Here is a 54,110-nt window from a genome sequence, read left to right on the forward strand (position 1 = left end):
CGCTCGCACGTCAGTCGAACGACGCGCTCGTCAGTTGAACGAGTCGCCGCACGCGCACGACCCCGTCGCGTTGGGGTTGTCGATGGTGAAGCCCTGCTTCTCGATGGTGTCCACGAAGTCGACCGTGGCCCCGACGAGGTACGGCGCGCTCATCCGGTCGGTGACGACGTTCACGCCGCCGAAGGTGGAGACCACGTCGCCGTCCATCGAGCGGTCGTCGAAGAAGAGCTGGTAACGCAGGCCGGAACAGCCACCCGGCTGGACGGCCACCCGAAGCTGAAGCCCTTCCTCGCCCTGCTGCTCGAGCAGGCTCTTGACCTTGGCGGCGGCCGCGTCAGTCAGGATCAGGCCCTGCTGAGTGGTCTCGCTGCTCTCAACCGTCATGTGCTGACTCCCGCGTCTGCGCCAACCGCCCTTCGGGGCGGTCGATTGGTTCCGACGTCCTACCTAGACGCTACCAACACCCGTGAAGCCCTACACATTCCACGTGCATCACGGGCAACCGTGCGACGAACCAGGCGAGGTGATGTGTAATGATTAGTCGTCAGTTAGACGATAAGTCCCCGAGGGGGTGTGGTCGTGACGATCACCGAGACCGGCCTTCCGCTCTTCATCCTCGGCCAGGGCACCGACCCGCACAGCGAACGCGGCGTCGACTGCCCGGGCGAGCTGCCTCCCGCGTCCGATCCGACCCTCGTGGAGCGCGCCCGCGTGGCCAAGGAGCGGCTTGGCGACCGGTTGTTCGTGCTCGGTCACCACTACCAGCGTGACGAGGTCATCCAGTTCGCCGACGTGACCGGCGACTCGTTCAAGCTCGCCCGCGAGGCCGCCGCCCGGCCCGAGGCGGAGTACATCGTGTTCTGCGGTGTCCACTTCATGGCCGAGTCGGCCGACATCCTGACCGGTGACACGCAGAAGGTCGTGCTCCCCGACCTGGCCGCCGGCTGCTCGATGGCCGACATGGCGACCTTCACCCAGGTCGAGGACTGCTGGGACGCCCTGGAGGACGCCGGCATCGCCGACCGGGTGGTGCCGATCACGTACATGAACTCCAGCGCGGACATCAAGGCGTTCTGCGGACGGCACGGCGGCGCCGTGTGCACCTCCTCGAACGCGAAGCGCGCCCTCGACTGGGCCTTCGAGCAGGGCGAGAAGGTGCTGTTCCTGCCCGACCAGCACCTGGGCCGCAACACGGCCGTGCTGGAGATGGGGCTGTCGCTGGACGACTGCGTGGTCTACAACCCGCACCGCCCGAACGGCGGCCTCACCCGGGAGCAGCTGGAGAACGCGAAGATGATCCTGTGGAAGGGCCACTGCTCGGTCCACGGGCGCTTCTCCGCCGCGTGCGTGGACGAGGTGCGGGCCCGCATCCCCGGGGTGAACGTGCTCGTGCACCCCGAGTGCCGCCACGAGGTCGTGACCAAGGCCGACTTCGTCGGCTCGACCGAGTACATCATCCGCAAGCTGGAGGAGGCCCCGGCCGGGTCCTCCTGGGCCGTCGGAACGGAGCTGAACCTGGTGCGCCGCCTGGCCGACCGGTTCTCCGACAAGACCATCACGTTCCTCGACAGGACCGTGTGCTACTGCTCCACCATGAACCGCATCGACCTGCCGCACCTGGTCTGGGCGCTGGAGTCGCTGGCCGACGGCGAGGTCGTCAACCAGATCACCGTCGACGCGGACACCACCCACTGGGCCAAGGTCGCCCTCGACCGCATGCTGGCCCTGCCCTAGCCGTACCGGACCGCGGCCGTGCCGGCGCGGCCGCGGTCCGCACGCGCCTGACGAGCCGCGAAGCTCGCGTGGTCGGTGTCGGGGAGCCAGTCCCGGCCGGGTGTGTAGTCCAGCCAGCGCCGGGCGCGCCCGGCGTCGGCGAAGCCGCGCACCAGGGCGTCGAGCAGCGGGTGACCGTAGGACGCGCGCCAGGCCAGCGACCACGCGTACAGCGGGGTCGGCGCCGTGAGCGGGATCGAGCGCAGACCCACGTGATCGGGCAGCGGCGCATCCGCCGGGAAGAGCGTGAAGCACGAGGCGTCGTCGCGGATCCGCTGGACGAGGTGGTCCAGGCCCAGGTTGGGGCCGTCCTGACGCCGGATGATCCCGAACTCCTCCGCGAAGCGGCGGAGGAAGTCCAGGCGGCTCAGCTCCGCCGGGCACCACAGCGTGCTGTCGCGCAGGTCGGCCGGGCGCAGCTCGCCGGCTCCGGCGAGCGGATGGGCCGCGCTGACCACCGCGTCGACGGGCTCCAGCCGCACCAGTCGCTGAGTGAGACCAGCGTCGCCGCCCTCCGGCAGCGGATGCACTCGCCCGAACCCCAGATCGGTGTCACCGTTCAGCAAGGACCGTGCGACCGACGGCCAGTCCCGGCCCGGACCGGGTTCCAGGCGCACCCCGCCGAGCGCCTCCGCCGCCTGCGCGACGGTCCGCATCGGCGCGTACAGATGGCCCCACGTGTCGACCCGTACGACGGGCAGGGCGCCCGTCACGGCCGCGACCGCGTACTCGCCCGCCGCGAGCGCCCGCCGCGCGGCGGGCAGAAACCGTTCCCCGGCCTCGGTCAGCCGGACGCCGCCCTCACGCTCGAACAGACGTACGGCCAGCAGCGTCTCCAGGCGCGCGATGCGCTTGGACAACGCCTGCTGGCTGATCCCGAGGTGTTCGGCGGCGCGCCCGAAATGCAGCCTTTCCGCGGTCTCGGCGAACGCACGGACCAGGACGAGGTCAAGATCCATGCCGCTGAGCATAGGCGACAACCCGGCGTTGTCAGGCGTGCGGATGTGTTGTTGGCCCGGCCGCCGTCCCAAGCGGTGAAGTTGCCTCCGACGCCACGAGGAGGCGACAACGATGAGGGCACACATCCCGACCGGGGACCCCGCCGAGCCTGCCGTGCTCGCCGACGTCCCCGAGCCGGCGGCGCGTCCCTTCCCATCGTCCTGGCGCGGCTCGCCAGGCGTGGCGTGCTCATCTGGTTCGGGCGGGCCGGCCGCACCCCGGCGACGCTCGACTTCTTCGACTTCTCCCACCGCGAAAAGCGAGCGAAGGAGCACGACCATGACCACCACCGACCCCAGGGCAGTCGTCATCCGCTACGTCGAGGCCGTCCGCGACGGCGACGCCGACGTCGTCTACGACAGCTTCGCCGCCGACGCCACCTGGCACTACCCGGGCGACCTGCCCATCTCCAAGACGTGGCACGGCCGCGACGCGATCGTCGACGACTTCCTCGGCGGCATGGGGCCGATCCTCGTCCCGGGCAGCATGACGATCGAACTGGTCGGCACGATCGCCGAAGGAGACCGCGTGGTCGCCGAGTGGACGTCCAGGGCGGACACCGTTTTCGGCACCGTCTACGACAACCGCTGCATCGGTGTCTACACCGTCCGCGACGGCAGGATCACCTCCGTCGTCGAGTACAGCGACACCCGGCATGTCGCCGCGGCGCTCTTCCCCGGCCATGGGGCCCCCGTGCTCGGCCGCACGGTCCAGGCCCCCTGACCGGGCGCACCCGTGCCCCTTCCGGCAATCGTTCCGATCGCCGGGAGGGGCACCGGATCGCGCTAGATTCGGGCCCGCTCGCGCCAGAATCGCAGCAGCTCGTCGTCGCCGTGGACCGCGTCGGGCTCGCGCCGGTTCCACAGCGTCAGCATCAGGTCCCCGGTCGTCGGCGCGTGTACGACGACGTCGGCCGGGGCGTCGGACCTCTCGTAGGTGAACCCCTCGGGGGTGAGCCGGACGAGCCAGGCCCAGCCCGTATCGGTCCGCCAGGAGATCGCCTCCCCGTCGCTCCTGAGCTCGGCGACGAGCGGCCGCCACCGGGCGTACGGGAGCACGTCGAAGAACTCCGCCACTCCGTCGGCGGCGACGTCCTCGTCCACCTTCGGGGTAATCCCCAGGGCGATCTCGGCGTCGGCGCGGTGGACGACGGTCTCGTGGAGCTGGCGGCGGGACCAGAACCGGGCGCTGCGGTCCCCCGCCCAGTCCCACACCTCGGTGTCCGGGTCGCAGCCCTTCAGCGCCTCGGTGAGCTCTACGGCTCCCGCCTCCAGCCAGTCGGCGTAGCCGGAGAAGTCCTCGGGCAGCCCGTGGTCCATGGCGTCGCGGTCGTACCGGCGCGGGGCGGCGTCCCGGACCATGGCCGCCGCCCACCGGTGGATGGCGCCGGTGTGCTCGACCAGCTCCCTGAGGTCCCATCCCGGGCAGGTCGGCACGGGCGTGGCGCCGTCCCGTCCCCGTACGGCCTCGGCCATCCGGCCGATCTCCGCGGCCGCGGCCTCGGTGTGCCGCAGGTGGGTCCACTCGGTCATGAGGACTCCCGAAGGGTCAGAGGCCGGGGGCGCCCCAGACGGGAAACCAGCTCGCGAGCTCGGGCTCGATCGTGAGCTCGCGGTCCAGGACGCCGCGCACCTGCAGTTCCAGCGCGTTGTCACGGCGGGGTTCGCCGATGGGGGCGAAGGGGTAGAACGTGCCGCGCTTGTAGAGATACACGATCGCCAGCTTCCTGCGCGAGGGGTCGGCGAAGGTCACGAGCGAGCACAGCAGCGACGGGCCGAACCCGGCCGACTCCAGGGACGAGTTGGCGGCGTGCAGATCGGTCACGAGCCCGGCCACGTCGGGGTTGCGCACCCGCAGCCAGGTGTAGCCGTAGGAGTCCCGGGAGACGTCGACCCTGCCCATCAGGGCCTCGATGTCCTGTTCGAGCCGGGCGAAGGCGCCGCCCTCCGCGGCGCGGAAGCACACCGAGCCGGTGCCCGCCGGGGCGAATCCGGTGGCGGCCTGCAGCGTGACGGCGGCCGACGGCAGGGCGAACAGCGCGTCCAGGTCGGGCCTGGCGGGCTTGGAGCGGCCGAGCAGGGCGTCGAACCAGCCCATCAGCGCCTCCTCATCAGCGGCCCAGCGCCGCGGAGATCCTGGCGAGCTGGTCCAGCCGGCGCTCCAGCGACGGGTGGGTCGACAGCAGCGAGGCGACGCTCTGGCCCGACAGGGCGGGCACGAAGAAGAAGGCGTTGAACGGCTGCGCCTCGCGCAAATCCCTGGTCGGGATCCTGCCGATGTCGCCGTTGATCTTGACCAGTGCGCTGGCCAGGGCGCTCGGCTGCTGCGTCAGCAGCGCGCCCGCACGGTCGGCGGCCAGTTCGCGGTAGCGCGACAGCGCCCGCGTCAGCAGGAAGCTGACGGCGTAGACCAGACCGGAGACCGCGAAGATGATCAGGCCGATCGGGGGTCCGTTGTCGTTCCTCCGGCCGCCCAGACCGGTGTAGAGCGCGAAGCGCGTCATCAGGCCGGCCACGACCCCCAGGAACGAGGCGATCGTCATCACCGCCACGTCCCGGTGGGCCACGTGAGACATCTCGTGGGCCAGCACCCCTTCGAGCTCCCGCGCGTCGAGCCTGCGCAGGATGCCCGTGGTCACGCAGACCACCGAGTTCTTCTGGTTGCGTCCGGTGGCGAACGCGTTCGGGATGTCCGAGTCGGCGATCGCCACCCGCGGCTTCGGCATCCCCGCCATCGCGCTCAGCCGGTCGGTGATCCCGTGCAGCTCGGGAGCCTCCTGCGGGGAGACCTCCCGCCCGTGCATCGCGAACAGCGCGATCTTGTCGGACAGGAAGTACTGCGCCAGCAGGAGACCCCCGGCGATCACGAGCACGGTGACCGCACGTACGCCCGCCGCGACCAGGACGGCCACGAACGCGACGTAGAGCAGCCCGAGCAGGAACATCGTCACGGTCATCCGGACGGTGAGGCCGCGATCAGGGGCGAACCGCGTGGAGGCCATCAGCCAGGGATGAGCCCGGTGTCCCCGAGCATCTCCCGCACTTCCTCGATCGAGGCGTCGGCCGGCGGCAGGATCAGCTCGGACGGCTCCAGCGAGTCGTCCGGCAGGGCCTTGCCGACGTGACGCACCTTGTCGAGGAGCGCGTGCAGCTTGGTGCGGAACTCGGTCTCGTCGTCCGACTCGATCGCGGCTTCCAGCTCGCTGTCGAGCTCGTTGAGGACGTCGATGTCGGCGGCGCCGATCTCGACCTGTCCCTCACCCATGATTCTGACGATCACAGTCCCTCCCCTGGCTGGCGCAGCTGCTGGGTGTGCTGCGGGCTGGACGGGGCGGCCTGGCCCTGCTGGCCGGGCTCGATGGCGCTCCTGGGCGCCGGGCCCTGGCCGAGCTCGGCCTTCATCTTGGCGAGCTCCAGCTCGATGTCCGAGCCGGCGCCCATGCGGTCGAGCTCCGCCTGGATGTCGTCGCGCTGCCCGGTGAAGTCGTCCAGCGCGCCGCTGGCCAGCAGCTCGTCGATGGCGCCCGCGCGCGCCTGCATCTGCGCGGTCTTGTCCTCGGCCCGCTGGATGGCCAGGCCGACGTCGCCCATCTCCTCGGAGATGCCGGAGAACGCCTCGTTGATCCGCGTCTGGGCCTCGGCCGCCGTGTAGGTGGCCTTGATGGTCTCCTTCTTCGTACGGAAGGAGTCGACCTTGGCCTGGAGCCGCTGGCTGGCGAGGGTGAGCTTCTCCTCCTCGCCCTGCAGGTTGCTGTACTGGATGCGCAGGTCGGCGATCTGGGCGTTGAGACCGTTGCGGCGGGTCAGCGCCTCGCGGGCCAGATCCTCGCGCCCGGCCGACAGGGCCTGCCTGCTCTGGTTCTCCAGCTTCGTGGCCTGCCCTTCGAGCTGGTTGATCTGCAGCTCCACCCGCTTGCGGCTGGTGGCCACGTCGGCCACGCCCCGGCGGACCTTCTGCAGCAGCTCAAGCTGGCGCTGATAGGAATAGTCCAGCGTCTCCCGCGGATCCTCCATTTTGTCCAGGGCCTTGTTGGCCTTGGACTTGAAGATCATGGAAAGTCTCTTCATCACGCTCATGCGCGTCGGCCGTCCCCTTCTCCAAGGTTGTGCGTGGGTGACCCCAGCCGTCTCAAGCCCCTTGTCAGGCGGCGTAGCCGCCTGGGTTCACCCTACGCATAACGCGCGAGGGCGTCACTAAGTTGCACTCCCGGTAGGCTGGGCGACGTGTTCCGACGTCGCAGCCAGACCTCAGCGGAGGACTCCCCCGTCCCTGTAGAGGATCCTAAGCCCCACGGCACCCCGGGTAAGGGCCGTCCCACCCCGAAGCGGAGCGAGGCGCAGGGCCGCCGCCGCTCCCCGGTGACCGCTCCGGCCAACCGCAAGGAGGCCTACCGCCTGGCGCGCGAGCGCGACAAGGCGCTACGCGGCAAGCAGCGCGAAGCCCTGCTACGCGGCGACGAACGGGCGCTGCCGGCACGCGACCGCGGCCCGGTGCGCAAGTTCGCCCGCGACTGGGTGGACGCGCGGCGGCTGCCGGGGCAGTACTTCCTGCCCGTCGTGTTCGTCATCATGCTGCTGTCGATGGTGCCGTTCCCGATCCCGGTCCGCTCGGCCGTCATGCTGGTCTACACGCTGTCGCTGCCGGTCGTGATGGTGCTCGTGCTGGCGAGCTCGTTCTACGTGGCCACGAAGGTGAAGAAGGAGGCGGCGGCGAAGTTCCCGGGCGAGGACCTCAAGGGCGTGGGCTTCTACGCGGCGATGCGCTCGTCCCAGATGCGCCGCCTGCGCTTCCCCAAGCCGGCCGTCCTGCCCGGCGGCCTCCCTGTCGCCCTCAAGAACACGGCCGGCGCCAAGAAGTGACCCGCACGGCCGCTTAACCTCGGCCGCCTCACTTCCACTCCAGGACGCCCTCGCGTACCACGGGGACCGACCCGCCCACCGGGCCGCCCTCGGCGAGGGCGTCCGCCGTGGCCTTGAGCAGCGCGTAGTACGACGACCACTCGTCCTCGAAGTACGGCAGCTCCCAGTCCGCCGAGCCCACGCCGCCGGTGGCGGAGTTCGTCACGAGGTAGCCGCCGAAGTCGGAGTCGTAGGCGAAGGGGACGCCTCCGCCCATCTCGCAGGCGTCGGGCCAGGAGGAGACCAGCCCACGCGCGCCCATGATCGCGTAATTCGACGAGAACCGGAACGCCGCCGGGCCGCGGGCGCCGTTGTGGCGCAGCAGCGAGGCCCTCAGCGAGTCGGGGACGCGCGTCCCCAGCCGCGCCTCGGCCGTCGCCACCAGCCGGCGACCGGCCGGGCCGTTCAGCGAGGCGTACGTCCTTGGCGCGTGCGCCTTCAGCCATCTCTCTATCCGCCGCCACTGCCGGTTCACCGCGGCCGTCACGCGCCGGGAGACCGGCCGTGCGGCCGGGGTCGTGGAGCCCGTCTTCCTCAGCGCGCACGCCGGGTCGCGGGACGGCGGCGGCTGGGCCACGGGCTCGTCGGTGACCGGATCCGCGGACGGGACCGCGGGGGCGGGCTCGGCGTACCCGCCCACGTACGCCGCCCGGCCGGACGACGGCCCGGGCTCCGGGCCGAACACGGCGTTGTCCAGCATCTGCGCGCCGAGGGCCAGCAGGCCGAGCGCGACGAGCGCGGCCGTCATGCGTTGCGCCTTCCTCCCGCGCGGCCGCTCGATCCGGGGGAGCCCGTCGAGGAGACGGGCGATCGGCGCGCCGGCCTCCGGCCGGTCGTACCTCTCGAGGTCCTCGCTCGTGGGCCATCCGAGCACCGGCTCGGGGCCACGCCCGGCCGGGTCTCCCGCGTCCTGCGGCGGGGCAGGGCGCGGAGCGGCCGGTGCCGGCACTGCGGCACGGCGCCGACGGGCGACGACCAGCCCGGCGGCGACACCGGCGACCAGCGCGACGGCCAGAGCCAGTCGTACGGGGCGGGAAGTGATCAACCGGCGCACGCCGGGCACCCTACCGCGAACCACGCGGAGGAGTGACGCGATGTCATGACCTAAGGTCGGACCCATGGAATACCGTCATCTTGGCCGCAGTGGCCTCATGGTCAGCGAGATCAGCTACGGCAACTGGATCACCCATGGGTCGCAGGTGGAGGAGGACGCCGCCGTCGAGTGCGTCCGCGCGGCTCTCGACGAGGGTGTCACGACCTTCGACACCGCCGACGTCTACGCCGGGACCAGGGCCGAGGCGGTCCTCGGCCGGGCGCTCAAGGGCGTGCGCCGCGAGTCGCTGGAGATCTTCACCAAGGTCTACTGGCCCACCGGGGAGGGCAAGAACGACCGGGGACTGTCCCGCAAGCACATCACCGAGTCGATCAACGGGTCGCTCCGCCGGCTGCAGACCGACTACGTCGACCTCTACCAGGCGCACCGCTACGACGTCGAGACGCCGCTGGAGGAGACCCTGCGGGCCTTCGACGACCTCGTACGTCAGGGCAAGGTGCTGTACGTCGGCGTCAGCGAGTGGTCGGCCGACCAGATCGCCCGGGCCTTGAAGATCGCCGACGAGATGGGGTTCGACCGGCTGGTGTCCAACCAGCCGCAGTACTCGATGCTCTGGCGGGTCATCGAGGCCGAGGTCGTGCCGCTGTGCGAGAAGGAGGGCCTGGGCCAGATCGTCTGGTCGCCGATCGCGCAGGGCGTGCTCACCGGCAAGTACCTGCCCGGCCAGCCGCCGCCGGCCGGGTCCCGCGCCACCGACCCCTCCGGCTCGGGCTTCATCGGCCGGATGATGGACGACGACCTGCTGCGCCGGGTGCAGGACCTCAAGCCGATCGCGGCCGACCTCGGGCTCTCGATGGCCCAGCTCGCCGTGGCGTGGGTGCTGCAGAACCCCAACGTGTCGTCGGCCATCATCGGGGCCACGAAGCCCGAGCAGGTGCGCGACAACGTCAAGGCCTCGGGCGTGAAGCTCGACGCCGAGGTGCTCAAGAAGATCGACGACGTGCTCGGCCCGGTCGTCGAGCGTGACCCGGCCAAGACCGTCAGCCCGCCCGCTCGTCCCTGACGCCGTCTCCGGTCCCGCGGACCGGTGTCGTCGCGGGGGTCGCGACCGCGCCCGTCGCGGTCCCGGCCCCCGCCCGGCTCACTCGGCGCGCAGGGACATCCCCGAATATTCGATCCGCTCGTCCTCCATGAGCGTCACCTGCTCGACACCGGCCTCGAGCAGCTCGCGCCAGCTTTCCCCCAGCCACGACTCCGCGTCCGACTGGCTGGAGAAGATCTCCCGGGGCAGCGGCCGGTCCGTGACCTCGCCGCCGTTCGCGTCCTCGTAACGCCACCGCCAAATCATCCGCACCCGCTCCTTCGGTTCCTCGCCGCCCCCGCACCGGGACTTCACGCCGGGGCCGGTGCGGCACAAAGACCGTGCAGCCGGACCCTATCCTCTCTTCCCGGCGTCCACTCCCCCCGGCGGCGACGCGGGGCCGCCCGGCGACACGGACGCGGAAAGGCAGCGGCATGGAGATCCGCCTGGAGGGAACCGGCGGCCCGGAGGGCTGGCCCGTCCCCGACTGTCCCTGCGCGTCCTGCGGCCGGCTCGCCCCCGGCCACCGGCGTCCGGCCTCCATCGTGCTCGACGGCCGCGTACGGCTCACGGACGCCCGCCCGCCCGCCGGGTACGTGATCCGCAGGACGGCCGACGGGTGCGAGGTCACCGGGCCCGGCGGCGGTCGCCTGCTGTACGCCGCGGGGCCCGCCACCGGCTCCCCCGGGCGGGACGCGGACGCGCCCTTCGACGTGGTGCTCATGGACCTGCCCGACCGGCCGGAGCGGCTGGGCGACCTGCGCCGCCGCGGACGGGTCACGCCGGCGACGCGGATCATCGCGGTGCACCTCCACCACCGCGTCCCCGCGGAGAGCGAACTGGCCCGCCGCCTCGCCCTGTGGGGTGCGACGGCCGTCCCGGACGGGACCGTCGTGGACACGGCGAGCGCGGAGGCGGAGCCGTGGGTGCGGCCACGCAGGACGCTGCTGCTCGGCGGGTCGCGGTCGGGCAAGTCCGAGGAGGCCGAACTCCGCCTGGCCGCCGAACCCGAGGTGACCTACGTCGCCACCGGGCCCTCGGGCGGTGACGACCCGGCCTGGCTCGCCCGTGTGCGCGCCCACCGTGAACGGCGCCCGGCGCACTGGCGGACCGTGGAGACGACCGATCTCGCGTCCGTCCTGTCCGGAGGTCCGGGGACGTTGCTCATCGACGGGATCGGCACCTGGCTCGCCGCCGCGTTCGACGAGTGCGCCGCCTGGCCGGACGGCACGCCCGCGGCCGGCCACCGCGCCGCCCTCGACCGGGTGGCGGAGCGGTGCGACGCGCTGACGGCCGCCTGGCGCGGCACCCGCGCCCGCGTGGTGGCGGTGAGCGACGAGGTGGGCCTCGGGGTGATCCCGGCCACGCCCGCCGGACGGCTGTTCCGCGACGCGCTCGGCCGCCTCAACCAGGCCCTCGCCCGCGAGTCCGAGGACGTCGCCCTGGTGGTCTCCGGCCGGGTCGTCCCGCTGCCCCTGTGACAACTACGATCTGCCCTCGTGCCCGATGAACCCTCCCCCATAAGCGAGCGAATCAGCAAGCACAGTGTGATTCGCTCATGCGACTCCGAGCCGCCAGGCGAGGAGGGGGCATGAGCGGCCCCGGCGCGGCCTGGCGGCTCGCGGTCGGGACCCTCACGGTCTTCCCCGTGCGGCCGGTGGAGGTCGACCGCCAAGTGGCGGGACGCGCCATGTCGCTGGCGCCGTTCGTCGGCCTGCTGCTCGGCCTGACCGCCGCCGCGGTGCTCGAGGCCGCCGGTGCGGCGTCTGGCTCGCAGTTGCTCGGCGCCGTCCTCGCGGTGGCGGCCCTGGCCTGGCTGACGCGGGCCCTGCATCTGGACGGCCTCGCGGACCTGGCCGACGGGCTCGGCAGCGGCAAGCCGGCCGACGGGGCGCTGGACGTGATGAAGCGCTCGGACATCGGCCCGTTCGGGGTCGTCACCGTCGTGATCGCCCTGCTCGTGCAGGTGGCCGTGCTGTCGCGGGACGGCACGGCCGCCTGGGTCGCGCTGGTGGCGGCCGCGGCGACCGGCAGGCTGGCCGTCACGTGGGCCTGCCGCGAGGGCGTGCCCGCCGCCCGGCCCACCGGCCTCGGCGCGCTCGTCGCCGGCACCGTGCGGCGGGGCGCCGCGATCGGGGCCACCCTCGCGACGGCCGCCGTCGTGGCGGTGCTCGCCCTCGTGGCGGCCGCCGGCCCGTCGCTGCTGGACTACTGCTGGCCGTTCGGTCTGTCGAACCCCTTCGGCCACGCCTATCCCGAGCTGGTCCCCTACTCCGGGCTGACCTACGGGCACACCGTCTACGCGGGCCCGCGGCCCGCCGGGTTGCTGCATCACCTGTCGGACGATCCGTATCTGATCACGACGGCCGGGCTGCTGCCGGCGATGGCAGCCGGGCTGGGGGCCGCCGCGCTGCTGCGCCGCCGGGCCGTACGGCGGCTGGGCGGCGTCACGGGCGACGTGCTCGGCGCCCTGGTGGAGACGGCCACGACGGTCACGCTGCTGGCCGCCGCCCTGCTGATGTGACGTTCGTGAGCGCGCACGTCAGCGCGGCGCGGTGACGGGACGCAGCCGGTAGACGACGAGGACGACGGCCGCGAGCAGCACCCAGCCGACGATCCCGCTGATCCCGGCGAGCGCCGGGTTCGGCGGAGCCGACGCGTCGCCGAGGAGCAGCGCCAGGCCCGCCGTGGCGTTCACCGAGGCGTGCGCGATGACCGCGGGCCACACGCTGCGCGAGCGCAGCCGCATCCAGCCGAGCAGCGCCCCGAAGATGACGCAGAAGCCGATGAACAGCGGCGCCGCCCAGGCGCCGAGCTGCGGGTAGTTGTAGCCCTTCAGCGTGAGGGGTGCGTGCCAGAGACCCCAGATCACGCCGGACAGCACCAGCGCGGGCCACACGCGGCGCGCGCCCGGCGCGGACGAGACGGCCGGGTCGCCGAGCAGGCGCGGCAGCAGCCAGCCCCGCCAGCCCCACTCCTCCCCCAGCGCGGGGATCGCGTTGATGAACGGGGCGATCAGCACGGCCTGCACGGCCTGCACGGCGTACAGGATCCGCGGGTCCAGCGGCACCTTGTCGAGGGTCGCGCCCAGTTGCGCGCGATACAGGCTCAGGCCGGCGACGTCGAGGCGCACGACGCCGACGGCGGCGCTGGCCAGGAGGGCGACGGCCACGAGAAGCGGCACGCCGAGCAGGGCCGTCACCAGGAGAGCGGCCGTCCCGCCCCGGTCCGGTCCGAGCGTGAGCCCGGTCGCCCGCGCCCATTCCTTCAGCGGCGTGCCGCGCCGCCGGGTGAGCCACACGGCCAGTACGCCCAGGGAGGGCGTGAACATGATCAGAACGCCGAGGAGCTGGAAGGCCGGCGGCCCCAGCGGTACGGCCCGCGTCCAGAGGGGCAGCGCGATCAGCCACGAGGCCCCGAACGCGACGAGGAGGAAGAGCCAGACATCGGCGTTGCGCCGGATCACGGTCGTCACCTTTCGACGGAGGGGCGCTGCCGGGCGATGAGGGCGTTGAGCAGGGCGGCGCCGGTCTCGGCGTCGTCCACGGTGATGGCGAGCCGCCCGCCGGAGGTGTACCGCACGACCAGGCACTCGCCGCCGCGGATCATGATCGTGGCCCGTCCCGGGAGGCCGCGGTAGCCCCATCCGCCCACCTGGGCCGGATACCGCTCCTCCACCCACGCCCGCTCGACGCGGTCCAGCCGCACCCTGCGAGAGGGCCACCGCAGCGGGCCGACCGACACGGTCAGTGCTTCGGGGACGACCCGCACCGAGACCGACGACACCGCCAGACCGACCACGCCCACCAGGGCGAGCGGCACCACGGCGCCCCAGCCTCCGCCGAACAGGCCGGACATGGCCGCCCCCGCCAGCGCCACGGCGGTGGCGAGCGCCACGAGCGCGAGCCGGGTCGCCCACGGCGCGGCGGCGGTGGAGACCCACACCGGCCGCTTTCCGGGATCGAGGTCGATGAGCGGTCCCCTCTGCGGTGGCTCCGAGGGAACGTCAGGGCCGCGACGGCCGGCGAGCCAGCCCAGCGCCCCGAGCGCGATCGGCGCGGCGACGACCACCGCGACCTGCCAGCTCAGGCCCGCCGCGCGGGTCCAGTGGCCGCGGTCGAGGTTGGCGGCGATCGTGAAGGCCTGCGTGATGACCGTGAACGCGCCCGCCCAGGCCAGCCCGGCGCAGAACCAGGCGCGCGGCGCCCGGCGGACCGGCGCGCGGCCCCGCGCCGCGGCGGCCGCGCCGATCCCCGCGACGACGGCCCACAGCACGACCGTGAAGAGCACGAAGGTCGCGAACGCCATGGAGCCGTCGGGCCGCCCGGACGGCCCCCAATGAGTGGCCAACGGGTCGGGCAGGCGGCCGGCGAACGCCAGCGGCACCGCCACGAGCACGGCGGCGACCAGGACGGCCCAGGCCGCGGCGGCCAGCAGGAATCGGGTACGGAAGCCGGTTACGGAGGTGTCCTGCGGGTCGGTCATGCCATTTCCTCGCTGAGGTCCTTGATGAGAGCGACGACGTCGTCGGCGGTGAGGCCATACCTCGCGGCCTCCTCCAGCAGGTCGCGCGCACGGGTCCTGAGCGCCGCGCGGCCGTCCGGCCGCCGCAGCACCGACACGCCGCGCCCGCGGCGGAACTCCAGCAGGCCCTCGTCCCGCAGGTCGCGCAGCGAGCGCAGCACCGTGTTCGCGTTGACGCCCAGCGCGTGGGCCAGGTCGCGGGCCGGCGGCAGCCGATCGCCGGGGGCGATGTCCCCGGCCCCGATCGCGCGCCTTATGGCGGCGGCCACCTGTTCGTGCAGGGGTCGCGGATCGTTGAGATCGAGCGTGAGCAACATAGTGCTATTGACATTAGCACCATATGTCCGAGAGATCGCGATGGTGCTAGTTTCACTGGCACCATCAAGATTACCGATAGGTAGGATGAACCCTCGTTTATGCGTAGCCGAGTAAGCCCAGCTAGCATCGGCTCACGTGACCACAGTGCGCATAAACGCATCTGACGCGGTCTCCATCGAGACCAGTGCTCTCATAATCGGCGTCCACACGACCCCGGAGGGTCCACGCCCGGCTCCCGGAGGCGAAGGCCTCGACCAGGCCCTGGACGGACGACTCGCCGGGATCCTCACCACCATGGGGTTCACCGGCAAGGCCGAAGAGGTCGTCAAGATCCCGACCCTCGGGGCGCTGCCCGCGCCCGTCGCCGTCGCCGTGGGCCTCGGCGACGCGCCGCAGGCCGCCCCGCAGGACGGCCCCGAGGACGGCTACGACCTGGAAACCCTGCGCCGCGCGGCCGGAGCGGCCGTCCGATCACTCGCCGGCACGGCGTCCGCCGCGCTCGCTCTGCCCGCCCGTACGGCCGCCGAAGCGGAGGCCGTGGCGCTGGGCGGCCTGCTGGGCGCCTACGACTTCACGCGCTACCGCACCGGCGGTGACCGCAAGCCGCCGGTCGGCGAGCTGACCGTCCTGTCCGGCGCGGCCGGCGCCGAGGAGGCCGTCGCGCACGCGGCGACGCTCGCCGACGCCGTCACCCTCGTCCGCGACCTGGTGAACACGCCGCCGTCCGACCTGTGGCCCGCGCGCTTCGCCGAGATCGCCCAGGAGACCGGCGGCGAGGCCGGCCTGTCGGTCGAGGTGCTCGACGAGGTCAGGCTCAAGGAGGACGGCTACGGCGGCATCATCGGCGTCGGCCAGGGCTCGGTCAACCCGCCGCGCCTGGTGCGCGTCGCCTACAGCCACCCCGAGGCCGGCCGGAAGGTCGCGTTCGTCGGCAAGGGCATCACCTTCGACTCCGGCGGCCTGTCGCTCAAGCCCTCCGCCTCCATGGACTGGATGAAGTCGGACATGGGCGGGGCGGGAGCCGTGTTCGGCGCGCTCCTCGCGATCGCCAGGCTGGGCCTGCGCGTCAACGCGGTCGGCTACCTCTGTCTCGCTGAGAACATGCCCTCGGGCAGCGCCCAGCGCCCCTCCGACGTCCTGCACACCTACAGCGGCAAGACCGTCGAGGTGCTCGACACCGACGCCGAGGGCCGCCTGGTGCTGATCGACGGCATCGCCCGTGCCACCGAGGACGAGCCCGACGTGATCATCGACGTCGCCACCCTGACCGGCGCCCAGATCGTGGCGCTCGGGTGGCGTACGGCCGGCGTGATGGCCAACGACGACGCCCTGCGCGAGGAGATCGTCCGCATCGCCGGCGAGCAGGGTGAGGGCGCCTGGGGCATGCCGCTGCCCGCCGAGCTGCGCAAGGGGCTCGACTCCGCGGTCGCCGACATCGCCAATCTCCAGCCCGAGCGGTGGGGCAGCATGCTCGCCGCGGGCATCTTCCTGCGGGAGTTCGTCCCCGCGGGCGTCCGCTGGGCGCACGTGGACATGGCCGGGCCGGCGTTCAACAAGGGCGAGCCGCACGGCTACACGCCCAAGGGCGGCACCGGCGCGCTGACCCGCACGCTCGTCGCCGTCGCCGAGCACTACGCGGGGAACGGCACGTCCGCGCAGGCTGTTTAAACAGAAGGAGCCTTCGCGGGCTGTTCGAAAGCGGAAGACGGCTCCGTCGCGGCATGCCCGCGCGGGCCCGGGGCGGGGCCACGATCTTCCGGGACAAGTGAAAAGATGCTGCCGGGTCCACCCGGCGGTGTGAATACGACCAAGGAGCATTCCAGTGGCTGATGGCAGCGGCCCCTACGACATCGTCGTCCTAGGTGGCGGTAGCGGTGGTTACGCCTGTGCCCTGCGGGCGGCCGAGCTCGGCATGAACGTCGTCCTCATCGAGAAGGACAAGGTCGGGGGCACCTGCCTGCACCGCGGCTGCATCCCCACCAAGGCGCTGCTGCACGCGGCCGAGCTCGCCGACCAGGCCCGCGAGGGTGAGTCGTTCGGCGTCCGCACCCGGCTGGAGGGCATCGACGTCCCCGGCGTCCACGCGTACAAGGACAAGGTGATCGGGGGCCTCTACAAGGGCCTGGCCGGACTCATCAAGAGCAAGAAGATCACCGTGGTCGAGGGCGAGGGCCGCCTGGCGGGTCCCAACCGCGTCGTGGTCGGCGACCAGGTCTACGAGGGCCGCAACGTCGTGCTGGCGACCGGCTCCGTGCCGAAGTCGCTGCCCGGCCTCGACATCGACGGCGAGAAGGTGATCAGCAGCGACCACGCGCTGGTCCTCGACCGGGTCCCGTCCTCGGTCGTCATCCTGGGCGGCGGCGTCATCGGCGTCGAGTTCGCCAGCGTGTGGCGCTCGTTCGGCGCCGAGGTCACGATCGTCGAGGCGCTGCCGCACCTGCTGCCGCTGGAGGACGAGTCCAGCTCCAAGCTGCTGGAGCGCGCCTTCCGCCGCCGTGGCATCAAGTACGAGCTGGGCACCCGGTTCGAGAGCGTCAAGACCACCGACACCGGGGTCGTCGTCTCCCTGGAGAACGGCAAGACCCTCGACGCCGAGATCATGCTCGTCGCCGTCGGCCGCGGCCCGGTCTCGGCCGGCCTCGGCTACGAGGAGAACGGCGTCGCAATGGAGCGCGGCTACGTGCTCGTCAACGAGTTCTGCCAGACCAGCGTGCCGGGCGTGTACGCCGTGGGCGACCTGATCCCCACGCTGCAGCTCGCCCACGTCGGCTTCGCCGAGGGCATCCTGGTCGCCGAGCACATCGCCGGGCTGAACCCGGTGCCGATCGACTACGACGGCGTGCCGCGCATCACCTACTCCGAGCCCGAGGTCGCGTCGGTGGGCGTCGCCACGTCGGTCGCCCGCGAGCGCGGTCACGACGTCGTCGAGCTGAACTACAACCTCGCCGGCAACGGCAGGAGCAAGATCCTGCAGACCCAGGGCGAGGTCAAGGTCGTCGCCGAGCGCGACGGCCGGGTGCTCGGCGTCCACATGGTCGGCAGCCGGGTGGGCGAGCTGATCGCGGAGGCTCAGCTGATCTTCAACTGGGAGGCCACGGCCACCGACGTCGCCCAGCTCATCCACCCGCACCCGACCCAGTCCGAGGCCCTCGGCGAGGCCATGCTGGCCCTGGCCGGCAAGCCGCTGCACGTCCACAACTGAAGCCCTCCTAGCGAACGCGAGAGAAGACACACCATGCCGGTCTCCGTAACCATGCCCCAGCTCGGCGAGAGCGTTACCGAGGGCACCGTCACCCGCTGGCTGAAGAAGGAAGGCGACCGCGTCGAGGCCGACGAGCCGCTCCTCGAGGTGTCGACCGACAAGGTCGACACCGAGATCCCTTCGCCGTCCGCCGGCTACCTGACCAAGATCATCGTTGCCGAGGACGAGACGGTCGAGGTCGGCGCCGAGCTCGCCCTGATCGACTCCGAGGCGGGCGCCGCTCCGGCCGCCGCCGAGCCGGCGGCTCCGGCTCCCGCTCCGCAGCCCGAGCCCGAGCCGGAGCCCGCTCCGGCCCCGGCGCAGGCGGCGCCCGAGCCCGCACCCGCCGCGCCGATCTCGTCGATCCCGCAGCCCGCGCCCTCCGTGGTGACGCCGCAGCCGGCGCCCCCGGCGCCCGCTCCGGCTCCGGCTCCGCAGGCTCCGGCTGCGCAGCCGCAGGCGCCCGCCCCGGCCGCGCAGCCGAGCGAGCCGACCCCGCTGCCCTCGTCCGGCGAGAGCCCGTACGTCACGCCGCTGGTCCGCAAGCTCGCCGCCGAGCACGGCGTCGACCTCGACGCGCTGAACGGCACCGGCGTCGGCGGCCGGATCCGGAAGCAGGACGTGATCGAGGCCGCCCGCGTCCAGCGCGAGCAGGCCGCCGCCGCTGCCGCCGCTCCCGCGGCCCCGCAGGCGGCGCCCGCCCCGGCCCAGGCTCCCGCCGCCCCGGCCGCCGCCGCGCCCGCCCCGTCGGAGGTGCGGGTCGACACCACGCTGCGCGGCCGTACGGAGAAGATGTCGCGCCTGCGGCAGACCATCGCCAAGCGCATGGTGGAGTCGCTGCAGGTCTCGGCCCAGCTCACCACCGTGGTCGAGGTCGACGTCACCCGCATCGCGCAGCTCCGCAACCGGGCCAAGGACGAGTTCCTGCGGCGCGAGGGCGTGAAGCTGTCGTTCATGCCGTTCTTCGCGATGGCCGCGATCGAGGCGCTCAAGCAGCACCCGAAGCTGAACGCCACGATCAACAGCGAGACCAACGAGGTCACCTACTTCGACGTCGAGCACCTCGGCTTCGCGACCGACACCGAGCGCGGCCTGCTCGTCCCGGTGATCAAGAACGCGGGTGACCTCAACATCGCCGGACTCGCCCGTAAGATCGCCGACCTCGCCGAGCGCACCCGCACCAACAAGGTGAGCCCGGACGAGATCACCGGCGGCACGTTCACGCTGACCAACACCGGCAGCCGGGGCGCGCTGTTCGACACGCCGATCCTCAACCAGCCGCAGGTCGGCATGCTGGGCACCGGCGCGGTCGTCAAGCGCCCGGTCGTCGTGGACACCCCGGAGGGCGAGGTCATCGCGGTCCGCTCGATGGTGTACCTCGCGCTCAGCTACGACCACCGCCTGGTCGACGGCGCCGACGCGGCCCGCTTCCTCACGACGATCAAGCACCGTCTCGAGGAGGGCCGCTTCGAGGCCCAGCTCGGCCTGGCGTAGCCGTACGCCCGGGGCCGGCGCGAGCCGTCGGCCCGGACGCAACTGGGGGCCGTCCCGCGTTTCGCGGGGCGGCCCCCTTCGTTTCCGGGTAGTGATCGATACGTGGAGACGATGACGACAGTGGTGACGGGCTCCTCGGGGCTGCTCGGGACGGCTCTGGTGCGCGCGCTGCGCGCCGACGGGCACGAGGTGCGCCGTCTCGTACGGCGCGCGCCCGCCGGGCCTGACGAGCACTTCTGGGACCCGGCGGGCGACGTGCTCGATCCCGGGGCGCTGGCGGGCGCGGACGCCGTCGTCCACCTGGCCGGCGCCGGGATCGGCGACCGCCGGTGGTCCGAGGCGTACAAGCGGGAGCTGGTGGAAAGCCGGGTCAGCGGCACGCGCACCCTCGCCGAGGCGCTGACCCGCGCCGACGGCGGACCGCGGGTGCTGCTGTCCTCCTCCGCGATCGGCTTCTACGGCGACACCGGCGATCGTGCGGTGGACGAGTCCGCGCCCGCGGGCACGGGCTTCCTGGCCGATCTGGTGCGCCGCTGGGAGGCCGCCGCCGCACCCGCCGGTGAGGCGGGCGTGCGGGTGACGCCGCTGCGCACGGGTGTCGTGCTCAGCGGCCGCGGCGGCGCGCTCGCGCGGATGCTGCCGATCTTCAAGATGGGCGCGGGCGCCGTGCTCGGCAGCGGCAGGCAGTACGTCTCGTGGATCTCACTCCCCGACTGGGTGGACGCGGTCCGCTTCCTGCTCGCGCACGAGCTGGCCGGGCCGGTGAACCTCACGGCTCCGGAGCCGGTGACCAACGCCGAGTACACCGCCGCTCTCGCGAAGGCGCTGCGGCGCCCGACGATGCCGCTGCCCGCCCCGCGTCTCGCGCTGCGCCTGGCGCTCGGGGAGTTCGCGGAGGAGGCCCTGCTCGCCGGACAGCGGGTGCTCCCCCGGCGGCTGCTCGACGCGGGTCATCGGTTCGCCCATCCCACCGTCGGCGAGGCGCTGGCCGCCGTACTCTAAAGAGTCATTCGATCCGGGAACGGGAGTGGTGGGCATGAGCCGCATCGGGCAGTCGCACATCGTCGCCATCGGAGGCGGGTCGTTCCGGCAGACGGAGCGATACGGGTTCATCGAGCCGACCGCCCTGCTGCGTTACGTCCTCGACCTGACCGGTCAGGACCGGCCCAAGCTCGGCCTGCTCGCCACGGCCACGGGGGACGACGCCGACTGGCTGCTCAAGATGTACGGCGCGTTCGCCCGGTGGGACGTCGAGGTGAGCCACCTGACGGTCTTCCCGATGCCGAACGTCGAGGACCCCCGCGAGTGGATCCTGGAGCAGGACGCGATCTACGTGAGCGGCGGCAGCGTCGCCAACCTCGCCGCGCTGTGGCGGCTGCACGGCCTGGACGAGGCGTTCGCCGAGGCGTGGCGGGCGGGGATCGTGCTGTCCGGGCAGAGCGCCGGCGCGCTGTGCTGGCACGTCGGCGGCAACACCGACTCGTTCGGGCCGAGACTGCGGCCCTGGGCCGAGGGCCTGGGCCTGCTCCCCTACTCCTGCGGCGTCCACTACAACTCCGACCCCCAGCGGCGGGCGCTGCTGCACGAGTCGGTCGCGTCGGGCGAGCTGCCCGAGGGATACGCCGCCGACGAGGGCGTGGCGCTGCACTACGTGGGCACGGAGTTCATCCAGGCCGTGACCACCGACCCCGAGGGGTACGCCTACCGGATCGAGCGGGACGGACCCGCCGTCAAGGAGCTGCGTATCGAGCCCCGGCTGCTGACCTCTACGCTGTGAACGTGAAGGGCGATGGGAACGTGAAGGGCGTGGCCATCGTCCGCCTGGGCGTCGACGTACCGTACGAGCAGGCGTGGACCCTGCAGCGGCGGCTGCACGCCCGGCGGGCGGCCGACGAGATCTCCGACCTGTGCCTCATGCTGGAGCACGCCCCCGTCTACACGGCGGGCAAGCGGACACTGCCGCACGAGCGGCCGGTCGACGGCACGCCGGTCATCGACGTCGACCGAGGCGGGAAGATCACCTGGCATGGCCCGGGGCAGCTCGTCTGCTACCCCATCATCCGCATCGGCGACGTGGTCTCCTACATCCGGTTGCTGGAAGAGGTCCTGATCCAGGTCTGCGCCGACTTCGGGCTGACGGCCCGGCGCGTCGAGGGCCGCGGCGGGGTCTGGGTGCCCGGCGACCCCGCGCACGGGCTGCCCGACCGCAGGCTCGGCACGATCGGCATCCGGGTCTCCGGCGGGATCACCATGCACGGCTTCGCGCTCAACTGCGTCAACGACCTGAGCTGGTACACCCGCATCGCCGGTGACGACTCCGGGGTCACTTCGCTGGCGGCCGAGACCGGCCGGCGGATCATGGTCGACGAGGTCATCCCGTTCGCCGGCAAGCGCCTCGCCGAGGCTCTCGGCGAGGAGCCGTACGACCTGTACGAGGAGGATCTCGCCTGACGGCTACACGCCGCGGCCCTTCCGGCGGATCTTGATCCGGCGCATGTCGGTCACCGCGACGTGCAGGATCTCGTACGGGTGCCCGTGCGCGTCCAGCGCGGCCATCGCTCCCAGCGCGGCCTCGTCCTCGCCGTCGTCCGGCCCCGCGGGCACCTGGCAGCGGAAGGTGAAGGCGGACACGCTCGCGTCGTGGGTGAACGTGCCGCCCTCGGTGTAGGCCGCGCCGCCCACCGCCGTCACGGCGGCCCGGCCGGCGTCGTCGAGGCCCTTGAACTTTCCTCTGATCGTCACTCTGAACACGGTCGTCCCTCTCGTACGGCATAGGCGCGGACCCGCTCGCCCAGGAGGCTCTCGGCGACGTCGAGCAACTCCAGCACGGCGGCCGCGATGGTGTCCGGGCTCTCCCCCGCCGTCGTACGCCGCCCGATCTCGGCGTACACCAGCGAGTGGAGGCAGCCGATGTGCCAGGCGACCACGCGCGGCAGCGGATCGCCGGCGTCCGCGCCGGTCTCCTCGGCCAGCGCGACCGCCAGGGCGTCGGTCATCCGGCGGCCGAGGTCCTCCAGCCGGGCGGTCAGCGTGGGGGCGGCCCGCATCATCTCCAGCACGCGTCCGAATCCCGCGCTCAGCCCGACCGTTCGTTCGCGCCCGTGTATCTCCCGGCGCAGGCGCTCCAGCACCGCGACGGCCGCCGACTGGCCCGGCGGCCGCTCCCGCACGATGTCGGCCAGCCTCCGGGGCGAGGCCTCCTCGGGCGGGAGCACGAGGTCCTCCTTGGCCTGGAAGTAGTTGTAGACGGTGTTCACCGACACCTCGGCGGCCTGCGCGACCTCGGCCATCGCGACGTTGTCGAATCCGCGCTCCACGAACAGCCCGACCGCCACCTCGGCGATGCGCTGCCGGGTCTGCCGCTTCTTGCGCTCCCGCAGTCCCTCGGCCATTCCTGCACTCTACTCTAAAATTGCAATCGATTGCATTTTTGTGGACTACGCCCGGCGGGACGGCCTCGGACATACTCGCGGCATGAGCCTCTCCTCACCCCCCGGTGAGGTCCGTGCCGATCTGCTGCCCCGTGACGCCAGGAGGCGGTTCCTCCGGCTCCGGGACCGGCGGCTGGACAGATCCGGCCGACCGGCCGCCAGGCTGGCCTCCTTCGCCCTGTCCGCCGTCGTCCACGCGGTGACCGCGGCCATCCTGGCCTGCGGCGTCCTCATCGTCGTCAACTGGCACGGCAACGTGCTCGGCTGGCTGGTCGGCGGCGTGCTCGCCACCATCGCGATCTTGACCAGGCCCAGGACGGCCTGGCTCCCGGACGGCGCCGAGGAGGTCACCAGGGCGGAGGCGCCCACCCTGTTCGAGGCCGCCGACCGGATCGCCGGGGCCGTCGGCGCCGCGCCCCCGGCCGCGATCCACCTGCACGACCGGCTCTTCCGGTGCGCTCACCTGCGCGTCGGGGTGCGGCGGCGGCCCGTGCTGCTCGTCGGCCTTCCGCTGCTGCTCACGCTGACGCCGCGCGAGCGGGCGGGCCCTCACTCCCGTGATGGCCGCGGCCAGGCGCGGGGAGACGGCCGAGGAGATCCGCCGCGCCGCGCTCTCCAGGGAGACCGACCCCGGCCTGGTGGCCGCGCGCCGGGAGGGCTCCCTCGCCGGGCGGACCGCCTGGAAGGCGGAGCCGCCGACGGCGCTGCGGGCCGTCCTCCTCGAATCGGCCGGCGTCGACGAGGGCTCGGTGGGCCTCGGCTCCGGCGAGTCCGATCGGATCGACGCCGAGCTGTCGCGCCACCTCGCGCGGACGGTCCGGGAGCTGTCCCGGATCACGTGAAGGCAGGTAATAAGCTGGGCTCGTGAACGAGCGTTCCGACAGGCACGCAGGCCCGCGTACGGCGCAGGGCCGCGTGCTCCCGCTCGGACCCCGGGTCCGCGGACCGCTGCCGCGGAGTGCTGCGAAGGAAGTCGCATGACCGTCGCTCCTGAAGGCCGAAAGCTCCTCCGCCTGGAGGTGCGCAACAGCCAGACCCCCATCGAGAAGAAGCCGCCGTGGATCAAGACGCGGCTGCGCAACGGCCCCAACTTCAACGAGATCAAGTCGTTGGTGAAGGGCGCGGGGCTGCACACCGTGTGCCAGGAAGCGGGCTGTCCCAACATCTCCGAATGCTGGGAGGACCGCGAGGCCACCTTCCTCATCGGCGGCGACCAGTGCACCCGGCGCTGCGACTTCTGCCAGATCGACACCGGCAAGCCGGCCGAGTACGACAGGGACGAGCCGCGCCGCGTCGCCGAGTCGGTGCACCAGATGGGCCTGCGCTACGCCACGGTGACCGGCGTCGCCCGTGACGACCTGCCCGACGGCGGCTCCTGGCTGTACGCGGAGACCGCCCGGCAGATCCACGAGATGGTGCCCGGCTGCGGCGTCGAGCTGCTGGTGCCGGACTTCAACGGCGACCGCGGCCAGCTCGAGGAGGTCTTCTCCAGCAGGCCCGAGGTCTTCGCGCACAACATCGAGACCGTGCCCCGGATCTTCAAGCGGATCCGGCCCGCGTTCCGCTACGAGCGCTCGCTGGCGGTGATCAGCATGGCCCGCGAGGCGGGGCTGGTCACCAAGTCGAACCTCATCCTCGGCATGGGCGAGGAGCGCGAGGAGATCACCCAGGCGCTGCGCGACCTCCACGAGGCCGGGTGCGACCTGGTGACCATCACGCAGTACCTGCGCCCCACCCCGCGCCACCACCCGGTGGACCGCTGGGTCAAGCCCGAGGAGTTCGTGGAGCTCCAGCGGGAGGCCGAGGAGATCGGCTTCGCCGGCGTCATGTCCGGACCGCTCGTGCGCTCGTCCTACCGGGCCGGCCGCCTGTACCAGCAGGCGATCGCCGCCCGCGTGGGCGAGTCTCGTTTTCATTAAGTCAGCTCCGCGTTTGTATCCTTCAGACCATGGCGAAAGACGCAGCGGCTCCGGGTCGCCTCAAGCAACTCCGGATGGTCGCACAGATCATTCAGCAGGCGAACCCCAAGGGAATGCCGATCGTCTACGCGTCGGCTCTGGGCACGCTCGTCCTGTTCGTCGTCATCGGCGTGATCTTCAGCTGGACGTGGATCGTGTTCGGCGTCTTCGCCGCCGTACTGGTGGGGATGGTCATCTTCAGCCGGTTGGCGCAGAAGGCGCAGTATTCGATGCTCTACGGCCAGCCGGGGGCGACGTACGCGATCCTGCAGAGCCTGCGCGGCACCTGGTATGTCGAGGAGAAGCCGGTCGCGGTCAACCGCGACCAGGACCTCGTCTTCCGGGTCGTCGGATTTCCGGGGGTCATCCTGGTCTCCGAGGGCCCGCCGAACCGGGTGCAGCGCATGCTCGTCGCGGAGAAGAAGCGCGTGCAGCGCGTCGCGGTCGACGTGCCCGTGTACGACATCCAGTGCGGTGACGCGGAGGGCCAGGTCCCGTTGGCCAAGCTCCAGCGGCACATGATGAAGCTGCCCCGCAACCTGAAGAAGGGCGCGGTGTCCGAGGTCAACAACCGGATGCGCGCCCTCACCCCGGCCATCCCGATGCCGAAGGGCCCCATCCCCAAGGGCGCCCGGATGCCGCGCGGCCCCAAGATGCGCTGATCGCGTTGGGTGTCGGAAGGCGGCCGGTCTCCCGGTCGCAGACCTCGCGGGCCAACCGGGGCTGGTGGGACGGCGCGGCCGACGACTACCAGGCCGAGCACGGCGGCTTCCTGCGCGACGACGGCTTCGTGTGGTGCCCCGAGGGCCTGGACGAGGCCGAGGCCCGGCTGCTCGGCGACGTGGCGGGGCGCCGGATATTGGAGATCGGGTGCGGCGCGGGCCAGTGCGGCCGTTGGCTGCTGGGACAAGGGGCGACGGTTGTCGGCGTCGACCTGTCCTACCGGCAGTTGCAGCACTCCCGGCGGATCGACATGTCCGCCGGGATGCGACTGCCCGTCGTCCAGGCCGACGCCGAGACGCTGCCGTTCGCGGACGAGTCGTTCGACCTGGCGTGCTCGGCCTATGGGGCGCTGCCGTTCGTCGCGGACGCCGGGGCGGTGCTGGCCGAGCTGCGCCGGGTGCTGCGGCCGGGCGGCCGGTTCGTGTTCTCCGTCAGCCACCCCGTGCGGTGGGCCTTCCCCGACGATCCGGGCCCGCGCGGCCTGACCGCCGACCGGCCCTACTTCGACCGGTCGCCGTACGTCGAGTTCGGCGAGGACGGCGAGCCGTCATACGTGGAGCACCACCGGACGATGGGCGACTGGGTGGGCCTGATCGCCGCCTCCGGCCTCGTCCTGACCGGCCTGACCGAGCCGGAGTGGCCGCCGGGCCACGACCGCACGTGGGGCGGCTGGAGCCCGCTGCGCGGCCGCCTGCTCCCCGGTACGGCGATCTTCCAGTGCGTCAGGAACTGAACCCGGCTAGAGGTTGACGACGACCGTGCCGCCCGCACGGTCGTGCAGGCCGCGCCGGTCGCGGTCCCAGATGAGCGCGGGCACGGCCAGGCACAGCAGCAGCGTGCGCACCAGCACGCCGAGGAAGGGCGGCCGCCCGCCGTCGAGCCCGGCCACGCGGATGCCGAACAGGCGCATCCCCAGCGTCATGCCGATCGTGCCGACCAGCAGGACGTACTCCGCGGCGAAGACCCCGAGGCCGACGGCCCCGACGTCGTTGCCCTGGAAGCGCAGCAGACCGCCGGCGATGGCCCAGGTGCACAGCAGCCAGTCGACGGCGACGGCGCCTATCCTGCGCCCCCACCCCGCGACCGCCCCGGGGCCCTGCTCGGGCAGGCCGAGGCGCTGCCCCGGATAGCCCAGGTCCACCCCGGCCGCCCGCGGGCCCCCGAGCCAGGTCTGCGTCCAACGCGGCTGCCGGTCACTCATGGTTTCCCAGCGTATCGGGGAGGGTCACCGGTCTGGCGCCCGGCCACGAAGCCGTACATCATGGGCAGGCTTAGCGCATTAAATCCCGGTATCGTGAATCGTTTCCGACCTGAGCGCTTTGGAGGGAACCGTGCGGCCGGCGGACCCCGATGACATCGACGCGCGCTTCGAGGCGCTGGTCGCGCAGTTCGACGAGGACGAGATCCGGCGGATGACCTCGGCGGCCGAGTCGGCCGAGTCTGCCGAGTCACCGCCGGGACGGCGGCGCCGTCCGGCCGTGCTGATGGTGATCGCCGGCCTGGTCGTGCTCGTGGGGCTCGTCTTCGTGCTGCGGCCCGACGTCCTGGAGAGGCTCGGCATCGTCCGCCCGGCCGCCGGCGGCGAGGACCTGATGATCTCCGGCCCCGTGGTCGCCCGGCCCGGGCCCGTGCTGACGCCGATCCCCGACGGCGAGGAGGGCCTGTTCGACCACGGCCCCGTCCCGGCGTCGTCCACCGGTCCGTTCGCCGGCACTCCCGCCGTCGATTACGCCGACGGGGAGCAGGGGCTGGCCATGCCCGCGGCACGTGCGCTCGGCGGGCTCACCGAGAAGGAGGTCGGCCAGGCCCTGCAGCGCGTACGGCGACTGCTGTCGGCCGCGCACCTCGACCCGGCCACCGTGCGGGGCGGCCGCCCGGAGGAGTTCGTCCGCCTGCTGCATCCCCGGCAGCGCGAGACGTTCCTGCGCCGCCTGGACGACAGCGGCCCCTCAGGCACCCGGTCGTGGCTGTTCAGCCTCGCGCCGGACGCGGCCGAGCCGGTCGGGGACGTCGTGAAGGTCTCCGGCGAGACGACGATCTCCGAAAGGGCCGGCGGAGGCGTCACGATAGAGACGGACTATCTGTTCGTCCACCCGGTCAGCCGCCCCGGCGCGCCCCTGATCGTGACGAGGGTCGTCGAGCACCACAGGAGCGAGTTCTCCGCCTACCGTGAGGAGGGGAAGCTCATCGTCTGGCTGAATACGGACAGATCAGCCCTCTTCGGCGCGAATTGCGCCCCGGATAACGGGTTCGTCCACCCGCGATTCCCCGGCGACCCACAGGGAGCGCGGCCCTCCGGCGAGCCCGTCGACCCCTACGACCGTGCCTCAGGCGTTTCCGGCGGGCCCCGCTGCCCGGCCGCGTTGGGCACCTGACCTGCGAGAAGGCCGTACGATGGAGCCCGGGGAACGGCGGGCCGACGTTATCGCCGCGACCGCCCGGGTAGCGCTTTCCCTTAACACGCGCGAAACAATCGAGACATGGGGCGGAAACGGCATCGGCCTATTTTCGGGTTGCTAGCCCATGCCCCTGGGAGGTTCGAGAGTGTTCAACTCCGCCGATGACGTCCTCAAGTTCATCCGGGACGAGGGTGTGCAGTTCGTTGACGTCAGGTTCACGGACCTGCCGGGGACGACGCACCACTTCACCTTCCCGTCGGAGAACTTCGGCCCGAACGTCTTCACCGACGGCCTCATGTTCGACGGCTCGTCGATCCGCGGGTTCCAGGCCATCCACGAGTCGGACATGCTCCTGCTGCCCGACCCGTCCACGGCCGTGCTCGACCCGTTCCGTCAGCACAAGACGCTGAACATCAACTTCTTCGTGCACGACCCGCTGACCGGCGAGGCCTACAGCCGCGACCCGCGCAACGTCGCGCGCAAGGCCGAGGAGTACCTCAAGGGCACCGGCATCGCGGACACCGTGTTCTTCGGCCCCGAGGCCGAGTTCTACATCTTCGACGACGTCCGCTTCGAGACGAGGCAGAACGCCGGCTACTACTACATCGACTCCATCGAGGGCGCCTGGAACACCGGCAAGGCCTCCGAGGGCGGCAACCTGGGTTACAAGCCCCGCTACAAGGGCGGCTACTTCCCGGTCCCGCCGATGGACCACTTCACCGACCTGCGCTCGGAGATGGTGCGCAACCTCATCGAGGCCGGCATCGAGACCGAGATGCAGCACCACGAGGTGGGCACCGCCGGCCAGGCGGAGATCGACTTCAGGTTCGGCACGCTGCTCGAGACGGCCGACAAGCTGATGCTGTACAAGTACATCATCAAGAGCACGGCCATCCAGGCGGGCCGTACGGTCACGTTCATGCCCAAGCCGATCTTCGGTGACAACGGCTCCGGCATGCATTGCCACCAGTCCCTCTGGAAGGACGGCGAGCCGCTGTTCTACGACGAGGTCGGCTACGCCGGTCTGTCGGACATGGCGCGTTACTACATCGGCGGCCTGCTCAAGCACGCCCCGTCGCTGCTGGCCTTCACCAACCCGACGGTGAACTCCTACCACCGCCTGGTGCCCGGCTACGAGGCCCCGGTCAACCTGGTCTACTCGCAGCGCAACCGCTCGGCCTGCGTCCGCATCCCGATCACGGGCTCGAACCCGAAGGCCAAGCGCATCGAGTTCCGCGTGCCGGACCCGTCCTGCAACCCGTACTTCGCCTTCGCGGCCATGCTCATGGCCGGCATCGACGGCATCCGCAACAAGATCGAGCCGCCGGAGCCGGTCGACAAGGACCTGTACGAGCTGCCGCCGGAGGAGGCCCGCAACATCCCGCAGGTGCCGGGCTCGCTGGAGAAGGTGCTCGACGCGCTCGAGGCCGACCACGACTACCTGCTGGAGGGCGGCGTGTTCACGCCGGACCTCATCGAGACCTGGATCTCCTACAAGCGTGAGAACGAGGTCGACCCGATCCGTCTCCGCCCGCACCCGCACGAGTTCGAGCTGTACTACGACGTGTGATCGGCGACCGCGCGGTGACGTGCATGTTCATCGCGCGGTTTCCGGCTGGTTCTGCCTCGGTTCCGTCCGAGCGGCGAGCACCGCATCGATCGCGGCCCGGGTCGACTCGTCAGAGTCGGGCCACAGGTGGCCGTAGGTGTCGAGTGCGGTCTTGGCGCCGGCATGCCGGAGACGGGCCTGAACAACTTTGACGTCAGCCCCCGAGGAGATCAGGAGCGACGCGAGGTAGTGCCGCGAGTCGTGGAATCGGAAGCCCGTGGGAAGGTCCTGCACCTTGCCGCGGGCTTTCCGCATTGCGCGCTCAAGGCGGCCCGGAGCCGCGCCGCACGCGCCGCCCTCACGGCACGCCGCTGCCTCCCGCTGGCGCTCCCGACGGCCGGCTAAGACCAGGCCGGACGGCTGGCGCGGACGAGTCGAGCCGGGCCGCCGCGCGACAGTACAGGTCTGATCACGGGCGGTGGGCTGAGCTGGAAGTTCCCGTCAGGCGCCGGCGGCCTCGCGAGCCGCTTGGCGGCGGCGCCTTCGATCACGCCAGGCGGGTGATCCCGCGCAACGACCTGCTCACCTCGGTGGCCGGGCTGGGGTCGTGGCCGTCCCCAGCAGCTTGATGCGCCCGCTCAGTTGTCGAAGGCCCATACCGCGGCGGCGATCGGCTCGAGCCCCGCGGCCAGTTCGTCGAGCTCGTCCGCACTGAGCACGTCGTACGCCGGGGCTGCCAGCTCGTCGGTGAGCGCCTCGATCCGCTGCCTGGTCTCCCGGCCGGCGTCGGTGAACCCGCCGGCGGCGTCCACGAGGCCACGGCCGCGCAGCCCGTCGACCACGGCTGTCAGCCGTGCCTGGGGCAGGTGGTGGATCCGGCCGAACTCCTCCGCCCTCATTCCAAGAGAAACAGCCATGAGGACGTGGGCCTCGGTGCCGCCGATGCCGTGGGCGAGAAGGGCGGCGTTGTGGCCGTCCCCGCGGTGCTCCCGCAGCAGCGTCGCCGCGTGCCAGAGCCTGGCCACCGGCTCCTCGGGCACGTCGAGCGCCCGCAGCCCGGCGTACAGCGGTCTGCCCTCGGTCGGCGCGCTGACCGCTGCTCGGGTGGCGAGGTCGGCGGCCCGCACCAGACCGGGCGAGTCGGCGAGCTCTCCAATCATTTGCCGCAGGGCGGCGGTGCTGCCCCGTTCGCGCACGGTGATTGCCTCCTGCGGGGTGATCTTTCCCCACACCCAGGGGATGTGGCGTGCCACCTCGCCGTCGGCGAAGTTGTAGAAGACCGCGTGTACCACCTCGGCCGGTGCCGACCCCAGCGGTGCGGCCCGGCCCGCGAAGTACCCGTCCCAGTAGTTGCGCATGCCCAGGGCCAGGAACGCCTCGTTCACCACCTCGGAGAAGGTGACGGTGGCGATCGGCTCGACGAGCTCGAACATGCGGTGGACCTTGGCCTGTGAGTGCTGCTGCATCGGCCGGCATCTCCCTTGGTCGTGACAGCTGGTCGTGACAGCTGTTCGGGACAGCGCCCTCGTGGGCGACCGTTCACCCTGGCTACGAACGACGCGGCCCAGATACGACAACTCCGGTCAATGATTTTCCGGTCGATTCTGCTGGGCAGCGTCGGGGTGTCACCCGAGCCCCATACCGCCGACAGCTCGGGTGCTCTCGCCGTCGTGCTCGGCCGCTCGCGGGCCCTTCTGCTGACCGAGCTGGACGCCCCGGCCACACCGGCAGCCGCACCAGCGAAGACCAAGATGGTGGGTCTTCAGTGAAGATCCGGCTGGACCTCGGTCAGTCGATGCCTTCGACGATGCGGAAGTCGCGCTCGACGCCGTCGGAGAGGGCGGCCAGCGCCTCCTGGTAGGCCGCACTCTCGTACGCCGCGACGGCCTGCTCGAAGCTGTCGAACTCGACCAGGACGGTGCGCTCGGCGAGTCCGGCGTCATGCGCCACGACCCGACCGCCGCGGACGAGGGTCCGACCGCCCCCGGCCTTGACGGCCGGACCGGCCAGCTTGTTGTAAGCAGCCAGCTTCTCAGGGTCTGAAATGGTGCGGTAGGCGCTGACCCAGTAGCCCTTGGGCATGGAACCTCCAGTGTTGGGATGAGTGGATCTTATTTACGGGTTGGTCTCGGACGAGCGTCGGCGGGCGAGAGCGAGGCTTGTCAGCGTCGTGATCGCCATGGCGCCGATGCCGACCAGCGCCGCGGTGGTGTAGGCGCTGTCGTCGGGGAAGAGGTGGCCGGGGCCGGTGCCCGCGGCGAGGATCAGGCCGCCGATGGCGCTGCCCAGGGAGTACCCGACGCTGCGGACGACGTAGTTGAAGCTCATGGCGCTCGACGTCTCGCTCTTGGGGGTGACGGCCAGGATGACGCCGGGCATCGCGGCCGAGAAGCCGCCGACGCCGAAGCCGAGCACTCCCATCGCCGCGAACAGTTCGACCAGGTCCGACCGGGCCGCCGCGAACAGGGCGAACCCGCCGCCGACCACGACGGCGCTGCCGGCCAGGAGCAGGGGGTCGGCGATCCGCGTCCGGACCCGCGGCGTGAGCTTGCCGGCGACGAACCCCAGCACCGAGAACGGGATGAGGACCAGCCCGGCGACGAAGGTCGTCAGCCCGAAGCCGTAGCCGGCGCCGTGCGGCGTCTGCGCGTACCGGGTGATGAGCGTGAGCAGGAGGTACATGCCGATCCCGCCGACGAACATGGCGAGGTTCGCCCCGGCGGCCGCCGGGTGCCGCACCGCCCGCACATCGACCAGGGGCGTCGTGCTGCGTAGCTCGATGACGGCCCAGACGCAGAGCAGCACCACCGCGACGACGGCGAGGCCCGCCGCCACGGCGAGGTGCCGGCTCCATAGATTCCGTTCGCCGGCGAGGAACAGCACCAGGAGCAGCGCAGCGGCCAGGACGACCGCGCCTGCCACGTCCACGTGGGCGGAGCGGCCTTCGGGGGCTTCGGGCATGGAGCGCCACGCGGTCAGGAGGGCGGCGGCGGTGACGACCAGGCCGAGGCCGTAGGCGGCCCGTACCCCGCCGAGCTCGGCGAGCAGCGCGGCCAGCGGGTAGCCGACGCCGGCCCCGATGATCGAGACCACCGAGATCAGGGCGATCACGGCCGCGCTGCGCTCCTCGGGGAGGTGGTCCCGGGCCACGCCCATCATCAGCGCCGTCAGCCCAAGCCCGACGCCCTGGGCCGCCCTGCCGGCCAGCAGCCACGCGAACGGCAGCGGCAGCACGGTGAGCGCGCTGCCGGCGACGACGACCGCCAGCGTGGCGAGGATCGTGGCCCGCCGGTGCGGGCCGGCTCCGAGCCGGCCCAGGACCGGCGTGGCGACGGCGCCGCTGAGCAGCGTGACGGTCAGCGTCCACTGCGCGCTGCCGAGCGAGACGTGGAACGAGGTCGCCACGCTGGTGATGAGCGGCGTCCCGAGGCTGGCGACCGCCGCCACGACCAGAGCGATGAACATCAGGGCGGGGACCAGCAGCCGCGCCTCGGAACGCGCCACCGGGAGCGCCTTCACCACGACCCCGTCGACCGGCTGCCCGGTCACTGCTTCGGCCCTTCGCGGTCCTGGCTTTCGAGCTCTGCCAGATGCTTCAGCGCCGGAAGGGCCGCCACCAGCGCCTCGACCTCGTCGCCGGTGAGCTCGCCGATCAACCGCTCGAACGCGTGGACGCCCGCCTGGCGCCGCGCCCGGACATAGGAGGCGCCGGCCTCGGTCAGGCACACCAGCGTGACCCGCTTGTCGGACGCGTCGCCCCGCCGCTCGACCAGGCCGGACTCCTCCATCACCCGGACCAGGGCGGTCATCGCGGGCTGGGTGACGCCCTCGACCGCGGCGAGATCGGTGATGCGCCGCGGGCCGGTCCGGTCCAGGGTGGCCAGGGTGGCGGCGGACGTCAGGCTCATGTCCCGGGGCAGGCGTCTCGCGGCCCTGGTGGCCAGGCCGTAGAGGGCTGCCCCGATGGCGGCGGACGCGCCAGGAGCGATGTCTTGACGACTCATGCTCGAAGCATAGCATTTTTATATTTAGAGTTTATGTAAATGCTTGGCGAGTTCCGCCCTTCTGCGACACTCTCAGGGCACCGACCCCAGGCCTGAACTGGTCCAACCCGAACCTGGCGCAGCCGACGAACCCAAGATCGGTCGCGGCCGCCGAGCGGGATCTCGTCGTCGCCCTGCACGACAAGATCGTGCATGCGGGCGACATTCGTCACCCACACGGCCGCCGTCCGCATCGCCGACGCCGCCCACCTGTTCCGCTCAGTCGCCGACATCCTCGCCCTGCGCCCGGTGCTCATCCGCCCCTCGGCCGGTGCTGAGCACGACAGCGTGGAGCACCCCGCCGGCGAGGAAGTGCGTGTGCAGCGTATTGGGATCTCGTTTCTGGCCGGCCCCACAGGTGCATGGCGATCAGGTTCGCTCGCAGCCGGGCGCTGTCTCCGTCGAGGTCGATGACGTGGTCGGAGCTGACGTGGTGAGTTGCCCGGAAGCGGGCGAAGCTCTCGCTCTGCCCGGCGGCGATGGCCTCGGATCCGACAAGCGATGCACCGTTGGGCCGCGTCAGGCGGCCACTGGCGGTGAACACCGCCTCCGTGGACGCGCGAGGAAACGTGAGGGCCGCGACGTGATGTACCGCTCACGGCGGGCCTGACGGCACCGCACGCGCGGCCGTCACGGCGCACACCGTGACGGCGGGCGTGGCGATGCGCTGCGTCATCCGGCGATGACGGCCGTGGTCGTACGGCCGCCGTCCACGTCAAGCACGATGCCGTGGACGAACGCGGCCTCCTCACTGGCGAGGTAGACCGCGGCATGCGCGACGGCCTGCGGCTTGCCCATGCCCCCCGCCGGAGTGCCGTTCATCATGACCTCACCCGCGCGCGCCGCCCCCGACGCGGGCTCCAGAATCACGCCCGGTGAGATCGCGTTCACACGCACGCCGCGAGGACCGAATTCGGCGGCCCAGGATCGCGTGAGGGTCTCCACCGCGCCCTTGGTGGAGCTGTAGAGCGCGCCCTGGGGAACGCCCAAGCGTGCGATCCACGAGCCCAGGTTGATGATCGCCCCGCCCCCGGCCTCGACCATGGCGGGAGCGATCGCGGCGGTCAGGAAGAACGGCGCCTTCACGTTGACGGCGTAGACCTGGTCGAAGGTCTTCTCGTCGGTGTCCACCGTGCTGTCGCCGGGGTAGATCCCGGCGTTGTTGACCAGGATGTCGATGCCCCCGCCGAGAACGGACGTCGCCTCACGCGCCAGGGCGTACGAGGCCTCGGCGCTTCCGTCCAGATCCGCCGTCACGAAGTCGGCCCGGCCACCGCGCGCCCGGATGCCGTCGACGACTCTCCCGCCCCGCTCGGCGTTGCGGCCGGATACGATCACGTGCGCGCCCTCCGCCGAGAACGCCTCCGCGATCGCCCGCCCGATGTTGCTCGTCGATCCGGTCACCAGCGCCCGCTTGCCCTGCAGCCGTCCGCTCATCACGCGCTCCTGTCATGCTCGTCTGCCTGTGCCCGCACCGGAACCTGTCCCGGTCACCCGCGCGGCACTGCCACTGTGCGAGGTAAGAATTGGACCCGCAAGTCCAATCCCATGGCTGCCGTAGGCACCCGGCTGATCGCAGACGGACGACCGGCGTGGAGACGCCAGAGGGTGGATCTTTCCGCTGGGAAGGCCGGCGTCCGGTCGCGGTCACCGCGGCCCTGTGGGACGGCTGCCCTGTGGGACGGCTGCCGCGGGGGCACGCGGATATAGTCCCTTCGTGACCACTACGGACGACATCCGGCGCTGGGCCACGGCACTGCCCGAGGTCGAAGAGGTCAGTCACTTCCGGTTCCACGTTCCCGTCTTCAAGGTCCGGGGCCGCACCTTCCTCGGCATGGGCAGGGACGAGACGACGGCGGTGTTCTGCGTCGCCGAGCAGCAGGCCGCCGACGCGGCGCAGGCCGACCCGTCCGCCTACGAGTCCGTACGCCGCCCGGATGCCAGGAAGAGCTTCCTCGGGCTGCAGGTCGAGCTCGGCAGGGTCACGGCGGAACGCGTCAGGAGTCTCGTGGAAGAGGCATGGCGTCAGCAGGCGCCGAAGCGGCTGGCAGCCGAGTATGACCGGCACAAGCCGGTGTGAGATCGCGAGAAGACGGGTGAGACGGCGAGATTGTGCCGCGTTCGCCACTGCGGGTCCCCCGCTCGCTGCCGCTGCGGAGACGCACGAGCCGCAGCATGTCCAGAAGTCGGCTTGTCGCGCGGAGAGGTGGCCGGTGGAGTGCGGTACTTCCGGCGAGGGTGGGACGAAGATCGCGGGGATGAGTACGCGCACTGGGGCACCTGCACGTTCTATCTGGCGCTCGACCCCGAGGGGTACGCCCACGTGCAGGTCGAGGCCTACGCCGGCGGCACCGTGATCGCCTACGACGCGGATCACGACGAGGACGAGTACGGGGGCTTGACCTACGATCAGCTGGATCTCGACGAGTTCGCTCCGTACGAGATCGGCGAGCGGGAGTTCCACGAGGCGCTGAGCCGGTTGCGACCGATGAACAGGCGGGCTCATGAGGCGCCAGACTGATCGCAGACGGACGACCCGTGCGGAGGTGGTGAGTGACGGATCTTTCCGATATGGAGGGCCTCCGCCTGGTCGCGGTCACCGCGGCCCTGTTCACCCACGAGTCCGACGCCCCCGAACTCCTGCACGTGTGGCTCCATCTGGAGACGACAACCGTCGTGGTCCGTGACACCGCCGACTGGGCTCTGCGCATCACGCCGGACGAACCAGGAGAGAGCTACGCGATGGAGGAGCTCGGCAGCCGTGTGGACATCGTGCCCGCCCCCGCCGAGGTGCCCTTCGTACGACATGTCGGCGAGCGGCTTGTCCGCGTGACCAAGGGATTCGACGCCGAGGACCCCGCCCGATGGGTGGAGGCGGAGTTCGCCTTCGAGACGGGACGCGTGATCGCGGAAGCCTTCGGAGGCGACCTCCGCCTGCGCCGCGGGCTGCGGTGACGACGACATCCGGACGGCACGAGCCGACCTGAGAGCGAGCGCCCCTGCCGGCGTGGTCGCCGAGCGGAGAGCCCGCGGCGGCCGTGACAGCTACAGGCCCAAGGGGTGCGCGGACAACCAGTCCCGATGCCGCTCCTTGAGCGCGTCGCGTTCCGCGCGTGTGGGCGCGATCACGTCGGCGCCCCCGTCGTAGGGGTGATAGAGCCAGCGCAGGTCCGGGGGACCGAGGATCACGCCGGCGATCTCGTCGTCCGCCACGGCTCTGAGCAGTTCGTCGATGACGCCGGGCCGCCAGGGTCGCGTCTCGGCGTAGAGCTGGGTGTAGCTGCGGTAGCGGGGATCATCGTCGGGATCCTCGAGGAGGGTCCGCCAGTGCCAGGCCGCCGGTGCGACCTCTGATCGCCGCGGCCACCTTTGGGGCGTTGTCGCGGGCGTGTCCGTCCACTCGGCCGTGATGACCAGAAGATGTGGTCCGGGATCGAGTTCGGAGAGCACGGTGTGGTGACGGCCGAGCACGACGGCGTACTCCGCCTCGTCGTCCGGATAGCGCTTGGACTCCGGCAGGCTGTGAAACCTGACCCAGCGGTCCCGATAGCGGTCGCGAAGCCAGTGGGCGAACGGCGGGCACTCGGGCCACCGCCGGTCCCAGAGGTCGGTCATCGTCGCAGGGTCGAGCGCGGTGTCGGGGGTCACCCTGATGTTGTACCCGACGCAAGGGCGGGAGTCCTGCGCAGCAGGAAGGCGAGAGCGCCGGTGGCGGCGAGCAGGAGCACGGCGAGGGCGACCACGCCCGGCCATCCGGCGTCCGTCCAGGCGCGGCCCGCGAGGCTGCCGAAGACGGAGGACCCGAGGTAGTAGGTGAACAGGTAGAGCGACGCGGCCTGGCCTGTGGACACTCCCCCCGCGTACGCCCGGGCCGGAACCCATCCGCTGGCCACCCCGTGCACGGCGAAGAACCCCGCGGTGAGGAGCGCGAGTCCGATGACCACGACCGGCAGCGAGGACGGCAGCGTGACCAGCGCGCCGACGACGGCCAGCAGACAGCCCAGCGGCGTCACGGTCCGGCGCCCGTAGCCGTCCGCCAGCCGGCCGAACACCGCCGAGCTGACGGAGCCGATGGGATAGACGAGGAACATCAGGCCGGCGGCTCCGACACCGAGGTGGAACGGCGCGCCCGCGAGCCGGAAGCCCAGGGCGTTGAACACCGCCACCAGGGCCCCCATCGAGCAGCCGCCGATGCCGTACAGCGCGAGCAGTCCGCGGTCCGACACCGCGCGCAGGCTCCCGCGAAGCAGGGCACGGACGCTCGCCGGGGCCGCGGTGAAGCGCCGGGAGGCCGGAAGCAGCACGCGTACGGTCAGGGCGCACAGCAGGCCGAGTGCGGCGGCCGCGGCCAGGGCCCAGCGCCAGCCGGCGGCCTGGGCGACCGCGCCGGTCAGGAGGCGACCGGCCATCCCGCCCAGCGCCGTGCCGCCCACGTACAGACCGGCGGCGCGGGCGTGCGTGGACGGGTGCAGTTCCTCGCGGAGGTAGGCCGTGGCCACCGCGGGGAGCCCGGCCAGCGTGATGCCCTGGAATGACCGCAGGACCATGAGCGCCGGCCAGCCGGGCGCCAGCGCGCACGCCGCCGCGACGACGGCGGACGCCGTCAGCGACAGGTGGATCAGCCGGGTGCGCCCGACGACGTCGGACAGGGGTCCGGCCACCAGCAGCGCGACGCCGAGCCCGAGCGTGGTGAGCGAGACGCTCAGCGTGCTCTCCGCGGTGGAGACCCCGAACTGCGCGGCGAGCTCGGGCAGGATCGCCTGGGTGCTGTACAGCAGCGCGAAGGTCGCCACCCCGGCGGCGAACAGGGCGGCGACGACCCTCCGATATCCGGTGGTCCCCGGCAGGTGTCCTTCCACGGCAGAGGTCTCAAGAACAGCGGTCACCCCAACGACTGTGCGCTTCCTGCCGCTATGCGTCCAATGCGAGGACAAGCGGTTTTCCATACGCGATGCGTATGATGGCGGGCATGCTGCTCCGGGACCTGTCCTGGCTGGTCGCCCTCGCCGACCACCAGCACGTGACCGACACCGCCGCCATCCTCCGCACCAGCCAGCCGACGCTCTCGCGCGCCCTCGCCCGCGTGGAGAACGAGCTCGGGACCCGGGTGTTCGAGCGCGCCCCCGACGGGGTCCACCTGACGCCCAACGGCAGACTCGTGGTGGCGGCCGCGCGCGATCTCACGTCACGGTACGAGCAGTTGCTGGCCGATCTGCGTAGCCGGCTCGACCCGGACACCGGCGTGGTGCGCCTGGCCTTCCTCGACTCCATCGCCACCTCCCTCGTCCCGCGGCTGTTGCGCTCCTTCCACGAGCACGCCCCCCGGATACGGATCCTGCTGCGCCAGGAACCTGCGCACGAGATCGTCCAGGACCTGCGCACCGGGGCCGCCGACCTCGCGATCACCTCCCCACGCCCACCCGGAGACTTCGGCTGGCATCCCCTGCAGGAGGAGCGGCTGGTGCTCGTCGTGCCGCCGAGCCACCGGCTGCGCGAGCGGGAGGAGGTGGAACTGCAGGAGCTGGCGGACGAGGAGCTCGTCACCACGCCGGTCGGCTTCGGCTACCGGGCCCTGGTCGACGCGCTGCTGCGCGACGCCGGGGTGTCCCCCGCCGTCTCCTTCGAGAGCCAGGACCTCGCGACCATCGAGGGCCTGGTCGCGGCCGGGCTCGGCGTGGCCATCGTGCCGGAGCCCTTCGCCGGCCAGTCCGGCACCGTCGGCGTCAGGATCGCGGCGGAGGCCGCCCGCCGCACCATCGGCCTCACCTGGCGTACGGACCATGCCCCGGCCGCCCCCGCCACCCGCTTCCGGGATTTCGTCATGACGCCCGCCCTAGGATGATCCGATGCGCCAGGCCGACTCGGATCCGTACTGGAACACCAACGTCGCCCGGCACCCGGGCATCCTCCGCGCCGTCCCCGAAGGGTGCGGCGACGCGCTGGACGTCGGCTGCGGGGACGGACTGCTCGCGCGGAAGCTGACCGGCCGGGCCAAGCGCGTCACCGGCGTCGACAAATCACCCGAGATGATCGCGCGTGCCCGCGAGCTGTCCCCCGGCCGGCCGGAGCTCACCTTCGTCGAGGGCGACTTCCTCACCGCCGTCCTGCCCGTCGAGGAGTACGACTTCGTCTGCTCGGTGTCCACGATCCACCACATGGACTTCGACGCGGCCCTCACCCGGATGCGCGAACTGCTGCGCCCCGGCGGCACGCTGGTGGTGGTCGGCCTGGCCCGCGAGGCGTCACCCGCGGAATGGGCGGCGATGATCGCGGCCGCTCCCGTCGTACGGGTCACGAAGGTGCTGCGCCGCGCGCGGGGGCCCGAGGGGATGCCGGTGGCCGAACCGCGGATGAGCTACGGGCAGGTGCGGGCCGCGGCACGCCGCCTGCTGCCCGGCGTGCGCTACCGCCGGCACGTGCTCCGCCGCTACTCCCTGACCTGGACGAAGCCCGGCGGCTAGCGCTCCTCGTCCGTACGCAGGAACTCGGGACGGGAGCGATGCCAGCCCGGCGCGTCCAGCGCGTTGAGTGCTGAGACGATCCGCTTCTCCTCGTAGACGAAGTGCGTCTCCATCAGCGCGGCCAGGCTGTCCAGCTCACGGTGCACGTCGGCGGGGTCCGTCGCCCGGTCCAGGCGGCCGGCAAGAGCCTGGAGCCGGCGGAGGGAGTCCTCCACCAGACGGTGGTCGCGGCGCAGTTCCTCCAGCACCGGACGCAGTTCGGGGAACCGCCGGGCGAGCTCGGGAAACGCGCCGTCGTCCTCACCGGTGTGGTGGCGGTTCAGCGCGGAACAGAAGGCCAGGCAGTGAGCCCGCAGCTCGCGGGGGCGCGCACCGCCGGCCAGATAGGCGTCGATGTCCTCGCGCAGCGCCGCGAGCTCCTCGCGGAGCCAGATGTGTACGTCGATCAGCTGGTTGCCGAACGCCACCAGGCGTCCATGCGATGTCGTCAAGGTCATCCCTTGTACCGGCGCCTCCATGCCCTCGGCGGTCTCTTTGCCGGGTGCACCGCGACGCTGCCGAAGGATCTATCACCAGACCGGCGATGGGTCAACGGCGCAGAGCCCGGCGGTAGCGGACCTCGGTCAGCGGGAAGCCGTCCGACTCGTCCCGCTGTACGGCGCCGTCGGGGCGCCAGCCGCCACGCTCGTAGAACCGCCGCGCGCGAGTGTTCCCGTCGACGACCCAGAGGGTGGCCTGCTCATACCCGGCGGTGGCGAGACTGTCCAGCACGGCCGCTATGAGACGCCCGCCTACCCCGGCACCCCATACCTCGGGCATCAGGTAGATCGCCGAGATCTCCGCCACCGAGGCCGGATCGACGTCGTCGTCCCGGCCGGGGCCGAGCGCGGCGAACCCGGCGACGGAGCCGTCCGCCTCCGCCACGAGGACCTCCGTACGCGGCGGGGAGGACTCCCCCAGCAGCCGCTCCCAGACAGGCAGGCGCATGGCCGGGGTGAGCCCGTCGAGATAAGCCTGGGGCATGAGCCCCAGGTAGGCGGCCTGCCACGACCGGACGTGGACGGCGGCGATCGCCTCCGCGTCCGCCGGTTCGGCGCGTCTGATGACCAATGCACGCTCCATATCCGCTTTCGCTGCCGGGCGCCCCGTTATACACCCCACTGCCACGCGCGAACCAAGCGGATCGATATTCACAAAATGGCTTCCGGTGTACTTATGAATGGCCTAGCCTCGTCGTCCGTGAAACTCGCCAAGATCGCGCTCGCCGGTTCGGTGGCGCTGGGGCTCGTCCCGGCCGTCTCCGGCACAGCCGCCGCCCATCCGATCAAGAACAGGACCCTCACCGACAACCGCCTGTACGGCGCGGGACCGTTGCCGGCCACCGACTGCCGGGAAAGACCGGTGAAGAAGGCGGACGTGAGGTCCGCCAAGGTCTATCTGAACGAGATGCTGAATTGCCTCAATCGCTCCTGGACCGCTGAATTGAAGCAGGCGGGTCTGAAGCAGTCCCGGGTGAAGCTCACGTACGCCACTAAGCCGCCGGCGAAGTTCTGCGGCTCGAAGTGGGGCGATTGGGACGCCTACTACTGCGACGCGTCGCGAACCATCCTGATCGTGCTCCGGAAGGACCTCTTGGAGGAGCCGGGGGATCTCTACCTGTTCAACCTGCTGGCGTCCAAGTACGGGGAGCACGTGCAGAACGTCGCCGGCATCTACCGTGCCTGGTTCAACACCGACTACCGGAGCAAGGCCGAACTCCACGAGCAGACACGGCGATACAGCCTGCAGAGCTACTGTTTCGCCGGAGCCTCCCTGCGAAGCTTCTGGAAGTCCTTCCGGCGTGACCGCGAGGACTGGGACGACCTGCTCTACTATCTGCGCGGTTGGGCGAGCAAGTACGACGGGAACAGGAAGTCGATCACCTACTGGGCCAACGAGGGATTCACGTCCGGCGACCCCGGGGCCTGCAACCCGTGGACCGCCCCGTCCTCGAAGGTGGCCTGAATCGGCTGATGGGGCTGGGGGGCCTAGACGATCTCGAGATTGGCCATCATGCCCATGTCCTCGTGTTCGGCGTTGTGGCAGTGGAAGAGGTAGCGGCCGCGATAGCCGTCGAACCGGGTGATGATCTCCACCGCTTCGCCGGGCCGTAGCGAGACGGTGTCCTTGAGTCCCGCGTCGTGAGGGAGCGGCGGCCTGCCGCTGCGCGAGAGCACCCGGAAGCCGACCAGGTGCAGGTGCACGGGGTGGTGGACGTCGGCGACGAGCCGCCAGACCTCGACGTCGCCGAGCCGGGTGGTGACGTCGGTGCGGGCGGGGTCGAACGGCAGGCCGCCGATGAGCCAGCCGTGGCCCGCGCGCGTCTGCCCGGCGCGGAAGGCGAAATCGCGCACCCTGACGGCGTCCGAGCGCCGCCAGGCCGGCAGGTCGGCGGACAGGGCGCGAGGGATGCGGCTGTCGTCGGCGGCCTTGCGCGCGACCCGGAAGGCCATCACGTCGCGGGTACGGCCGGAGCCGAGCCGGTTGACCACCCTGACGAGGCCGCCGATCGGGACGCCGGAGAAGTCGACGACCACGTCGTAGCGTTCCGCGGGTGCGATCGGCAGCAGCGTGTGGACGACCGGGGCGGCGAGGAGTCCCTGGTCTGCGCCGATTTGGACGAGGTCGAGGCGGCGCCCGTCGTCGGTGACCGCTTCGAGTTCGTAGTGGCGGGCGTTGGACGCGTTGAGGATGCGCAGCCGATGGCGGGCCGCGTCGACCTCGTGCACGGGCCACGGCGCACCGTTGACCAGGATGACGTCGCCGAGGACCCCGGCCAGGTACGGCTCGCGGACGCCGGGCCGTACGCGCAGGGTGGGATCGAGGGCGGGATAGGCGAGGCCGCCGTCGGCGGCGAACGCCCGGTCGGCGATCATGAGGGGCAGCTCGCGCGGCCCGGCGGGCAGGGCGAGGGCGTCCTCGGCGTCGTCGCGCACGATGTGCAGCCCGGCCAGGCCCCGCCAGATCGCGGGGGCGGTGAAGTCCATCCGGTGGTCGTGATACCACAGCAGCGCCGGCCGCTGGTCCAGCGGGAAGGTGTAGTCCCGCGTCAGCTCGGACAGCACGGCCCTCGGGTCGTGCATGCCGTGCCCGGAACCGTGCCCCATGTGCGTGGAGTGCTCCTGCCGGCCCGCAGGAAGGAGCAGGTCGGTCGGATACCCGTCGGAGGCCGCCGGAGTCCGGCCGCCGTGCAGGTGCACGACCGTCGGGACGGGCAGCTCGTTGCGGTGTGACACGGTGACCGGCCGGCCGCGGCGCGACTCGATCGTCGGCCCCGGGAAGCTCCCGTCGTAGGTCCACATCGGCGTCGTGACACCGGGAAGGATCTCCACGCTCGTCTCGCGCTGGGTGATCTCGTAACGGTCGGCCCCGCCCGAGGTGCCGACCGGCTTCAGCACGGCGGGAACCGGGAGCGGCACCTGGAACGGGAGCGGGAGCGGGAGGGCGCTGCGCAACCGGGCACCGGTGATCGACGGCCGGCGGGCCAGCGCGGCCGCGCTCGTCAGCCCGGTGGCCGCCATCAGCCCGAGCGCCCCGCCGATGCCCAGGGCCCGCCGCCTGGTCACGCCACGGCTGTCACGCATTGTCCGCCCCCTCACGCAGCAGGGGCCGCCGCCATACGTCGATGAACTGCACCACGACCGCGACGACGGTCATCACTCCCAACGGGAGGTGCAACCACAGCGCCCCGTCCAACCCGGCGAAGTACTGCACCGTCTCGGCCGCCACCACGGCCGCCGTGGCAAGAAACGGCCAGGCCTGACGCAGCCGAATCCAGACCGCGATCGCGACGATCGCCTGCAGGCACCCGATGGAGGTGACGGCGTCGGCGCCGACCGTATGCAGGCTCAGACCGACGTAGTCACCGGTCAGATACATCCCAGCGAACACCGGCTGGCCGGCGATCGCCACCGCGTGGGCGCTGACGACGGCGCGCAGCAGCCATCCCGTGGTTGTCGTCCGGGACGCGGCCACGGTGAGCATGTGCATCCCTCCTCACTCCGTCCTCGTTCCGTGAACGGCCCGACGCTATGGCTGCAGAGTTATCTTGTCTAAGATCAATATTGCTATGGAGTTATAGCAACGGAGTCATGATGGACCTGAACTCGCTCAGGCAGTTCCTGGTGGTGGCACGGCTGGAGCACCTCAGCCGGGCGGCCGACGAGCTTCACATCGCCCAGCCGTCGCTGAGCCGCACCATCGCCCGGTTGGAGAGCGAACTGGGCACACCGCTGTTCGACCGGAGCGGCCGGCTCCGGCTCAACGACGCGGGCAGGCTCTTCCGCGATCACGTCGAACGCGCCCTGGGCGAGCTCGAGGCCGGACGGCGCGCCGTCGCCGAGGCCACCAGCGAGGGCATGGGCACCGTGAGACTGGCGTCGGAAACCTTCCTCACCCTCACCGGCCCGCTGGCGGCCTACAAGCGGGCCCATCCCTCCGTCGAGATCGAGCTCCACTGGTCCCTGGCCGAGGACATGGCCCGCCGCCTGCGCGCCCAGGACGTCGACCTGTGTGTCGCCTCGCAGCCGATCCACGCCGAGGGCCTGGAGTCGATGCGGCTGTTCGATGAGGCCGTGGGTGTGGGCATACAACTCGATCACCCGCTCGCGGGCCGCGCGTCCGTGAGCATCGACGAGCTCGCCGGGCAGTCCTTCGTCACCGCCCGCAAGGGGCACTGGCTACGCCGGCTGCTCGACCGGCTCTTCGCGGCACGAGGCCTCACCCCGAGGATCGTCTGCGAGAGCGACGAGCACAGCGCCATCGCGGATCTGATCAGCGCGGGACTCGGCGTCGGCCTGATCCCCGGCTTCGCGCGCCGCGGCGACCCGCGTGCCCCCGTCGCCTGGATCGCCGTCGACAGCCCCGACTGCCGTCGCACGGTCACCCTCTATTGGGGCGCCGAAAGCCACCTGTCGACCGCCGCCCGGCTGATGCGCACCACGATCGCCGACTGGAACTGGACCACAGGCGAAGAACAAGGACATTCGCGGGGCCTGACATTTCCGGGTGCTGTCCGGTCGAACCAGCGAGGAACACCGCAATGAAGGGATGGGTAGCGATGCCCACGCAACGCGAAGAAGACGAAGCCAGGATCAGGCGGCAGATCGGCAGGATCGTCGAAGGGATCCGGGCCAAGGATCTCGAATGCCTGAGGCGGCTCTACGCGACGGACGTCGTGTCCTTCGACGTCGAGCCGCCGCTGCAGCATGTGGGGATCGACGCGAAATTGAAGAACTGGGAGAGGGCGTTCGCGTTCTTCCAGGACGTGGATTACGAGGTCCGCGACCTGACCCTCACCGTGGGCGACACGGTGGCGTTCGGTCACTGCTTCGGCCGGCTCAGCGGCACGCTGAGGAACGGGACCGCGACGAGCGGCATGTGGGTCCGGGGCACTTTCTGCTTGCGGAAGACCGACGGCGACTGGCTGATCGCGCACGACCAGGTCTCCGTGCCGCTCGACATGTCGAGCGGCAAGGGAGTGACCGACCTGGAGCCCTGACGGGTCGCGGAGGTCCGGGACGCCTCGGGCGGCGCCGCCCGCCGAGCCGCCGACCTGGGTTCCCAGGCCGGCGGCGCGGCGGTGCCGCTGCGGTCGCGGCCCTCCATCGGCTACCCGCAGGGCAGCGGGATGCGGATGCGTCGCCGATCACCCGCCGATGTCGCGGTAGGTCCACATCTCGGCGAGCAGGCCGTCCTGTACGCGGATGAGCCAGACCAGAGGGGTGCCGTCCGCGTCCTGGCCGCGGCCGGCGTTCCCGACTACCGCCACCAGATCGCCCTCCCCGAGGACGGCGACGATCCGGAACCGGAGGTCCGGCTGCGCGCCGCGGATCCGCTCGACCGCCTCCCGCACGCCCCGCGGCCCGGCCACCTCGGGATGCGCGTGATCGCGCCAGTCCGGGCTCAGGATCTCCTCGGCCGCCGAGGTGTCGCCGGTGTTCCACATCTCGAAATAGCGCGTCGCGAGCCGCCGGGGAGACCGCGGCTGGTCGTCGTCCATCATGTTCATCTCACATCCACGGTGCGTACGGGTGACAGGAACAGCAGGAGCGGCCACAGCAGGGTCGCGCCGCCCAGGATGATCAGGGCGGGGCGCAGGCCGATCCAGGCGCCCAGGGCGCCGGCCAGGAGCGGCCCGAGCGGCAGCAGGCCCGCCTGCATGAACTGGGTGGAGCCGTTCATCCGGCCGAGCATGCCGGGCGGGCACAGCAGCTGGCGCGCGGTCTGGGCCGCGGTCGCCTGGACCATCCCGGCGGCCGTCAGGAAGGTGAAGACCAGCCCGACGGTCCACTGGCCGGCCAGGCCGGGCGGCACGAGCGGGGTGACCAGCTCGAAGGGGGCCGACAGCAGGGCGCCCAGGACGATCACGCGGCCCATGCCGAGCCGGGCCGTCACCCGCCGGGCCACCATGCTCCCGGCGACCCCGCCGATCAGGCTCAGGCCGTAGACGAGCCCGGCCGCCCGGGCACTCCAGCCCAGCTCCCGCACGACGTAGAGCAGCCACATAGAGCTGATCCCGCGCAGCAGCACGGCGCTGACCGCCCCGGAGAGGGCGAGCACGCGCAGCACCGGCTGGGCGAGCACGAACCGCAGCCCCTCGGCGATCTCGCCGAGGAAGCGCCCGCGATGCGGGGTGCGCTCGGGCTTCGGCTCCCGCAGGCGCATCGACGCCAGGGCCGCGGCGCTCACGGCGTACGAGAGGGCGTCCGCGGCGACCGCGCGGGCGGCGCCGACGAGGCCCACCAGGAAGCCTCCGACGCTCGGCCCGGCCATTTCGGCCAGGCCGCGCGCCGTGTTCATCTTGGCGTTGGCGTCGGAAAGCCGGTTCCCGCCGAGCAGCACCGGCGTCAGGCTGCCGGCCGCGGTGCCGAAGACCACGCCGAGCGCGCCGACGACCAGGGTGACCGCGTAGAGCTGGGCCATCGTGACCCGGCCCGCCACGGCGGCGATCGGCACCGACGCCATGGCCAGCGCGGATCCGGCGTCGCAGGCGATCATGAGACGCCGCCTGCGGTGACGGTCGGCCAGCACGCCGGCCGGGAGCGAGACGACCAGCGCCGGCAGCGTGCTCATGGCCCCCAGCACCGCCACTTCGAACGTGGTGGCGCGCAGCCCGGCGACCGCGACCATCGGCAGGGCGATCCAGCTGATCTGCGAGCCGAACATGCTCACCGTGTGGCCGCTCCACAGCAGCATGAAGTCCCGGTGCCGCCACAGCGACCCGGCCTGCCCTCGCCCACGCACCCGGCCGACCGTACGCACGGGGATCGGCCGCCGCAACCGGATATCGCGGCCTCACACCGCGGCGTGCGGTGCGGCCGGTCAGGAGGGGGTGGAGCCGGAGGTCCGGGCGCGCAGGCCGCTCACGCGGCGCAGGATGTCCCACCAGAACGGCGCGCCGAACAACAGGGCGATCAGCGTGATGAGGAACCCCGGCCAGTGGCCCGGCGACGTGAGGCGCTGCCACCAGTCCCCGCCGTGCCAGGCCCACGCCGGGCCGTCGGCCGCGTCCATCGTGACGCTCACCGGGGCGTACGTGAAGATCTTCACGAAGGCCGGGGTGCTCAGCACGTCGGTGACGCACGCGTACGGGTCCTGGCCCGGCTCGCACTGCTCACGCAGCGGTTCCAGCGCCTGGGGGCCCGACTGGCCGAAGGCGGTCACCGCGCTGCGGTAGGCGTTGTCGCGCAGCAGGGTCTTGCCGTACTCCAGGGAGTCCATGCTGAACACCAGCGTCACGACGAGGCCGAGCGCGACGAGGACCCAGCGGACGTAGCGGCGGTAGAGCAGGCTGAGCCGCTCCATCTCGCCGTCGAACCAGTCCTCGACACCGCGGCGGAACGCCTCCAGGTCGTGGCTCGCCCTGTCCCACACGGCCTTGAGCGGCCGGGAGAAGGGGCTCTTCAGCGCGTCGAGGTCCCGCATGAGAGCCTCCACGCCGCCGTGCTCGGTGGCGATCTCCATCACGGCGACGGCGAAGCGCGCGGGCGGGATGTCGGCGATGCTCGTCCTTCCGCGCTTGGCGTGGTCGATCTCCTGCAGCCGTTCGTGGAGCAGTTCGGCCATCGACTTGCCCTGGTCCGGCGGCAGCACGCCGCCCGCCGCGCCGACCGCAGCCGGGTCCACCGCGAGGACGGCGACCTCCTCGGGATCGGCCTGTCCGGCGGGGTGGGCGGGGTCCGCCGGCGCGCCCGCCGCGACCTCGGCCGAAGCCGTCGTCTCCCCGGCCGTCGTCTCCCCGGCCGCCGTCTGCTCGGCGGCCATCTGCTCTGCGGCCATCTGCTCGGCGGCCACGGAGTCGGCCGCGGCGGCGAGCGGCGGGCTCTCCACGGGCGGCGGCTGCTGGCTGAACGCGGGCCGCGGGTCCCGGCCGAACGGCAGCCGCGCGAACACTCCCAGCACGCTGGCGGGCAGGCGTGAGCGGCCCTCCTCCGGCGACGCCGCCTGCGTCAGCGGCGTCCGGGCCTTGCGGCCGAACCTCTTGAGCGCGTCCAGGATCCGGTCGAGCCGGGAGGTCCCGTCCGCCGTCTCCGCGCCGTCGAGGGTGTCGCGCAGGTACGCCCACAGGAACTTGCTGCGGATTCCGAGCAGCCTGACGATTCCCTCGTTGATGCCGCTGACGAGAAGCGACAGCAGCAGGAAGGCCAGGATCAGCCCGATGGCCAGGTCTGCGTAATACGAGATCAAAAAGATCACCCGCACCCGTTGATACACGTTACGGGCTGCGATGGCAACGCTCCGATCCGCATACATATACGTCATACGGAACAAGCCGCGCGCCAAGGCGGCAATCACCCTCGCTCGGGCTCTTGCCCGGACTCAGTCCTCGTAGAAGACGCGCTCCACCACGGCCCTGGCCCTCCGCGTGGCGCGCCGGTAGTCCTCCACGAAGTCCTCGGTGCCCTCGGGCGGATAACCGAGCGCCCGCGCGAGCAGCACGCGCTCCTTGACGGGGGTGGGGATGCTGTCGGCCGCCCGGCCGCGCACCAGCATGAGGGCGTCGCGGATGCGCGAGGCGAACAGCCACGCCTGCGCGAGCACCTCCTCGTCGGCCGGGTCGAGCAGGCCCTCCCCCGCCGCCGCGCGCAGCGCGTCGAGGGTGCGCGTCGTACGCAGCGCGGGTACGGCTCCCGCGTGCCGCAACTGGATGAGCTGGGCCACCCACTCCACGTCGCTCAGCCCGCCCCTGCCGAGCTTGGTGTGCAGGGCCGGGTCGGCCCCGCGCGGCAGCCGCTCGGCCTCCATGCGCGCCTTGAGCTTGCGGATCTCGCGTACGGCGTCGGCGGAGATGCCCTCGGCCGGGTAGCGCAGCGGCTCGACGAGCGCGACGAACTCGCGGCCGAGTTCGGCGTCGCCCGCGCAGAACCGGGCCCGCAGCAGCGCCTGGGCCTCCCAGTGCGAGGCCCAGCGGTCGTAGTAGGCCCGGTAGGAGGCGATCGTGCGCACGAGCGGCCCCTGCCGCCCCTCGGGCCGCAGCCCCGCGTCGATCTGCAGTGGCGGGTCGGGAGCGGGCAGCGCGAGCAGCCTCCGCGTCTCCTCGGCCACCGCGTGGGCGGCGACGGCCGCGTCCCGCTCGGCCGCCCCGTGCAGGGGCGCGTGCACGAACATGACGTCGGCGTCGCTGGCGTAGGAGCTCTCCAGGCCGCCCAGGCGGCCCATGGCGATCACGGCCATCCGCGTCGGGAACGGGGCCCGCCGCTCCAGCGTGACCTTGTTGATCGCCGTGTCCAGCGCCGCCTGGATCGTGACGTCGTTCAGCGAGGAAAGGGCCTGGCCGACCTCCTCGATGTCGATCAATCCCGACAGGTCGGCGCAGGCCGTACGGAGCAGTTCCCTGCGGCGCAGTGCCCGGACGGCGGCGACGGCGGTCTCGGCGTCCTCCGCGTGGCGGCCCACCGCGGCGGCGGCCTCGGCGGCGAGCGTCGCGGCGGGCCGTACGGCCAGCTCGGCGGGCGAGCCCAGCATCGCGACGGCCTCGGGGGCGTGCAGCAGCAGCCCGGTGACGTACTTGCTGGTGCCGAGCAGGTGGGCGAGGCGGTCGGCCGCGGCGGTCTCGTCGCGCAGCAGGCGCAGATACCACGGCGTGGTGCCGAGCTTGTCGCTCACCTGGCGGAAGCCGAGCAGGCCGGCGTCGGGGTCGGGGGCGTCGGCGAACCAGCCGAGCATGACCGGCAGCAGCGTCCGCTGGATGGCCGCCCGGCGGGAGACTCCGCTGGTGAGCGCGGCGATGTGACGCAGCGCGCCCTCGGGGTCGGCGTAGCCGAGCGCCTCCAGCCGCGCGGTGGCGGCGGCCGTGGACAGGCGGGCCTCGGTCTCCGGCAGCCGGGCGACGGCCTGCAGCAGCGGGCGGTAGAACAGCTTCTCGTGGAGCCGCCGCACCTCCAGCGCGTGCCGCTTCCAGGTGGTGGTGAACTCCCCCACCGGGTCGCTCGTCATGCCCAGCCCCCGGCCGAGCCGCCGCAGGTCGGCGGTGTCCGAGGGCACCACGTGGGTGCGGCGCAGCCGGTGGAGCTGGAGCATGTGCTCGACCTGGCGCAGGAAGGTGTAGGCCTCGGCGAGCGCCTTGGCGTCGTCGCGCCCGACGTAGCCGCCCCTGGAGAGGGCGGCGAGGGCCGACAGCGTGGCCCTGCGGCGCAGCAGCGGGTCGGAGCGGCCGTGCACGAGCTGGAGGAGCTGGACGGCGAACTCGATGTCCCGCAGCCCGCCCGGCCCGAGCTTGATCTGCCGGTCGGCCTCGCCCGCGGGCACGTGCGCCTCCACCCGGCGGCGCATGGCCTGCACGTCCTCCACGAAGTTGGGCCGGGCGGCGGCCTGCCAGACCAGCTCGTTGACCGCGGCGACGTACTCCTGGCCGAGCTCCAGGTCGCCCGCGACCGGGCGCGCCTTGAGCAGCGCCTGGAACTCCCAGGTCTTGGCCCACCTGCGGTAGTAGGCCAGGTGGCTTTCCACACTGCGCACGAGCGGGCCCATCTTGCCCTCCGGGCGCAGGTTGGCGTCCACCTCCCACAGCGCACCCTCGGGGGTGCTCGCCGAGCAGGCCCGCATCATCCCCTGCGCGAGGCGCGTGGCTGCCTGCAGCGCCTTGGTCTCGTCCACGCCTTCCTTGGGCTCGGCCACGAAGACGACGTCGACGTCGGAGATGTAGTTCAGCTCGCGGGCCCCGCACTTGCCCATGCCGATGACGGCCAGCCGCACGTCGCCCGCGTCGGCCACGTCGGCCCTGGCGATGGCGAGGGCGGCCTCCAGCGCGGCCGAGGCGAGGTCGGCCAGCGCGGCGGCGGCCTCGGCGAGGGTGCACTCGCCGGTCACGTCCCGCATGGCCAGGTGCAGCAGGCGGTTACGGTAGGCGACGCGCAGCGCCGCCATCGCCGGCCCGGACGTGCCCGGCCCGGCGGTGCCCCCTTCGGCCCCGGGCTCGGCCACGGGCTCGGCCGCGTCCGGGTCCGCCCCGACCGCGAGCAGCATCTCCTCACGCAGGTCGCCGAGCGTGGGCCACCGCGTCCACTGGATCGACGGCAGGCACTCCGGGTGCCGTACGACGTGCTCGCCGAGCGCCGCGCTGAGCCCGAACACGCCGAGCACCCTGCGGCGCAGGTCCGGGTCGGCGCGGAACGCCCCGAGCACGCTCGGGTCCCGCTCCACCAGACGGCTCAGCGTGGTGAGCGCCAGATCCGGGTCGGCGGCCCTGACGATGTCGTCGAGCAGCGCGAAGTCGCCGACCGCCTCGGGGCCGAGCTCGTCGAGCAGCCGTTCGGCCCGCGCACCGTCGGCGAATCCGAGCGCCGCCAGGCGCCCTGCCGTCGTCTGTATCCGAGGCGCGGCGTTCACCGTTCCTTCCTCCACCCCGACGTCGATCACGTCGGCCCCCCGAGACGAACCTTCCCAGTAACCGTACACATGGGTCGGAAGCCTCCTCGCAGAGATCGGCCCCCTACCGCGGAACCGACCTTGGATGTCGCCGCCCGGCACCTGCCGGGCTCAGCGCACACGCTAACCCTCCGCGTTGTGCACGTCCTTAGCGGTTTCTCTGCGTAATCGGCCCATCACGGGTTTTCTCCGCGCGCCCCTCCGCCCATCTCGGCCCGTGTCAACCCATGTCAGCTCCGGGTGAGCTGCGCCGCGAACGCCTCGGCCAGCGGCCTCCAGGTGCGCTCAAGCTCGTCTCCGGCCGCCTCGACCCGCGCGTTCAGCTCCTCGGCCCGCTCGGACGGCAGTTCCCCGCCGCCGGTCCAGGAGGCGAAGATCGCGGGCGTGGCCTCGGGATGGAACTGCACGGCCCAGGCCCGGTCGCCGAGCCGGTACGCCTGGTTGGCGTACCGCGCGCCGGTGGCCAGCCGTACGGCGCCCTCGGGCAGGGTGGTCATGGCGTCATAGTGGTACTGGATCGCCCGGACCGGGCCCGACGGCAGCGCCGACAGCAGCGGGTCGGCGGCGGCCTCGGGCAGCGGCTCGATCTCCCCCAGGCCGATCTCCAGGCCCGCGTCGCCGCGCTCGACGGTCCCGCCGCACGCCATGGTCATGAGCTGGGCGCCGAGGCAGATGCCGAGCGTCGGCACGCCCTCGTCCACGGCGCGGGCGATCAGGTCCCTGGTGGCCGGCAGCCAGCCGTACCCCTCGTCGTCCCAGGCCGCCGCGGAGCCGCCGAGGACCAGCAGCCCGCCGGCGGCGCGTCCGGGCACCGGCTCCCCCTTGTACGGCCGGACGACCTCGGCCTCGGCTCCGGCGGCCTCCAGCCACCCCGCGAAGAAGCCCAGGCCCGCGTCGGCCTCGTGCTCGATGACGATCAGACGTTCACCCATATGGGAGAGCTTAAAGACACATATCGGGACAGGCGATACCTGAGAGGGTCGTACCGTACAGTCCGAACCATGAACATCGATGAGGTCGCCGTCCCCGGCGGACGGCTGCGGATCGCCAGGTTCGGCGGCGGTCCCCGCCTGATCATCGCGGCGCACGGCATCACCGCCTCCCTCATGTCGTGGCGGGCGGTGGCCGAGGCGCTGCCGCCCGGCTGGTCGCTGATCGCCGTCGACCTGCGCGGGCGCGGCCACAGCGCCGATCTGCCCGGCCCCTACGGCCTGGACCGGCACGCCGAGGACCTGGAACGGGTCGCCGAGCACGTGGGCGCGGACGGCACGAGCGTGCTCACCGGGCACTCGATGGGCGCCTACGTCGCGGCGCTCCACGGTGCGCACCGGCGCTACGCCCGGGTGGTGCTCGTGGACGGCGGCCTGCCGCTGCCGCTGCCGCCCGGCGCCGACCCCGACGAGGTGCTGGAGGCGACGCTCGGACCGGCCATCGTCAGGCTCTCCCAGACCTATCAGAACGTGGACGCCTACCTCGACTTCTTCCGCGCCCATCCCGCGCTCGCCGATGACTGGTCCCCGCTCATCGAGGAGTACGTCCGCTACGACGCCACCGGGCCGGACGGCGCCGTCCGCTCACGCGCCCGCGAGGACGCCGTGAGGCAGGACGGCCGCTGGCTGCTCACCGAGCACGAGGCGGTCGGGACGGCGCTGAAGGCCGTCGAACCGGCGCCGCTCCTGCTCCGCGCGCCGCGAGGGCTGCTGAACCAGGACGTCGGGATGCTCCCGGACGACCTCACCGCACGGTGGGCGGCGGAACTGCCCGGCCTGCGCGACGAGGTCGTGCCGGACTGCAACCACTACACGATCCTGTTCGACCCCCGCTGCGCCGCGGTCGTGGCCGCCCGCCTCACCGGATGAGCGCTCATCCCTTCTTGCGGGAACGGTAGCTGGCGGCCTTGACCCGGTTGCCGCACTCCTCCATGCCGCACCAGTGCCGGGTGCCGCCCCGTGAGCGGTCGACGAACAGGCGGGTGCACTCGGTGCGGGCGCACTCCCGCACCCGCACCGAGGACACCCCCGAGGACACCCCTGCGGACACCCCGGCGGGCATTCGCGATAGCAGCGTGGCGGCCGACCGGGCGACCTCCGCGCCGATCTCCGCCGCGCCTCCGTCCCGCGCCAGACCGCCGGGGCCGAGCGTCAGCCGCGGCGGCGCGGCGGAGGCCGCCCGGTTGAGCACGCCGAGATCCTCGCCGGGCCAGGGACGGCCGTCCAGCGCGGCGGCGACGAGCCGGTAGACCGCCTCGCGCAGGCCG

General features: G+C 72.0%; 61 protein-coding genes (1 of these 61 running past the window's edge). 27 read left to right on the forward strand and 34 right to left on the reverse strand.

Annotated elements, in window-relative coordinates; translation table 11 throughout:
* Window positions 1–30 precede the first annotated feature (30 nt).
* Window positions 31–384 (reverse strand): iron-sulfur cluster insertion protein ErpA, encoded by a 354-nt coding sequence (gene erpA / locus HHX35_RS02100; RefSeq protein ID WP_036321717.1) that lies wholly within the window; start codon window positions 382–384, stop codon window positions 31–33.
* A gap of 195 nt (window positions 385–579) precedes the next feature.
* Between erpA and nadA the strand changes: the two genes are divergently transcribed.
* Window positions 580–1,734, forward strand: a complete 1,155-nt coding sequence (gene nadA / locus HHX35_RS02105; RefSeq protein WP_205826147.1) for a quinolinate synthase NadA — start codon at window positions 580–582, stop codon at window positions 1,732–1,734.
* On the opposite strand, the gene HHX35_RS02110 is transcribed toward nadA, so the two are convergent.
* Entirely contained in the window at window positions 1,731–2,732 is a 1,002-nt protein-coding gene (locus tag HHX35_RS02110) for a LysR family transcriptional regulator (RefSeq protein WP_182897314.1), read from the reverse strand. The genes nadA and HHX35_RS02110 overlap by 4 nt on opposite strands.
* A gap of 319 nt (window positions 2,733–3,051) precedes the next feature.
* Between HHX35_RS02110 and HHX35_RS02115 the strand changes: the two genes are divergently transcribed.
* The gene (locus tag HHX35_RS02115) at window positions 3,052–3,495 is read left to right on the forward strand and encodes a nuclear transport factor 2 family protein (RefSeq protein WP_182897315.1); all 444 of its coding nucleotides are present in this window, start codon (window positions 3,052–3,054) and stop codon (window positions 3,493–3,495) included.
* Window positions 3,496–3,557: 62 nt separating this feature from the next.
* Here the strand turns inward: HHX35_RS02115 and HHX35_RS02120 are convergent, their stop codons facing one another.
* From HHX35_RS02120 to HHX35_RS02140, 5 genes are read right to left on the reverse strand one after another with little or no spacing between them, the layout of a single operon-like run.
* Window positions 3,558–4,304 (reverse strand): maleylpyruvate isomerase family mycothiol-dependent enzyme, encoded by a 747-nt coding sequence (locus HHX35_RS02120; protein WP_182897316.1) that lies wholly within the window; start codon window positions 4,302–4,304, stop codon window positions 3,558–3,560.
* Window positions 4,305–4,320: 16 nt separating this feature from the next.
* Entirely contained in the window at window positions 4,321–4,869 is a 549-nt protein-coding gene (locus HHX35_RS02125; protein WP_182897317.1) for a PspA-associated protein PspAB, read from the reverse strand.
* 13 nt (window positions 4,870–4,882) lie between these two features.
* Window positions 4,883–5,773: a zinc metalloprotease HtpX gene (gene htpX, locus HHX35_RS02130; RefSeq protein ID WP_182897318.1), complete on the reverse strand. Its 891-nt coding sequence runs from the start codon at window positions 5,771–5,773 to the stop codon at window positions 4,883–4,885.
* Window positions 5,773–6,051, reverse strand: a complete 279-nt coding sequence (locus HHX35_RS02135; RefSeq protein ID WP_030508884.1) for a PspA-associated protein PspAA — start codon at window positions 6,049–6,051, stop codon at window positions 5,773–5,775. The genes htpX and HHX35_RS02135 overlap by 1 nt, the downstream gene beginning before the upstream one ends.
* Window positions 6,048–6,848 carry a PspA/IM30 family protein gene (locus HHX35_RS02140; protein WP_139578189.1) on the reverse strand — a complete coding sequence of 267 codons (801 nt, stop codon included), beginning with the start codon at window positions 6,846–6,848 and terminating at the stop codon, window positions 6,048–6,050. The genes HHX35_RS02135 and HHX35_RS02140 overlap by 4 nt, the downstream gene beginning before the upstream one ends.
* Before the next feature lie 147 nt (window positions 6,849–6,995).
* Here HHX35_RS02140 and HHX35_RS02145 point away from each other — a divergent pair, with 147 nt between their 5' ends.
* Entirely contained in the window at window positions 6,996–7,631 is a 636-nt protein-coding gene (locus HHX35_RS02145; protein ID WP_139578188.1) for a DUF3043 domain-containing protein, read from the forward strand.
* 28 nt (window positions 7,632–7,659) lie between these two features.
* Here HHX35_RS02145 and HHX35_RS02150 read toward each other — a convergent pair whose 3' ends face one another.
* The gene (locus HHX35_RS02150) at window positions 7,660–8,724 is read right to left on the reverse strand and encodes a hypothetical protein (protein ID WP_182897319.1); all 1,065 of its coding nucleotides are present in this window, start codon (window positions 8,722–8,724) and stop codon (window positions 7,660–7,662) included.
* Window positions 8,725–8,788: 64 nt separating this feature from the next.
* Between HHX35_RS02150 and HHX35_RS02155 the strand changes: the two genes are divergently transcribed.
* Window positions 8,789–9,787 (forward strand): aldo/keto reductase family protein, encoded by a 999-nt coding sequence (locus HHX35_RS02155; protein ID WP_182897320.1) that lies wholly within the window; start codon window positions 8,789–8,791, stop codon window positions 9,785–9,787.
* 78 nt (window positions 9,788–9,865) lie between these two features.
* Here HHX35_RS02155 and HHX35_RS02160 read toward each other — a convergent pair whose 3' ends face one another.
* Entirely contained in the window at window positions 9,866–10,072 is a 207-nt protein-coding gene (locus HHX35_RS02160; protein ID WP_139578251.1) for a hypothetical protein, read from the reverse strand.
* A 167-nt stretch (window positions 10,073–10,239) separates the two neighbouring features.
* On the opposite strand from HHX35_RS02160, the gene HHX35_RS02165 reads away from it, so the two are divergent.
* The gene (locus tag HHX35_RS02165) at window positions 10,240–11,286 is read left to right on the forward strand and encodes a bifunctional adenosylcobinamide kinase/adenosylcobinamide-phosphate guanylyltransferase (RefSeq protein WP_182897321.1); all 1,047 of its coding nucleotides are present in this window, start codon (window positions 10,240–10,242) and stop codon (window positions 11,284–11,286) included.
* A gap of 110 nt (window positions 11,287–11,396) precedes the next feature.
* Complete coding sequence (locus HHX35_RS02170) at window positions 11,397–12,329, forward strand: adenosylcobinamide-GDP ribazoletransferase (protein ID WP_182897322.1); 933 nt, start codon at window positions 11,397–11,399, stop codon at window positions 12,327–12,329.
* 18 nt (window positions 12,330–12,347) lie between these two features.
* Here HHX35_RS02170 and HHX35_RS02175 read toward each other — a convergent pair whose 3' ends face one another.
* The 3 genes from HHX35_RS02175 to HHX35_RS02185 are packed head-to-tail and all read right to left on the reverse strand — an operon-like array spanning window position 12,348 to window position 14,646.
* Window positions 12,348–13,271 (reverse strand): CPBP family intramembrane glutamic endopeptidase, encoded by a 924-nt coding sequence (locus HHX35_RS02175; RefSeq protein WP_310738851.1) that lies wholly within the window; start codon window positions 13,269–13,271, stop codon window positions 12,348–12,350.
* Between the two features lie 5 nt (window positions 13,272–13,276).
* Entirely contained in the window at window positions 13,277–14,290 is a 1,014-nt protein-coding gene (locus tag HHX35_RS43080; protein WP_182897323.1) for a DUF1648 domain-containing protein, read from the reverse strand.
* Complete coding sequence (locus tag HHX35_RS02185; protein WP_139578182.1) at window positions 14,287–14,646, reverse strand: GntR family transcriptional regulator; 360 nt, start codon at window positions 14,644–14,646, stop codon at window positions 14,287–14,289. Before HHX35_RS02185 ends, HHX35_RS43080 begins: the two co-directional genes overlap by 4 nt.
* A gap of 136 nt (window positions 14,647–14,782) precedes the next feature.
* Here HHX35_RS02185 and HHX35_RS02190 point away from each other — a divergent pair, with 136 nt between their 5' ends.
* From HHX35_RS02190 to lipB, 6 genes are all read left to right on the forward strand, one after another.
* The gene (locus HHX35_RS02190; protein ID WP_182897324.1) at window positions 14,783–16,315 is read left to right on the forward strand and encodes a leucyl aminopeptidase; all 1,533 of its coding nucleotides are present in this window, start codon (window positions 14,783–14,785) and stop codon (window positions 16,313–16,315) included.
* Window positions 16,316–16,469: 154 nt separating this feature from the next.
* On the forward strand, window positions 16,470–17,849 hold the full coding sequence (gene lpdA / locus HHX35_RS02195; RefSeq protein ID WP_182897325.1) for a dihydrolipoyl dehydrogenase: 1,380 nt from the start codon (window positions 16,470–16,472) through the stop codon (window positions 17,847–17,849).
* Between the two features lie 33 nt (window positions 17,850–17,882).
* Window positions 17,883–19,382 (forward strand): 2-oxoglutarate dehydrogenase, E2 component, dihydrolipoamide succinyltransferase, encoded by a 1,500-nt coding sequence (sucB, locus tag HHX35_RS02200; protein ID WP_182897326.1) that lies wholly within the window; start codon window positions 17,883–17,885, stop codon window positions 19,380–19,382.
* A 111-nt stretch (window positions 19,383–19,493) separates the two neighbouring features.
* Window positions 19,494–20,384, forward strand: a complete 891-nt coding sequence (locus tag HHX35_RS02205) for a TIGR01777 family oxidoreductase (protein ID WP_182897327.1) — start codon at window positions 19,494–19,496, stop codon at window positions 20,382–20,384.
* Window positions 20,385–20,418: 34 nt separating this feature from the next.
* The gene (locus HHX35_RS02210) at window positions 20,419–21,159 is read left to right on the forward strand and encodes a peptidase E (protein WP_142556527.1); all 741 of its coding nucleotides are present in this window, start codon (window positions 20,419–20,421) and stop codon (window positions 21,157–21,159) included.
* 2 nt (window positions 21,160–21,161) lie between these two features.
* Window positions 21,162–21,833 (forward strand): lipoyl(octanoyl) transferase LipB, encoded by a 672-nt coding sequence (gene lipB, locus HHX35_RS02215; RefSeq protein WP_310738852.1) that lies wholly within the window; start codon window positions 21,162–21,164, stop codon window positions 21,831–21,833.
* A gap of 3 nt (window positions 21,834–21,836) precedes the next feature.
* Here lipB and HHX35_RS02220 read toward each other — a convergent pair whose 3' ends face one another.
* Both HHX35_RS02220 and HHX35_RS02225 read right to left on the reverse strand, forming a co-directional pair.
* Window positions 21,837–22,124, reverse strand: a complete 288-nt coding sequence (locus tag HHX35_RS02220) for a DUF6204 family protein (protein ID WP_310738853.1) — start codon at window positions 22,122–22,124, stop codon at window positions 21,837–21,839.
* Window positions 22,121–22,774 (reverse strand): TetR/AcrR family transcriptional regulator, encoded by a 654-nt coding sequence (locus HHX35_RS02225; protein ID WP_182897329.1) that lies wholly within the window; start codon window positions 22,772–22,774, stop codon window positions 22,121–22,123. Before HHX35_RS02225 ends, HHX35_RS02220 begins: the two co-directional genes overlap by 4 nt.
* A gap of 599 nt (window positions 22,775–23,373) precedes the next feature.
* Between HHX35_RS02225 and HHX35_RS02230 the strand changes: the two genes are divergently transcribed.
* From HHX35_RS02230 to HHX35_RS02245, 4 genes are all read left to right on the forward strand, one after another.
* A complete protein-coding gene (locus HHX35_RS02230; protein WP_182897330.1) occupies window positions 23,374–23,655 on the forward strand; it encodes a hypothetical protein in 282 nt (93 codons plus the stop codon).
* 135 nt (window positions 23,656–23,790) lie between these two features.
* On the forward strand, window positions 23,791–24,732 hold the full coding sequence (gene lipA / locus HHX35_RS02235; protein WP_182897331.1) for a lipoyl synthase: 942 nt from the start codon (window positions 23,791–23,793) through the stop codon (window positions 24,730–24,732).
* Window positions 24,733–24,761: 29 nt separating this feature from the next.
* Window positions 24,762–25,433 (forward strand): DUF4191 domain-containing protein, encoded by a 672-nt coding sequence (locus HHX35_RS02240; protein WP_139578172.1) that lies wholly within the window; start codon window positions 24,762–24,764, stop codon window positions 25,431–25,433.
* 5 nt (window positions 25,434–25,438) lie between these two features.
* Complete coding sequence (locus HHX35_RS02245; protein ID WP_182897332.1) at window positions 25,439–26,227, forward strand: class I SAM-dependent methyltransferase; 789 nt, start codon at window positions 25,439–25,441, stop codon at window positions 26,225–26,227.
* Between the two features lie 6 nt (window positions 26,228–26,233).
* On the opposite strand, the gene HHX35_RS02250 is transcribed toward HHX35_RS02245, so the two are convergent.
* The gene (locus HHX35_RS02250; protein WP_182897333.1) at window positions 26,234–26,695 is read right to left on the reverse strand and encodes an RDD family protein; all 462 of its coding nucleotides are present in this window, start codon (window positions 26,693–26,695) and stop codon (window positions 26,234–26,236) included.
* 130 nt (window positions 26,696–26,825) lie between these two features.
* Between HHX35_RS02250 and HHX35_RS02255 the strand changes: the two genes are divergently transcribed.
* On the forward strand, window positions 26,826–27,869 hold the full coding sequence (locus tag HHX35_RS02255; protein ID WP_182897334.1) for a hypothetical protein: 1,044 nt from the start codon (window positions 26,826–26,828) through the stop codon (window positions 27,867–27,869).
* Between the two features lie 169 nt (window positions 27,870–28,038).
* Window positions 28,039–29,463, forward strand: a complete 1,425-nt coding sequence (gene glnA / locus HHX35_RS02260; protein WP_139578168.1) for a type I glutamate--ammonia ligase — start codon at window positions 28,039–28,041, stop codon at window positions 29,461–29,463.
* 27 nt (window positions 29,464–29,490) lie between these two features.
* On the opposite strand, the gene HHX35_RS02265 is transcribed toward glnA, so the two are convergent.
* The 7 genes from HHX35_RS02265 to HHX35_RS02295 form a co-directional block, all read right to left on the reverse strand.
* Complete coding sequence (locus HHX35_RS02265; RefSeq protein WP_182897335.1) at window positions 29,491–29,757, reverse strand: tyrosine-type recombinase/integrase; 267 nt, start codon at window positions 29,755–29,757, stop codon at window positions 29,491–29,493.
* 323 nt (window positions 29,758–30,080) lie between these two features.
* A complete protein-coding gene (locus HHX35_RS02270; RefSeq protein WP_220504897.1) occupies window positions 30,081–30,908 on the reverse strand; it encodes a MarR family winged helix-turn-helix transcriptional regulator in 828 nt (275 codons plus the stop codon).
* A gap of 322 nt (window positions 30,909–31,230) precedes the next feature.
* Window positions 31,231–31,524, reverse strand: a complete 294-nt coding sequence (locus HHX35_RS02275) for a DUF1330 domain-containing protein (protein ID WP_139572630.1) — start codon at window positions 31,522–31,524, stop codon at window positions 31,231–31,233.
* A gap of 33 nt (window positions 31,525–31,557) precedes the next feature.
* Window positions 31,558–32,991, reverse strand: coding sequence for an MFS transporter (locus tag HHX35_RS02280; RefSeq protein WP_182897336.1), 1,434 nt, complete (start codon window positions 32,989–32,991; stop codon window positions 31,558–31,560).
* On the reverse strand, window positions 32,988–33,446 hold the full coding sequence (locus HHX35_RS02285) for a MarR family winged helix-turn-helix transcriptional regulator (protein ID WP_259404682.1): 459 nt from the start codon (window positions 33,444–33,446) through the stop codon (window positions 32,988–32,990). The genes HHX35_RS02280 and HHX35_RS02285 overlap by 4 nt, the downstream gene beginning before the upstream one ends.
* A 292-nt stretch (window positions 33,447–33,738) precedes the next feature.
* Window positions 33,739–34,029 carry a nuclear transport factor 2 family protein gene (locus HHX35_RS45060; protein WP_182897337.1) on the reverse strand — a complete coding sequence of 97 codons (291 nt, stop codon included), beginning with the start codon at window positions 34,027–34,029 and terminating at the stop codon, window positions 33,739–33,741.
* 128 nt (window positions 34,030–34,157) lie between these two features.
* On the reverse strand, window positions 34,158–34,922 hold the full coding sequence (locus HHX35_RS02295) for an SDR family NAD(P)-dependent oxidoreductase (protein WP_182897338.1): 765 nt from the start codon (window positions 34,920–34,922) through the stop codon (window positions 34,158–34,160).
* 280 nt (window positions 34,923–35,202) lie between these two features.
* Between HHX35_RS02295 and HHX35_RS02300 the strand changes: the two genes are divergently transcribed.
* From HHX35_RS02300 to HHX35_RS02310, 3 genes are all read left to right on the forward strand, one after another.
* A complete protein-coding gene (locus tag HHX35_RS02300; RefSeq protein ID WP_182897339.1) occupies window positions 35,203–35,565 on the forward strand; it encodes an MmcQ/YjbR family DNA-binding protein in 363 nt (120 codons plus the stop codon).
* A gap of 111 nt (window positions 35,566–35,676) precedes the next feature.
* Window positions 35,677–36,006 (forward strand): hypothetical protein, encoded by a 330-nt coding sequence (locus HHX35_RS02305; RefSeq protein WP_182897340.1) that lies wholly within the window; start codon window positions 35,677–35,679, stop codon window positions 36,004–36,006.
* A 32-nt stretch (window positions 36,007–36,038) separates the two neighbouring features.
* Entirely contained in the window at window positions 36,039–36,440 is a 402-nt protein-coding gene (locus HHX35_RS02310) for a hypothetical protein (protein ID WP_182897341.1), read from the forward strand.
* A 90-nt stretch (window positions 36,441–36,530) separates the two neighbouring features.
* Here the strand turns inward: HHX35_RS02310 and HHX35_RS02315 are convergent, their stop codons facing one another.
* The gene (locus tag HHX35_RS02315; RefSeq protein ID WP_310738854.1) at window positions 36,531–37,133 is read right to left on the reverse strand and encodes a hypothetical protein; all 603 of its coding nucleotides are present in this window, start codon (window positions 37,131–37,133) and stop codon (window positions 36,531–36,533) included.
* Complete coding sequence (locus HHX35_RS02320) at window positions 37,130–38,371, reverse strand: MFS transporter (protein ID WP_220504898.1); 1,242 nt, start codon at window positions 38,369–38,371, stop codon at window positions 37,130–37,132. Before HHX35_RS02320 ends, HHX35_RS02315 begins: the two co-directional genes overlap by 4 nt.
* An 83-nt stretch (window positions 38,372–38,454) precedes the next feature.
* On the opposite strand from HHX35_RS02320, the gene HHX35_RS02325 reads away from it, so the two are divergent.
* Complete coding sequence (locus tag HHX35_RS02325) at window positions 38,455–39,327, forward strand: LysR family transcriptional regulator (RefSeq protein WP_182897343.1); 873 nt, start codon at window positions 38,455–38,457, stop codon at window positions 39,325–39,327.
* A 4-nt stretch (window positions 39,328–39,331) separates the two neighbouring features.
* Complete coding sequence (locus HHX35_RS02330; RefSeq protein ID WP_182897344.1) at window positions 39,332–39,946, forward strand: bifunctional 2-polyprenyl-6-hydroxyphenol methylase/3-demethylubiquinol 3-O-methyltransferase UbiG; 615 nt, start codon at window positions 39,332–39,334, stop codon at window positions 39,944–39,946.
* Here HHX35_RS02330 and HHX35_RS02335 read toward each other — a convergent pair.
* Both HHX35_RS02335 and HHX35_RS02340 read right to left on the reverse strand, forming a co-directional pair.
* Window positions 39,943–40,437: a hemerythrin domain-containing protein gene (locus HHX35_RS02335; RefSeq protein ID WP_259404684.1), complete on the reverse strand. Its 495-nt coding sequence runs from the start codon at window positions 40,435–40,437 to the stop codon at window positions 39,943–39,945. The two genes, HHX35_RS02330 and HHX35_RS02335, sit on opposite strands and share 4 nt — an antisense overlap.
* Window positions 40,438–40,534: 97 nt before the next feature.
* Window positions 40,535–41,056, reverse strand: coding sequence for a GNAT family N-acetyltransferase (locus HHX35_RS02340; protein WP_220504899.1), 522 nt, complete (start codon window positions 41,054–41,056; stop codon window positions 40,535–40,537).
* A 129-nt stretch (window positions 41,057–41,185) separates the two neighbouring features.
* On the opposite strand from HHX35_RS02340, the gene HHX35_RS02345 reads away from it, so the two are divergent.
* On the forward strand, window positions 41,186–41,950 hold the full coding sequence (locus HHX35_RS02345) for a hypothetical protein (RefSeq protein WP_182897347.1): 765 nt from the start codon (window positions 41,186–41,188) through the stop codon (window positions 41,948–41,950).
* A 23-nt stretch (window positions 41,951–41,973) separates the two neighbouring features.
* On the opposite strand, the gene HHX35_RS02350 is transcribed toward HHX35_RS02345, so the two are convergent.
* Window positions 41,974–43,569 carry a multicopper oxidase family protein gene (locus tag HHX35_RS02350; protein WP_182897348.1) on the reverse strand — a complete coding sequence of 532 codons (1,596 nt, stop codon included), beginning with the start codon at window positions 43,567–43,569 and terminating at the stop codon, window positions 41,974–41,976.
* Window positions 43,562–43,969 (reverse strand): hypothetical protein, encoded by a 408-nt coding sequence (locus HHX35_RS02355; RefSeq protein WP_220504900.1) that lies wholly within the window; start codon window positions 43,967–43,969, stop codon window positions 43,562–43,564. The genes HHX35_RS02350 and HHX35_RS02355 overlap by 8 nt, the downstream gene beginning before the upstream one ends.
* 107 nt (window positions 43,970–44,076) lie before the next feature.
* On the opposite strand from HHX35_RS02355, the gene HHX35_RS02360 reads away from it, so the two are divergent.
* Both HHX35_RS02360 and HHX35_RS02365 read left to right on the forward strand, forming a co-directional pair.
* Window positions 44,077–45,030, forward strand: coding sequence for a LysR family transcriptional regulator (locus HHX35_RS02360; protein ID WP_259404685.1), 954 nt, complete (start codon window positions 44,077–44,079; stop codon window positions 45,028–45,030).
* Between the two features lie 14 nt (window positions 45,031–45,044).
* Window positions 45,045–45,485: a nuclear transport factor 2 family protein gene (locus HHX35_RS02365; protein WP_182897350.1), complete on the forward strand. Its 441-nt coding sequence runs from the start codon at window positions 45,045–45,047 to the stop codon at window positions 45,483–45,485.
* 147 nt (window positions 45,486–45,632) lie between these two features.
* Here the strand turns inward: HHX35_RS02365 and HHX35_RS02370 are convergent, their stop codons facing one another.
* The 5 genes from HHX35_RS02370 to HHX35_RS02390 all read right to left on the reverse strand — a co-directional run bounded on the left by HHX35_RS02370 (window position 45,633) and on the right by HHX35_RS02390 (window position 52,785).
* Complete coding sequence (locus HHX35_RS02370; protein WP_182897351.1) at window positions 45,633–45,995, reverse strand: ester cyclase; 363 nt, start codon at window positions 45,993–45,995, stop codon at window positions 45,633–45,635.
* On the reverse strand, window positions 45,992–47,230 hold the full coding sequence (locus HHX35_RS02375; protein WP_182897352.1) for an MFS transporter: 1,239 nt from the start codon (window positions 47,228–47,230) through the stop codon (window positions 45,992–45,994). The genes HHX35_RS02370 and HHX35_RS02375 overlap by 4 nt, the downstream gene beginning before the upstream one ends.
* A gap of 78 nt (window positions 47,231–47,308) precedes the next feature.
* Window positions 47,309–48,682, reverse strand: a complete 1,374-nt coding sequence (locus HHX35_RS02380) for a hypothetical protein (protein WP_182897353.1) — start codon at window positions 48,680–48,682, stop codon at window positions 47,309–47,311.
* A gap of 123 nt (window positions 48,683–48,805) precedes the next feature.
* Window positions 48,806–51,814 (reverse strand): bifunctional [glutamine synthetase] adenylyltransferase/[glutamine synthetase]-adenylyl-L-tyrosine phosphorylase, encoded by a 3,009-nt coding sequence (locus HHX35_RS02385; RefSeq protein WP_182897354.1) that lies wholly within the window; start codon window positions 51,812–51,814, stop codon window positions 48,806–48,808.
* 269 nt (window positions 51,815–52,083) lie between these two features.
* A complete protein-coding gene (locus HHX35_RS02390) occupies window positions 52,084–52,785 on the reverse strand; it encodes a type 1 glutamine amidotransferase (RefSeq protein WP_182897355.1) in 702 nt (233 codons plus the stop codon).
* A gap of 69 nt (window positions 52,786–52,854) precedes the next feature.
* Here HHX35_RS02390 and HHX35_RS02395 point away from each other — a divergent pair, with 69 nt between their 5' ends.
* The gene (locus tag HHX35_RS02395; protein WP_182897356.1) at window positions 52,855–53,712 is read left to right on the forward strand and encodes an alpha/beta hydrolase; all 858 of its coding nucleotides are present in this window, start codon (window positions 52,855–52,857) and stop codon (window positions 53,710–53,712) included.
* A 4-nt stretch (window positions 53,713–53,716) separates the two neighbouring features.
* Here HHX35_RS02395 and HHX35_RS02400 read toward each other — a convergent pair whose 3' ends face one another.
* Window positions 53,717–54,110, reverse strand: the 3' portion of a protein-coding gene (locus HHX35_RS02400; RefSeq protein WP_182897357.1) for an ABATE domain-containing protein. The gene runs 179 nt beyond the window's last position; the window shows 394 of its 573 coding nt (coding positions 180–573); the start codon falls outside the window, past its right edge; it ends in the stop codon at window positions 53,717–53,719.

The sequence above is a fragment of the Microbispora sp. H10830 genome (genome assembly GCF_014161375.1).
Classification (GTDB): Bacteria; Actinomycetota; Actinomycetes; order Streptosporangiales; family Streptosporangiaceae; genus Microbispora; species Microbispora catharanthi.

What these genes read in the sequence shown, in the direction of transcription:
- erpA (WP_036321717.1), bottom strand. Translation starts at nt 384, where the DNA reads ATGACGGTTGAGAGCAGCGAGACCACTCAGCAGGGCCTGATCCTGACT.
- HHX35_RS02110 (WP_182897314.1), bottom strand. Translation starts at nt 2,732, where the DNA reads ATGGATCTTGACCTCGTCCTGGTCCGTGCGTTCGCCGAGACCGCGGAA.
- HHX35_RS02115 (WP_182897315.1), top strand. Translation starts at nt 3,052, where the DNA reads ATGACCACCACCGACCCCAGGGCAGTCGTCATCCGCTACGTCGAGGCC.
- HHX35_RS02120 (WP_182897316.1), bottom strand. Translation starts at nt 4,304, where the DNA reads ATGACCGAGTGGACCCACCTGCGGCACACCGAGGCCGCGGCCGCGGAG.
- HHX35_RS02125 (WP_182897317.1), bottom strand. Translation starts at nt 4,869, where the DNA reads ATGGGCTGGTTCGACGCCCTGCTCGGCCGCTCCAAGCCCGCCAGGCCC.
- htpX (WP_182897318.1), bottom strand. Translation starts at nt 5,773, where the DNA reads ATGGCCTCCACGCGGTTCGCCCCTGATCGCGGCCTCACCGTCCGGATG.
- HHX35_RS02140 (WP_139578189.1), bottom strand. Translation starts at nt 6,848, where the DNA reads ATGAGCGTGATGAAGAGACTTTCCATGATCTTCAAGTCCAAGGCCAAC.
- HHX35_RS02155 (WP_182897320.1), top strand. Translation starts at nt 8,789, where the DNA reads ATGGAATACCGTCATCTTGGCCGCAGTGGCCTCATGGTCAGCGAGATC.
- HHX35_RS02160 (WP_139578251.1), bottom strand. Translation starts at nt 10,072, where the DNA reads ATGATTTGGCGGTGGCGTTACGAGGACGCGAACGGCGGCGAGGTCACG.
- HHX35_RS02165 (WP_182897321.1), top strand. Translation starts at nt 10,240, where the DNA reads ATGGAGATCCGCCTGGAGGGAACCGGCGGCCCGGAGGGCTGGCCCGTC.
- HHX35_RS02170 (WP_182897322.1), top strand. Translation starts at nt 11,397, where the DNA reads ATGAGCGGCCCCGGCGCGGCCTGGCGGCTCGCGGTCGGGACCCTCACG.
- HHX35_RS43080 (WP_182897323.1), bottom strand. Translation starts at nt 14,290, where the DNA reads ATGACCGACCCGCAGGACACCTCCGTAACCGGCTTCCGTACCCGATTC.
- HHX35_RS02185 (WP_139578182.1), bottom strand. Translation starts at nt 14,646, where the DNA reads ATGTTGCTCACGCTCGATCTCAACGATCCGCGACCCCTGCACGAACAG.
- sucB (WP_182897326.1), top strand. Translation starts at nt 17,883, where the DNA reads ATGCCGGTCTCCGTAACCATGCCCCAGCTCGGCGAGAGCGTTACCGAG.
- HHX35_RS02205 (WP_182897327.1), top strand. Translation starts at nt 19,494, where the DNA reads ATGACGACAGTGGTGACGGGCTCCTCGGGGCTGCTCGGGACGGCTCTG.
- HHX35_RS02210 (WP_142556527.1), top strand. Translation starts at nt 20,419, where the DNA reads ATGAGCCGCATCGGGCAGTCGCACATCGTCGCCATCGGAGGCGGGTCG.
- HHX35_RS02225 (WP_182897329.1), bottom strand. Translation starts at nt 22,774, where the DNA reads ATGGCCGAGGGACTGCGGGAGCGCAAGAAGCGGCAGACCCGGCAGCGC.
- HHX35_RS02230 (WP_182897330.1), top strand. Translation starts at nt 23,374, where the DNA reads ATGGCCGCGGCCAGGCGCGGGGAGACGGCCGAGGAGATCCGCCGCGCC.
- lipA (WP_182897331.1), top strand. Translation starts at nt 23,791, where the DNA reads ATGACCGTCGCTCCTGAAGGCCGAAAGCTCCTCCGCCTGGAGGTGCGC.
- HHX35_RS02240 (WP_139578172.1), top strand. Translation starts at nt 24,762, where the DNA reads ATGGCGAAAGACGCAGCGGCTCCGGGTCGCCTCAAGCAACTCCGGATG.
- HHX35_RS02250 (WP_182897333.1), bottom strand. Translation starts at nt 26,695, where the DNA reads ATGAGTGACCGGCAGCCGCGTTGGACGCAGACCTGGCTCGGGGGCCCG.
- HHX35_RS02265 (WP_182897335.1), bottom strand. Translation starts at nt 29,757, where the DNA reads ATGCGGAAAGCCCGCGGCAAGGTGCAGGACCTTCCCACGGGCTTCCGA.
- HHX35_RS02270 (WP_220504897.1), bottom strand. Translation starts at nt 30,908, where the DNA reads ATGCAGCAGCACTCACAGGCCAAGGTCCACCGCATGTTCGAGCTCGTC.
- HHX35_RS02275 (WP_139572630.1), bottom strand. Translation starts at nt 31,524, where the DNA reads ATGCCCAAGGGCTACTGGGTCAGCGCCTACCGCACCATTTCAGACCCT.
- HHX35_RS02285 (WP_259404682.1), bottom strand. Translation starts at nt 33,446, where the DNA reads ATGAGTCGTCAAGACATCGCTCCTGGCGCGTCCGCCGCCATCGGGGCA.
- HHX35_RS02295 (WP_182897338.1), bottom strand. Translation starts at nt 34,922, where the DNA reads ATGAGCGGACGGCTGCAGGGCAAGCGGGCGCTGGTGACCGGATCGACG.
- HHX35_RS02325 (WP_182897343.1), top strand. Translation starts at nt 38,455, where the DNA reads ATGCTGCTCCGGGACCTGTCCTGGCTGGTCGCCCTCGCCGACCACCAG.
- HHX35_RS02330 (WP_182897344.1), top strand. Translation starts at nt 39,332, where the DNA reads ATGCGCCAGGCCGACTCGGATCCGTACTGGAACACCAACGTCGCCCGG.
- HHX35_RS02350 (WP_182897348.1), bottom strand. Translation starts at nt 43,569, where the DNA reads ATGCGTGACAGCCGTGGCGTGACCAGGCGGCGGGCCCTGGGCATCGGC.
- HHX35_RS02355 (WP_220504900.1), bottom strand. Translation starts at nt 43,969, where the DNA reads ATGCTCACCGTGGCCGCGTCCCGGACGACAACCACGGGATGGCTGCTG.
- HHX35_RS02360 (WP_259404685.1), top strand. Translation starts at nt 44,077, where the DNA reads ATGATGGACCTGAACTCGCTCAGGCAGTTCCTGGTGGTGGCACGGCTG.
- HHX35_RS02365 (WP_182897350.1), top strand. Translation starts at nt 45,045, where the DNA reads ATGCCCACGCAACGCGAAGAAGACGAAGCCAGGATCAGGCGGCAGATC.
- HHX35_RS02370 (WP_182897351.1), bottom strand. Translation starts at nt 45,995, where the DNA reads ATGAACATGATGGACGACGACCAGCCGCGGTCTCCCCGGCGGCTCGCG.
- HHX35_RS02390 (WP_182897355.1), bottom strand. Translation starts at nt 52,785, where the DNA reads ATGGGTGAACGTCTGATCGTCATCGAGCACGAGGCCGACGCGGGCCTG.
- HHX35_RS02395 (WP_182897356.1), top strand. Translation starts at nt 52,855, where the DNA reads ATGAACATCGATGAGGTCGCCGTCCCCGGCGGACGGCTGCGGATCGCC.